The following is a 57671-nucleotide window of genomic DNA, read 5'->3' on the forward strand; positions in this document are numbered from 1 at the left end:
AAAATGTATGGATTATGGATTTGGTTCAGGAACAGCCGGTCAAAGGCGATATCTTGATCGAAGGCGAGAAAATCGCCGCAATCGGAGTGAATCTGGATGCAGAGCACGCGGATACAATCGAGGGGGGCGGCATGCTGGCGATGCCCGGGCTCATCAATGCGCATCAGCATACGCCGATGAGTCTGCTTAGGGGCTTCTCGGACGATTTGAAGCTGATGGACTGGCTGGAGCGAAAAATGCTGCCCGCCGAGGCGCGGATGACGCCGGACGATATCTACTGGGGCGCGCTGCTGTCCATGGCCGAGATGATCCGCTCGGGGACGACGGCTTTTGCCGATATGTACATCCATATGGACGAGATTGCGCGGGCGGTGCAGGAGACGGGGATGCGGGCCGCATTGACCCGGGGGCTTGTGTTTCACGAAGACGACGGGGGAAAAAGAATGACCGAAGCGCTGGATTTGATCCGGCGCTGGGACGGCGCGGCCGAAGGCCGGATTACGGCCATGCTCGGCCCGCATTCGCCGTATCTGTGCCCGCCGGAGCCGCTGAGGGAAGTGATATCCCTGGCGGAAGCGGAGGATATTCCGGTGCATATCCACCTGGCCGAAACGAAGGAAGAAGTAGCGATTATCCGTCAGAAATACGGGATGACTCCCACGCAGTACCTTTATCATTATGGGCTGTTTGAAAAATGCCATGTGCTGCTGGCGCACGCTGTTCATCTGAACCGCAGGGACATGGGGCTTCTGAGGGGCATGCGAGGCGGCGTCTCTCACAACCCGGTTAGCAATCTAAAGCTCGGCTGCGGCATTGCGCCAGTAACGGAGATGAGGAAAGCGGGCATCACGGTCGGACTTGGCACGGACGGAGCAGGCAGCGCAACGACACTCGATATGTTTCAGGAAATCCGGGCGGCGGCCTGGCTGCAAAAAGCGGATTATGGCGATCCGGCTCTTCTTCCAGCTGTGGAAGCGCTGCGGATGGCAACGGAAGGAAGCGCCAAGCTGCTGAACCTTGAAGGGAAGACGGGAACGCTGAAAGTTGGGGCCAAAGCCGATCTCATTCTCATTGATCTGGGCAAACCGCATCTGCAGCCCGTCCATCATGCGGTTTCACTGCTTGCATACAGCGCTGTGGGCGCCGATGTGGATACGACCATTGTAAACGGCCGCATTTTGATGCGGAATCGCCGCCTGCTTACGATTGACGAGGAACGGCTAATTCATGAAGCGGCCGGGCGCGCCAAGCGGATTGTGGAGGGAATCTGACGGAATAAAGCTTTGAATAGATTTAGTGTCGTAGTCCCCCACCTCTAATCCAACAGTGAAGGTGGGGGTTGACACGTTGGCTTTACCAAACATATGTTCTTGTGTTATGCTGGATCCATCAAACATGCGATGGAGGCGTATCTCATGAAGGTGGTTAAAACACTTAAACATCCGATTACGTCTCACCACCGCATGCTAGATGCGACTCTCCATGTGTACCAAGAGGCGCTGTCGTTTTTGATTACGGTTATTCAAGAGCAGTTTATGGCCTTGGGATCGTTATCCACCCAATCGGTGGTGACGGCGGTAGAACGGTTGACTCATCGTACCCGGCACAATCCGAATCCGCTCTACGCCGAATTCGATCAACGCTTTTATAAGTTTCCTTCATACTTCCGCAGAAGTGCCATCGCGGAAGCATTTGGCATTGTGAAAAGTCATCATTCCCGTTTTCAGCTTTGGCAAGCCGAGCAACAACATGCCCAGCAAGAAGGGAAACGCTTTTCGAAGAAACCGCCGACACTCCAAGCTCAGCATCAGGCGTTCCCTTGCTTGTACAAAGGCAATATGTTCATTCGAACCTCTGATACGACAGCCAACATCAAGATATTTCATCAAGGTGATTGGGTATGGCTCGCCATTACCTTTAAGGGGCAAGACCTATTTAAACGTAACGTGTGGAGCATGAAAGAATGCAGCCCCACATTGGTTCGAAAAGGAAAGCGCTATGCCCTTCATATCGCCTATGAAGGGGATGTGAAGCTGACTCAGGCGGAGCTTTCCAAGCAGCGGGTGTGCGCCGTTGATTTGGGGTTAACGAATTCCGCAGTCTGTTCCGTGATGGACGCAAGTGGCACTGTCTTGGCGAGGACCTTTATTAACCAAGCCAAAGAAAAAGACCGGATGCGGCAAATCACAGGCAAATTAAAACAGGCCCATCGTCAATCCGGTCTAGGCCCAAAACCGAATTTCTGGCGGCGGATGAACGGGTTACAGACGCATATCATCCACGATACCGCGCATCAAATCCTCGCCTTTGCCCAAAAGTACCACGCTGATATCATTGTCATGGAGTATTTAGGCAAGATGCGTCTGCCTAAAGGAACGTGGGGAGCCAAGCGGCTTCGTGCCAAACTCCAGTTTTGGGCCAAACGGCGCATCCAAACGAAAGTGACCGAAATGGCGCATTTTCTAGGGATGCGGGTTTCTATGGTCAACCCTGCGAATACAAGTGCGCTTGCTTTTGACGGAAGTGGATTTGTAAAACGAAACACGAAGCGGGATGTTGCTGTATTCGCAACAGGCAAAACGTATCACGCGGACCTTAATGCCTCGTATAACATCGGTGCACGATACGTGCTGCGCAGTATACAAAAATCCACATCTGAAAAGACGTGGTTGTCCTTGGAGGCAAAAGACCCTTCATTGGCAAAACGAACGTATTGGACGTTGGCTTCCCTCATTCGGGTGCAACAGGCACTGAGTCTTTAGATCATGAAGCTCGCAGCGTGTGCAACCCTGTATCGATGCCAACAGAAGCCCCCACTTCAAGCGTAAGCTAAGTAGGGGAGAGTTCAAGTAAACCCTTTCGGGTATCCGCCGATATGATATGATAGGTAACGAATAAAAGTAACCAGAAGATCATCGGAACGGAAAGGGGCTTAATAACGATGCAGCGCTTTGAGGACAGTATCTATGATCTGATCGTGGAAACCTCCACCAATTTGCCGGGCGACGTCCGGCGGGCGGTCGCCGCGGGACGGAGCCTTGAAGACAAGGCCACCCGTTCGGGGCTTGCGCTGACGACGATTGCGCACAATATCGGCATGGCCGAGCGGCAGATTTCACCTATTTGCCAGGATACGGGCATGCCGACGTTCTTCATACATACGCCGGTAGGCGTAAGCCAGCTTGAAATTAAGCGTGACATTCACAGTGCCATCGCAAGGGCGACCCGGGATGGCAAGCTGCGGCCGAACTCCGTCGATTCGCTGACCGGACGGAACAGCGGCGACAATCTCGGCGAAGGCACGCCGGTGATTCATTTCGAGCAGTGGGAAGAGGAACAAGTTGAGGTGCGGCTTATTCTTAAAGGAGGCGGGTGCGAGAACAAGAACATCCAGTACAGTCTTCCTGCCGAGCTTGAAGGGCTTGGGAAAGCGGGACGCGACCTGGACGGCATCCGCAAATGCGTCCTTCATGCCGTCTATCAAGCCCAGGGGCAGGGCTGCAGCGCAGGCTTCATCGGGGTAGGGATCGGCGGCGACCGGACATCCGGCTATGAGCTTGCGAAGAAGCAGCTTTTCCGCAAGGTGGACGATATCAACCCGGTCCAAGAGCTGCGCGAATTGGAAGACTATATTATGGAGACCGCCAACAAGCTCGGGATCGGCACGATGGGCTTCGGTGGGGAGGTAACGCTTCTCGGCTGCAAGGCCGGAGTGATGAATCGGCTTCCGGCAAGCTTCTTCGTTTCCGTGGCCTATAACTGCTGGGCGTTCCGCCGCCAGGGCGTGCTGATCGACGCTGGCAGCGGAGAGATCCGGGAGTGGCTGTACGAGCGGGGCACCGGCATTTCGGTAGATGAGGACGAAGCGGCTGTATCCGCGGCAGCGGATGAAGCCCTGACCGGCGGCGCCGCTTGGGCGGACGGAGCCGTGCCCGCCGAAGAAGCGGCCCACGGCAGCAGTCCTCGCGAGATCCGGCTGACCACGCCGATCAGTGAGGAGGATATCCGGGCCCTGCGCGTGGGCGATGTGGTGATCTTGTCCGGCGAGCTTCACACCGGGCGCGACGCGCTGCATAAGTATCTGATCGATCATGACTCTCCGGTCGATCTGAACGGGGCGGTCATTTACCACTGCGGTCCCGTTATGCTTAAAGACGAGGAAGGCTGGCATGTGAAGGCTGCCGGCCCGACAACGAGCATTCGCGAAGAGCCGTATCAGGGCGATATCATCAAGAAATTCGGCATCCGTGCGGTTATCGGCAAGGGGGGCATGGGGGCGAAGACCCTTCAGGCGCTCCGCGAGCATGGCGGCGTTTATTTGAATGCAATCGGAGGAGCGGCCCAATATTATGCCGAATGCATCAAGAAGGTGGATGGCGTCGATTTTATGGAATTCGGCATCCCCGAAGCTATGTGGCATCTGACAGTGGACGGCTTTGCGGCGATTGTGACGATGGACGCCCACGGAAACAGCCTGCATGCCGATGTGGAGAAGGACTCCGCAGAGAAGCTGGCGCAGTTCCGCGAGGCGGTATTCAAGTAGCATTGTCAACGATTGGCCCCTCCTAATATGGGCCTTTACGGAATCATACGACCAATGGAGTGCAGACGTTGAACGTTTTGCGCTCCGTTTTTTTAACACTCCCTTTACAATCATGTGCTGGTATTTTTGATAGAATCGGGCTACGATAAAAAGATATCAGTTCATTTCAATAAGAAAGAGGCAAATGCAGCATGAGACCGTTTCGAGTCCGTCTAACGTTTATACTTATGATTTTAATTGGCATTTCCATGATCGGGACGGGCTTTACGATGGCTCATCTGTTCAAGAAATCCCATATTAGCGCACTTGAGGATAACATGTCCCGGGAAATAAATCTGCTGACGGGCACGATGGAATTCCGCGATATGAACGGCAGCGACGCCTACAATTACTACACCGGGCAGGCTCACAGCATCTCCAAGCTGACGAATTCCCGAATCACCTTTATTGCAAAAGACGGCAAAGTTCTCGGCGATTCCGAGAAAAATCCGCAGCTGATGGACAATCATCTGGGCCGCGAGGAAGAAATAATGGCCGCCAAGAACGGTATCGGGCGGGCGATCCGTTACAGTGATACGCTGGATCGGAATATGCTGTATGTGGCCAAAAAGGTATTATCCTCGAATGGCCGTTTCGACGGATATATCCGTCTGTCCATGGGCCTAGATGCGGTTGAAGAGGGATTAAACAGAGCCTGGATCATCATGGCTGGCGGACTTGTTCTGCTGTTTATTGCGGCCGCTTTGGTCAGCTATAGAGTTGCATTCAGTCTTACCTCCCCGCTGGAACAGATTACCCGGGTCGCCCGGCGGATTACCGATCTCGATTACGACGCCCGGGTTCCCTTCAAGAGAAAGGATGAAATCGGCCAGTTGGCGAGTGCGATCAATGTAATGGCTGACAGCCTGCAGACCCAGCTCCGTACGATTCGCGATAATGAGAATCTGCTGCAGAGCGTGCTGGACAACATCACCGGCGGTATTTTGCTGGTGGATGCGGAAGGGAAGATCGCGCTGCTCAACAAGGCGGCGGAGAAGATGCTGGATGTAAGGGCGGACGATATGGTCGGCCGTTCCTTCCGGGAGCTGAAGCGCCACTATGAGCTGACCCGCATTCTGGAGGAGGGGCTGTCCCGCAGGGAGCCGATTCACGAGGAGAGGAACTTCTATAACTCCGGCGAGCGCATTGTGCGCCTGGACGGCGTGCCGATGACGCAGGACGGAACCTATCAGGGAATGCTCTTCCTGCTTCAGGAAGTGACGGAAATCCGAAGGCTGGAACGGATGCGCAGCGAATTCGTCGCCAATGTCTCGCATGAGCTCAAGACGCCTGTCGCGGCGGTCAAGGGGTTCGCGGAAACTCTGCTCAGTGGTGGAGTAAAGGACGAGAAGACGGCGAACTCTTTTTTACAGATTATTTATGACGAGAATGAGCGGCTCAACCGCCTGATCGGGGATATTCTGGAGCTGTCCAAGATTGAGTCCAAGCGGGTTCAGCTCGAATGCTCTCCGGTTCATTTGTCATCCTTCTTCGATTCGCTGTTGGAGACGATGAGCAAGGTGGCCGAGAAAAAAAGCATCACTCTGAGCGCGGAAGTGCCGGAGGAGCTGTTCATGGAAGGAGACGAGGACAAGCTCCGGCAAATTTTTCTCAATCTGCTCTCCAATGCAATTAACTATACCCATGAAGGCGGCAATGTAAAAGTGAGAGCGGTCAACCGGCAGAACAAGGACGGCGAGGAAACGGTCGTATTTACAGTCGTCGATACCGGCATGGGCATTCCGCGCAAGGATTTGCCGCGCATATTCGAACGGTTTTACCGGGTGGACAAAGCGAGATCGCGAAGTTCGGGGGGGACCGGTCTCGGGCTGTCGATCGTCAAGCATCTGGTCGAGCTGCACCGGGGAGCGATTTCCGTAGAAAGCGACCTTGGCATCGGAACGACGTTTATTCTGGAGCTGCCGCTTTTGCAGGACAATGCCATTTAAATTAAAATGAGTTTTACACCAGGTTAACATTCCGATGATATGATAGGCTTGTCACAAATTTGGAGGACGGGGGAACCTATGGCACAACGATTACTAGTCATCGAAGACGAACCTACACTGGCCCGGCTGCTGTCGTATAATTTGGTGCAGGAAGGCTACGAGGTCGCGCATGAGGATCATGGAACAACGGGGTATGACCGTGCGGTCAAGGAGCATTTTGATCTGATTGTGCTGGATCTCATGCTGCCGGGGATGAACGGAATTGACATTTTGGACAAACTGCGCGGCCAGGGGATCCGGACGCCCATCATCGTCCTTACGGCCAAGAATACCGAAGATGATGTGGTCCGGGGGCTGAAATCGGGAGCCGATGATTACATGACGAAGCCTTTCGGCGTATCCGAACTGCTCGCCCGGGTCAGCGCCGTGCTTCGGCGCGTATCCGGCGTTACCGAAGAAGCTCCGGTTACCACGGGAACAACAGGTTCCACCATTATTTTGGGACAGCTGGAAATTTACCCTGAGCGGTATGAGGTTACCTTGGGCGGCCAGAGCATCAACCTTCGCCCCAAAGAATTCGAAGTCCTGCTGTATCTGGCCCGGAAGCCGGGCGTCGTGTTGACTAGGGACGATTTGATGAACGCCGTGTGGGGATTCGATTACATCGGCGGCCAGCGTACGGTGGATGTGCATGTCAGTTCGCTGCGCAAGAAGCTGGAGCTGGACCCCGAATCGGTCCATATCGACTCCATCCGCGGTGTCGGCTACAAGCTGGTTGTCAACAAGCAGAGAACTCCGGTCATTTAACTAGGCCCGGGGTTCTTTTTTTCTAGGACTTCCTTCACATTTCCTTAACGGAAAGTAAATATTGCCATGACAATCGGCTGATACGCTATGAGCATTAAGGTCATGCGGGAGGAATATGCGTGCAGTTACTCATATCGGTTGAGGAGAACGAGAATAGACTGGGTGGAACGAAGGGGAACGGAGCAGCGGGTCGAACGGGTACAGACAAGCCTGTGCTAACACAGCAGGAAATGGAACCAAATGATCAGGTATCCCGGCATAACAGCGAAGCCGGGCAGACGGAAGCTGTGTCATCCCTTGAAGAGGACCATCCGTCAGGCCGCTCCTTAAATATATCGCTCATGGACTACTGTCTCTCCGTTCCGGAAATCGATCAAGAGCTCGGCTGCTTTGAGGCGCTTGCGGTATTTCGCGACTATCCGAATACTCCGTGCATTGTCGTAACGGATGGGGAGGGGCGCCCTGTCGGTTTGGTGATGCGAGACGCTTTTCATCGCCATCTGTCGGGAAGGTTCTCCGCGGAATTATTCTATGCTCATCCGGCGTCCCGTTTTGCGGATAAGGAAGCTCTTATGGTTGACAGCAAAGTATCGCCTTCCGAGCTGATCGGCCGGGCTTTACGGCGAACGGAAGAGCGGTTTTACGACTGTGTCCTGGTAACGGAGGAAGGAAGACTTAAAGGCGCTCTGACCGTAAGGGATTTAATGGTACTCTCCGGCCGGCTGCAGGATCGGGCGGAGCAGGAGCGCCGCCTGGCCGTGGAAGGCAGCAGTGTTCATGTCGGCGAAATGGAGTCGGCCCTGAAATTAGCGGCATCCGCTGCAGAGGCGGCCCGGGCAGAATGCAGCCGGATGGAGCACTGGATCACGGCCGGCTCCGGGAAGCTGGACCTTGTACATAACTCGTATCTGCGTGTCGAGGATCGAATGAATGAACAGCGAAGCCAGGTACAGGAGCTGCTGCACAATGTGTCAGGGATCGCTTCTCTGACGGCAGAGATCGGCGGGATTGCGGAGACCAGCGAGCTGCTTGCGCTGAACGCCTCCATTGAGGCGGCTCATGCCGGGGCGCATGGGCGGGGATTTCAGGTCGTGGCGGGAGAAGTACGCTCGCTCGCCCATCATACCCGCAGTTTGACGGCCAGCATTTCTTCGCTGCTTGGAAAGATTGGCGAGCTGGCTGCCCACACGGCAGAGCTCACCGGAGCCGCAGCGGGCGATATCGGCGGCAGCGCGGAGGAAGTGACGGCCGCGAAGGAACTCTTCTCAAACTTGAAATCCGCGGTTTCCACCGTGGAGCAAGCAGATGAGACGGCGTGCCGGTTGGCACGGGAGAGTGCGGACCGGGCTTTGGAGGTCAAAGGGAGATTGCTTGCGATGAGTGATTTTACAGAGCGTTAACAATTCTCTGGACTGGCATTTACAAACAGAGCATATAATAGCTCCGAAGAGTGATGAGAAGGAGACAGACACCTATAATGAAGTCCACAGTTGACATAGAAAAGCAAACCATCATTGATATAGAAAAGCTGGATCTCTACTACGAATCCTTTCATGCGCTCAAGGGCATGGATTTGCAGGTACCGGAGAAGGCCGTTACCGCGTTCATCGGGCCGTCCGGCTGCGGGAAATCAACGCTGTTGCGTACTTTGAACCGGATGAACGACATGATTCCGGGAACCCGGATTGAAGGCAAGGTCCTGATCGGGGGCACGGACATTTACGGAGGCGGCATCGAGGTGGAAACCCTGCGCAAGCGGGTAGGCATGGTTTTTCAGCAGCCGAATCCATTTCCGAAATCGATTTACGATAATGTTGCTTACGGCCCCCGTCTGCACGGCAGCCCTCCAAAGGCTCAGCTTGACGAACTGGTGGAGCAAAGTCTCCGGCAGGCGGCCTTGTGGGACGAAGTCAAGGACTTTTTGAAGAAATCCGCACTGAGTCTGTCCGGCGGACAGCAGCAGCGGTTATGTATTGCCAGAGCGCTTGCCGTACAGCCTGACATCCTGCTGATGGATGAAGCGACCTCGGCGCTTGACCCCGTTTCGACGCAGAAGATCGAAGAGCTGGTTCAGGAGCTGCGGGACCGGTATACGATCGTCATGGTCACGCATAATATGCATCAGGCGGCGAGAGTATCGAACCAGACCGTATTCTTCCTGAACGGCGTGATTGTCGAAGCGGCTGACACGGAACAGTTATTCTCGAATCCGAAAGATTCGCGCACCGAAGATTATATTTCCGGCAGATTCGGCTAATTGCGGCTTCCCGTAAGGGGAATGCGGTTCTTAGTCTGACGGAAGACCTATAGATTCGAGGAGGAGCCATTACTTTATGATCCGAAGATTGGAATTTGATAAAAACCTTGAGGAACTCCGGAGCCTTTTGCGTGAAATGGGCGAGCATGTTATCGACGCGCTGGAAGGCGCCGTGCTTTCTCTTCAGCATCAGGATACGACCCGGGCGCAGGAAATCGTTGCGGCTGACATCCGCCTCAATGCGATGGAAGAGAAGATTATGGATATCGGTTCGCGTCTTATCATTACGCAGCAGCCGGTAGCCAAGGATTTGCGAAGAATTATCGTAGCCTTCAAAATATCGAGCGATCTCGAGCGGATGGGAGATCTTGCGCTGGACGTAGCGAAGGTAACCCTGCGTATTCAGGGCCAGGAGCTGATCAAGCCGCTGGTGGATATTCCTCGGATGGCGGAAATCGTTAAGCTCATGACGAAGGAAGCGATTACAGCATATCTGGACGAGAATACCGATCTGGCACATAAAATGGCGCTGGATGACGATCAGGTCGATCATCTGTACAGCGCTATGATCAACGAGCTGTACTCTTACATGATCAAGAAGCCTGATGCCGTATCACAGGCGATGCTGTTGACACTGGTCGGAAGGTACATCGAGCGTATCGCTGATCATGCGACCAATATCGGTGAAAGCGTCGTTTATCTGGTAACGGGCAAGCGTCCGGATTTGAACCGGTAGAATCAGCCCGCAGGCGGACCGGAAACACGGAACCTATATGAATGCAAGAAAGCGCACCGCTGCCGTCAGGCGGCCGGGCGCTTTCTTCTTTTATATCCCCTTGAAGCGGATGCGGCACTTTGTGGGGCTATGACCATGTGGTAAGATGTTAAGGATAAGCCATTGAAGACGAGGTGCATAATGGACAAGCTGATTCTAATAGATGGAAATAATGTAATTTACCGCGCATTCTTCGCCATGCCTCCGCTGACCAACACGGCGGGCCAGCAGACAAATGCCGTATACGGCTTTACGACGATGCTGCTGCGCCTCATCGAGGAACACAAGCCGAGTCATCTGATCGTCGCTTTCGACGCGGGGAAGATCACCTTCCGGCATGAGGGCTACCAGGAGTACAAAGGGGGACGGCAGAAGACCCCGCCGGAGCTGTCGGAGCAGTTCCCCCTGCTGAAGGACCTGCTGCGCGATCTTGGCGTTTCGCAGTTTGAGATCGAGAACTATGAGGCGGATGACATCATTGGCAGCATTTCCCGTCAGGCAGATGAGGCGGGGCGTCAGGTAATGATCGTATCGGGAGACAAGGATATGCTGCAGCTGGCGTCGGAGCATACGACCATCGCACTGATCCGCAAGGGCGTCACCGATATCGAGTTGTACGGACCGGAGCAAATCCGCCAAAAATACGATCTGACGCCGCAGCAGATCATTGACCTCAAGGGCCTGATGGGCGATGCGAGCGACAACATTCCCGGCGTGCCGGGTGTCGGCGAGAAGACCGCGCTCAAGCTCCTGCACCAGTTCGGCACAGTGGAAGGCGTGCTTGCGGGAACGGGCGAGCTGAAAGGCAAAATGAAGGAAAAGCTGGAGGCGCATGCGGAAGACGCCATAATGAGCAAAAAGCTGGCCACCATATTCCGCGAGGTGCCGCTGACGCATTCCTGGGAAGACATGGCCTTTCAGGGTCTGAAGAGCGACACCGCCGGCCCCGCGCTGGCGAAGCTGGAATTCAAGTCGCTGCTGGAGCGGCTGTCTTTGAGCGGGAGCGCTCCTGTGAACGGAGAGAACGCTCCCAAAGCCGTCGACCTGGACATCGTCATTGCGGGCGAAGCGGAGCTTGAAGAGCTTGCGGCCGCGCTCAAGGATGTCAAGGCGCTGCATGTCGAGACGAACGGCGAGAACCCGCACCGCGCAGAGGTAATCGGTCTCTCAGTGTCGACGCCGGAGCGGCATTATTTTGTACCGTTCGAGCTGCTGAAGAGCGACGCGGCGGCGGCATTGCGCGATTGGCTCGCCGACGAGCAGGCGCCGAAGAACGGCTACGATCTGCACCGTGCCGATTTGACGCTGCACTGGCAGGGCGTTCCTTTTGCCGGCGCGGCGCATGATGTGCAGCTCGCCGCCTACCTGCTCGACCCGACCGAGGCGAACCAGAACCTCAGCGACCTTGTCGCCAAATACGGCCTGCCGCGTCTTGCTCCGGACGAGGAGGTATTTGGCAAGGGAGCCAAATACAAAGTGCCGGAGATGGACATTCTGGGCGCGCATGTCGCCGCCAAGAGCGCGGCCGTGCTTGGACTTGTGCCGAAGCAGGAGAAGGATTTGGCCGATACAGCCATGTCGGGGCTGTTCCATGATCTCGAAATGCCGCTGTCGCGAATTCTGGCGGACATGGAGAAGCAGGGCATTTCCGTCAACACAGACGGCCTTAAGGAGCTGGGCCGGGAGTTCGAAAGCACCATCTCCGGTCTTGTGGAGCAAATCTATGAAATCGCCGGAACGGAATTCAATTTGAATTCGACGAAGCAGCTCGGGGAGATTTTGTTCGACAAGCTGGGTCTGCCTGTCATCAAGAAGACGAAGACCGGTTACTCCACAGATGCCGAGGTGCTGGAGAAGCTGGAGCCTTACCATGAAATCGTGCGGAATATTTTGCAGTACCGTACGCTTGCCAAGCTGCAGTCCACCTACGTGGAGGGGCTGCTGAAGGAGATTGCCCCGTCCACAGGCAAGGTCCATACCTTCTACCGCCAGACGATCGCGGCGACCGGAAGGCTGAGCAGCCAGTTCCCCAACCTGCAGAACATTCCGATCCGTTTGGAGGAAGGCCGAAAAATCCGCAAGGTTTTCGTGCCCTCCGAGCCAGGCTGGTCGATTCTCGCGGCTGACTATTCGCAGATTGAGCTGCGGGTGCTTGCTCATATTTCGGACGACGCAAGGCTGAAGGAAGCCTTTTTGCATGACATGGATATTCATACCAAGACGGCTATGGACGTATTCGGCGTGCCTGCCGATGCGGTAGACGGCAACATGCGCCGCTCCGCCAAGGCGGTTAACTTCGGGATTGTGTACGGCATCAGCGATTACGGGCTTTCCCAGAACCTGAATATCACCCGGAAGGAAGCCGCAAGGTTCATCGAGCAATATTTCGAGGTATTCCAGGGCGTTCGCCGCTACATGGACGAGATTGTCCGGGAAGCGCGCAAAACGGGCTATGTCACAACGCTGCTGGAACGCCGCCGCTACCTGCCCGAGATCAATGCGAGCAACTTCAACCTGCGTTCATTCGCAGAACGGACGGCGATGAATACGCCGATTCAAGGGACCGCTGCCGATATCATCAAGCTGGCGATGATCCATATGGACCGGGCCTTGTTCAAGCAGAAGCTGAAGAGCCGCATGCTGCTGCAGGTACATGACGAATTGGTATTCGAGGTGCCGGAAGAAGAGCTGGAGACGATGAAGAAGCTTGTGCCCGAGGTCATGGAAGGCGCGCTGCAGCTATCCGTTCCGCTCAAGGCAGAGGTCAGTTACGGGGCAGACTGGTATGAAGCGAAATAAAGGTCCCGCGTCCCCTGCTTATCCGGTATAATGAAGTAGAGGTGAAGACATCATGCCGGAATTACCGGAAGTAGAGACCGTCAAGAGAACACTGAACACCTTGGTGCAAGGAAAAAAGATACACAAAGTCACCGTGCGTCTGCCGCGCATTATCCGGCGGCCGGACGATATTCGAATATTTGAGACACTTCTGGAAGGCCATACGATCGAGCGTGTGGAGCGCCGCGGCAAATTTTTGCGCTTTCTGCTGGACGGTCTGGTGCTCGTCTCCCATCTGCGGATGGAGGGGCGGTACGGATTGTATGCGGCGGGAGAGCCTTTAGATAAGCATACGCATGTTATTTTTTACTTTGACGATGGAACCGAGCTTCGCTATACGGATGTAAGGCAGTTCGGCACGATGGATCTTTTTCTGCCCAGAGAGGACCTTGAGCTCCCCCCGCTGAACAAGCTGGGACTGGAGCCGCTGGGCCCTGAATTTACAATCGAAGCGTTTAAGGATCTGGCTGCCGGGAAAAATAAAAAAATCAAGCCCCTGCTGCTCAATCAGGCATATGTGGTCGGCATCGGCAATATTTATGTGGATGAGTCCCTGCATCTGGCCGGCATTCATCCGGAGAGAAGCGCCAAATCCCTCTCCGAAGAGGAACTCAGTCGTCTTCATCAGGCGATTGTTTCTACGCTATCGGAAGCGGTGAATGCCGGCGGCTCCTCCGTGAAGTCGTACGTGAACGGGCAGGGCGAGAGCGGCTCGTACCAGCATCAGCTGCGGATATACGGGCGCAAAGACGCCATCTGCTACACCTGCGGTTCGAAGGTGGAGAAAAGCGTAGTAGGGGGACGGGGCACCCATTTTTGCCCAAGCTGCCAGCCGCCGCTTTTAACTTGAACCTGATGTTAGTGCCGGATTGATTTGCGCCGGTTTTCTTCAGAATATCAGAAAGTATAAGCTTCGCGCTTATCCTTAACCTGATATTCTTACGAGAGATGGATGCCTTCCTCTTCCAGAGGACGGCGAAGCCGTTTCTTCTTAGATTTCACGATTTTTCATGAAGGTTGACACCCATAGCCCATCCCGCCCATATACTGGGTGAAGAATGCTACAATTGCGAACGGCCGCTTCCCGGTGGTTACGGAGGCGCAGGTTCTTCAACGGGAGGGATTGCGGGTGATCAGCCCCATTTTTTCGCTGCTGCTGCTGGCTTTTGCCCTGAGTCTGGACGGTTTCGGTGTCGGCATTACATACGGATTGCGCAAATTGAAAATACCTCTGCTTTCCGTTCTCATCATCTCGTTCTGTTCCGGTGTTGTGATGTGTGTGTCGATGCAGGTTGGCTCGCTGCTGGCCAAAATCGTTTCGCCGCATCTCGCTTCCCTGTTCGGGGCGGTTATCATACTTCTGATGGGCTGCTGGTCTTTGGTGCAGCTGATGATGCAGAAGGAGGGGAAGCCGGATGATGAGGCCGCCCTCGGAACCGTCGTCAAAGACAGCGAGGAACTTCCGGCTTTGACGGATGGAGCAGCGAAAGCAGAGCCTGACAGCTCGGCAGTATTTTCCTGGGAGCTTCGGAGACTGGGAATTGTCATTCAAATATTGCGTACGCCGTCTTCAGCCGACATAGACCAATCGGGCAGCATCTCCTCTGCAGAGGCGCTCGTTCTGGGCATTGCGCTTTCGCTCGACGCTTTCGGGGCGGGCCTCGGGGCCGCGCTCCTCGGATTTAATCCGCTCTGGACGTCGCTTGTGATCGCTCTGTTCAGCGGCAGCATTCTGGTTCTGGGGCTGAACACGGGACTGCGTTTTGCCGGAAGCGTCTGGATGAAGCGCGCCTCGGTGCTGCCCGCTCTGCTCTTGATTGCCATAGGAATATTGAAGCTGTTATGAGGTGAAAACATGATTATGGGCTTAACCGGAGGAATTGCCTCCGGAAAAAGCACCGTGTCCGCCATTCTCGCCGAGAAGGGGGCAAAGGTCGTTGATGCCGACGCCATTGCCCGGGAGGTTATGCTCCCCGGACACGAGGTGCTGGCCGCCGTTGTGAAATATTTTGGCGAGGGGATATTGCTCCCTGATGGAACGCTAAACCGTAACAAGCTGGGGGAAATTGTATTTAATGATCCTGAAGCCCTCAAGGCTCTGAATGGAATGACCCATCCGGCCATCCGCCGGATTACCCGGGAACGGATGCAGGCCTTCGACCGGGAAGCGCCGGAACGTCTGGTTATTGCCGATATTCCGCTGCTCTACGAGTCGGGACAGGAGGATATGTTTGAACGGATTTTGGTCGTCTATGTGCCGCGCGATATACAGCTTGAGCGTCTGATGAAACGGAACGGACTGACACGCGAGCAGGCGGAAGCCCGCCTGGACTCGCAAATGGATATCGAGCTGAAACGGGCCAAAGCGGATTATGTCATCAATAACAGCGGGGATGTGGCCGACACCGAGCGGCAGATCGCCGTTTTGTGGGACAGGCTGGGTCTGCCATGCTGAAATGGCTTCGTAAAAAAAGAGTTCTGCTGCTGTTATTTCTCGGCTTTACCGCAATTCTGTTTCTCAGCACCAACTGGATGTCCTTGTTCTACCCGATTTATTATAAAGAAGAAATCCGTACGCACAGCTACACGTATCAGGTTGATCCTTATCTTATAGCGGCCATTATACGGGTAGAGACGAACTACAAGACCGGACGCGAGTCGAAAAAGGGAGCCATCGGGCTGATGCAGCTGATGCCGGACACGGCCAAATGGGCCCTTGAGCAGGCCAAGCTCCCCGATGTCTCGATGAACAGGCTGAAGAATGAGCCTTCCGCCAATATCGAACTGGGTGCCTGGTATTTGCATACCTTGTCCGATGAGTTTGACGGCAACCGCACGGCGGTCATTGCGGCCTATAATGCCGGACCCGGCAAGGTGCAGCGGTGGCTCAAGGAAGGCTCGTGGAACGGAAGCGAAGAGGACGTTAAAAGCATTCCGTTTGGTGAAACCCGCCACTATGTGCAGCGCGTGATTTACTATTACAATCAGTATACGGAGATTTACGGAAACGTTTTTTAGCCTGAGGGTCCACGAGAAAAGAAGTGCCTACAGCCGCTTCGGACCGTTCAGCACTTCTTCGGCAAGCTTATTTGGGCAGATTATTGGAATTGACCTGCCAGTTGTTGTTCAGCCAGGGTTACAAGACGTTTCGTAATGTAACCCCCGATCGAACCGTTCTCATAAGAAGTTTTATTGCCTTGATATCCATCCGGAGAAAGAGTGATACCAAGTTCTTGGGCAACTTCATATTTCAGTTGCTCCAAAGCTGCATTCGCTCTTGGTACGACAAGGTTATTGGTGCTGGATTGACCATTGCTTGCTTGTGCCATTTCTGTTCACCTCCTATCGGTTGGTAACTGTATTATGTGCCGGACATGCCACATTCATAACTCATAATTAAAGGTGTTTTCTGGAAAAGTAAAACCTATAATTTTTGCAAAGGAAGTGATCGGATCATGAAATGCCCATACTGCGACCATACCAACACCAAAGTGCTCGATTCACGTCCAGCCAATGAAAATAAATCGATCCGCCGCAGGCGGGAGTGCGAGAGGTGCAGCCGGCGCTTCACCACGTTCGAGATGGTGGAAGAGACTCCACTGATCGTTATCAAAAAGGACGGCAGCCGCGAAGAGTTCAGCCGCGACAAAATACTCCGGGGTCTCATCCGCGCCTGCGAAAAACGTCCCGTATCCGTCGAGCGGCTCGAGATGATCGTCTCCGAGGTCGAGAAATCGCTGCGCGGCATCGCAGTAGCCGAGGTCGATAGCCAGCAGATCGGCGAGCTTGTCATGGAGCAGCTCTACCCGGTGGACGAAGTGGCTTATGTCCGCTTCGCATCCGTATACCGCCAGTTTAAAGACATCAGTATGTTCATGAAGGAATTAAAGGCCCTCTTGTCCAAAAATCCTTCAGAGACGGACGGACTGTAAGCCCAGGCTTTACAGTTTGTCCGCTCTGAATTCTTCTTACTCCACCGGATGACAATCCGGTGCATGTCCTCCAAAATATTTTTTAAAATAACTGTTGACACATAGCTCGTAATTTTATATGATATAGAAGTCGGCTGCGAGACATGATGCTGCAGAAGACACCAAGAAGCCGATGCATACATATCGGATTTAGATAACATGGGGCCTTAGCTCAGCTGGGAGAGCGCATCGCTGGCAGCGATGAGGTCAGGGGTTCGATCCCCCTAGGCTCCACCATAAATTATTATTTGGACTCTTAGCTCAGTTGGTAGAGCAGTTGACTCTTAATCAATTGGTCCAGGGTTCGAGTCCCTGAGAGTCCATACAAGAAAGAACGGCAGCGATGCCGTTCTTTTGCTGTTGAATTTGCCTATGCTAGGCTTTGGGCGTACTAATAAAAAGCGTTGACCTTATGGGTCAGCGCCTTTTTTTGTAGCCTCTGAAATTTACAACGTTGATGCCATTTTAATCATAACGCAGTACTGAGAAATGTTTTATCAAAATCAAAAAACAATAAAAAATGCACAAGAGAATAAGAAATTAAGCGTGGTAGACTATTTTTTAGAAAAATATTTTTATGTGACAATATTAAAGTTGAATCTGGAGAAGTTGCCATCAACGAAAACTTGATCAATATGGATTTTATGAAAGACCGACAAATCTACAGGTACTTTGGACTTATGGATGATAGTCTCAGTTCCATTTCACATGTATTTGCTTCTGGATTTATTGATGTCGCTTCTCCAAGAACATTAAACTTGCAGGAAATTCAGACAAGGGATTATTGGCCTGAATATTCTGAAATTTACCTTTTTGAAAATCCCTCTGTATTTTCTTACTTAGTGTTAGAAATTTTATGGATGCAGCAACGTACAGGAGATTCTTAGATCCTGATAGCTTGCCCATGTCTTTTCAAGATAGAAAGCTTCTTCGCAAGATGCGTGGAGATCAATTAGCTCAGGCAATGGCCAAGGCGGGGGTTAAGGTGTATCAGGAATCTTGATTCTCCTGAAGAGTTGGGGGCAGACATTTTAATTCCGTATCATGGTCCGGTATTGTATATTTCTGAAAGTGGCGAATTGTTTTGTTACATGGGGATCGTCAGTAGAGAAGGGAATGAGTCTCCTTTGCATGGGTGGCCTTATTACCTCCGTGGTAAGTCCGCAAGTAAATGCAAAAAGCAGATAAAAGGTTTCTATAGACTGCAAGCAGGCTGTATATTAATGACTGATTTTTTAGATCACGAGTTATACGATACGAAAAGGTTTAAACGACTCAATAATTATATTGTAAGTCTGCCGGTGGCAAACTCTTGCGATTTCGGAATCGTACGAAGAATCCATTCTGAGCATTCATCCTATTTTGAAGAGAATGAATCAATGTCCCGTGCCTGCTTTGGTTTGACTTACGATGAACTTGAACAAGTTGTGGGAATTTATGCTCAAAGATTGGGCATTTTTAATGATTATATTCAATACCCTAGGTAACGAGGTCAATGAAAAACGATAATTTTTGTGATATTACAGGATTGTGGATTCCGCCTAAATTTCCGTATATAACTTTTAATGGGGGCGGTTATACTTATTCTCATGTTTCGTTATACGGTTTTTACCGTCATGTGGATATCATGCTTTCAATGGGAAGCAACACTCTAGCATCGGAAATTTTTACACATGAGGTACCAGACATTGAGGTGTTGAACCAGCTTCATCTAATTGAGGATTATTTTCCAATGGGGATAAAAGTAACTAAAGAACATGTTTTTCCTGATGCTTACATACGTTGATTCTGGGCGATTCATCACAACCAATCTTTTTTTTATTTAATGTTTACATGTTATACTATCCTTAAATTCCTCATAGGAGGCTAAATAAAGTCATGTCTGTACCTAAAAGAATGGATAAACAAACAGCTCGTGAACTACGTTCGATTTTTGAAAAAATGAATATCACCCAAAGTAAAGTCAAAATCGACCTTGATAACGATACAATCGAAGTTGAAGATGACTATTCAATTGATGATATTCTTGAATCCGCCGGTATATTGACTCCTGATGAAGCAAAAGAACTGTACGATGAGGTTCGGAGAATGCGTGAGGATGAGTGGAATTGATGAGAGGTTATTTAATTGATACCAACATTGCTATCGCTTTTTTGGCAGGAGAACCTGACGCCATGTCTTTTGCGCGTCAAGCCAAAGAAGATAAAATGAATATGTATTTTTCGGTAATTACCGAATGTGAGGTGTTTAGCGGCTTAAACGCTGAATTACGCTTACAAGGTATTAAATTATTTAACTCGCGCAGATGTCTAGATGTTACCTCGCGAATTGCACAAAGAGCGGGAGATATAAGAAGGGAACAACGAGCGAAAGGGCGGAAACTTAAAACCCCTGATGCTATTATTATTGCTACTGCAGTAGAATATCAGTTGGGATTAGTTTCACGTGATCATGATATGAGCTTTGTTGGGGATGAGTTTGGCATTCCCCTGATTAATCTTTAGGGGCAGTGAAACCAACCACCCCCTAGAGCGCATCGCTGGCAGCGATGAGGTCAGGGGTTCGATCCCCCTAGGCTCCACCATAATATGGACTCTTAGCTCAGTTGGTAGAGCAGTTGACTCTTAATCAATTGGTCCAGGGTTCGAGTCCCTGAGAGTCCATACAAGAAAGAACGGCAGCGATGCCGTTCTTTTTTTTTGGTTTCATTTTTTGTTCAGTTAGGATCTGTGCCTGTACAACTTTAACGCGTGCCAAGCGACCGACATCAGCCATGCACAATATGCTACCATTAGAAGCCGATTGGGCCAAGATTGCCATGGGTAGTCAAGTCATCCGTACTTGCCGTTATAGGATCAATGGTAAAAAAGGCTGCAGAGGCAATAGCGGCGGCGCTAATCAACAGTAAAGTCAGAATGGGTCACAAGGAACTGGATGCTTGTTCCAAGAGCTTCGTCAACAGTTCGTAGTCAATCGTCTGACCATCACGGATTTTGATCGTCTTTCTTTCAGAAGGGCCTTCAAACAAACCATCCGGCAATATGAGACCAGCGGCGTTAAAGATTGTAAAACTTACGGTTTCCTTTGCTATCGTGATAACAGCTGCATATTTGCCATTTTTCAAAAAATGAGGTTTGCGGTATTGAATCCGTTCCTCTACACCCGGAATCGATTCGTGTACGATCTGCCGAAGCTGGTTGCAAACATTGGCCTGCCACGATTGATTTACATTGCTAATAAAGTCGGTAACTTGCTGGTTCATAGAATCTCCTCTTTCGTTGATATTTTGATTTACTTGTTATCCATTAGACGAAGGGTTAGAAGCACGATCCACAGGCACCCTGCAGCCATAGAAATTCGTTCAAAAAGACCGCTTGGCGCACTCGGCATCACATTGAAGTCCAAGGCAACAAAAACGCTGCATAGAACAAAAGAAGCGAATACGACGACTGCCGAGAGAATGGAATAAATTCTCCATCTTTTCCAATCAGGGCTTTCCTTGAATATACTTGACATGGCAAGGCAAACGGCAATTAATGAACCAAATACCATCGTTCCTCCGATATCGTGGATTTGGCCTGACACGCTGCGGCTTGCCGGTATACCGGGAGGCCAGTTCAACCCTGGATCTATGGGGAACAAAGCAGCGATTAGCAACCCTAATCCGAACGTTCCCATAAAAATGGAGCCCCACACCGCGCCCCTGCCCGAGTGAATTGTTAATCTAAGCACGACGGCAAAAACGATAATCAACGTTCCCGAAAGAAGCAAATTCCATGTCCCAAGCCAGCCTCGCGCGCCCAGATTCTGATGACTGATCCAATGGCGAACAGGATTGAATTCTGGTCTTGTCAATGCGTCAATGGTAGCTACAACATTAAGGGAAATCGGAGCGATAAATCCCAACTTCAACAATCTTTTGTTCCATACTGTAGACATCTGTTCATATCTCCATTAAAATTTTCTGTTAGATTGAAATGTGTTATAATCGTACCATATATCTTATCTTACTAAACTAAGATAAATAAATCATATTCGGAGCTGGTATTTATGTCAAGCAAACTTTCTGCCCTCACTCCAATTCAACTGGAGCTTCTTGCCGCTTTACGCCAAAACAGCACAAATACCATATTGTTTCACACATCTATTGCAGAATCGTACGGTCTTAACGCTACAGATCATAAATGTCTGGATCACATCATACGAAACGGCCCCCTAACGGCAGGGCAAATTACAGATTATACCGGTTTGACGACAGGTGCAGTGACCGGAATAATCAATCGGCTGGAGAAAGCTGGATATGTAAAGCGGGAGAAGGACCCGGAGGATAAAAGAAAAGTACTTGTTCACAAAGTTCCATCAAAATTACAACATATCGACGCCAAATTTGAAGCCGCCTTGAACGATACGATTCAAATTTTATGTAAATATTCAGATGAAGAATTATCCGTCATCTTGGATTTTGTCAATCGGTGCAACACGATGATACAAACCCATATGGCAAAGTAATTAATATTTTTCGGATCGTCTGCAGATGCAGCCGCTTTAAAGGGCGAAGACTTGTTACAGGTTGGATCAGAAATAGACCGCTACCTTTATCTTTATCGAGGGCGGTCTATTTTTTTGAGGTAAGACAGCAGTTCATCGGCTTAAATTAAGAAAATGAAAAACCGCTTGATAAACTAATGTTATTAGTTTAGAATAAAACTAATAACATTAGTTTTTCTTTATTAACATAAGGGAGGAATTATTCATGAATCTTAATGTATCCATTCGTGAATTCGGAAGCATTGCTTCCATCGTATCGGGACTGCTGCTGTTTGCCGCGCATTTATTCGAAGAGATTTCATCGAGCGACATCTTAATTGTGATTGCCAAGAACCTCATATTGGTTGCTCATTTGATGATGGTATTTGCTCTGATATCCATTTACGATAACCATACGAGAACAAGACGATTTGGTATGCTCGCTCTACTGTTCTCAACACTAGGCACGATGTTCGTATCAGCGATTGTACTCGTTGAGATTGCAGGCGTTTCGAGCACAGCAGCCGCAGCAGTACTTAAGGCTCCTGAAATACAGTGGATTGTAACGTCTGGTCCGCTTCTGTTTGTCTTCGGTATATTGATTCTTGGTGTCCAGTTAATAAAATCGGGAACTTACGCCAAGCAGGCTGGTATATTCCTGATTCTTGGAACGATTGTCTTTGCTGCTGCGGGTTACACGAGTGGCGCGGCTTCTATCTTCGTTATTGCGGGTTCCGCTCTTACCGGTGCCGGGTTTATCCTGTTGGGGAATCTTTTAAGACAAGTGAAACCAGCCTCAGCGTTTGCATAAACATCTCCCTCGGCGTGGCTCCAAACGATTAGCCCCATGTTCTGGTCTTTCAGAACAGGGATAATTTCCCGTTCGATTTCGCGTGCTGTCAACGAGTAATACGATTGGCTGCTCTTGAATGCAGCAAGACCCCGGAGCTCGGATATCCCGCGCGACTTCATGATCTTCCATCCTTGCATGTTGGAGCAGCCGATGTAGCGAATTTTACCGCTAATTACCGTGTCGTATTGCAGGAACCGCGACACCTAAAGTAGATCGAATTCGCCTCCAATGATGCGATTAAGGGTTTGACCCCTCAAGGCGCCCACAATGACTGAAGACCTTCTGAGTGCAGAGGTCTTTTTGTTTTATACAAAGACTTTTGACCATGTTAAAGGAGTATGAAATATCAGAGTTTTAAATTAAAGGATAACACTGAAAACTAAATTTAATACTGTAGCTAAAAGTGTCAATATACCTTGATTGATGTATGTAAAATAACCAATTCATTTTGTAAACTTATCTGGACTGAGCGATTGCTTGCTCTACAGCGGAATCATGAATCCGCACAAATGACCAGGAGGTGTTTGATACTGAGTCCTAATCTGACTTCAGCAACGCAAAGTGCCGCGAGCGAAGTTTCTTCTGTTCGCCTTCCGTGGGCCGGATTATTAGCCCTTGCCATGGCAGGGTTTATCTGTATCCTCACAGAGACGCTTCCAGCCGGTTTGCTTCCTCAGATCGGCGGGGGACTTGGAGTTTCGGAGGCGGCTGCCGGCCAGCTTGTCACTTCATATGCTATCGGCTCCCTGCTCACCGCAATTCCTTTAACAGCGGCAACACGAGGGTGGAGGAGGCGGCCGCTGCTCTTGCTGTGCATTATCGGTTTTCTCATGTTCAACAGCGTGACTGCACTATCCTCTATCTACATGCTGACGCTGGTTGCCCGTTTCTTGGCTGGAGTTTCTGCAGGTGTCTTGTGGGGAATGACAGCAGGCTATGCCCGGCGTATGGTGCCCGATATCCTCAAAGGTAAGGCCATGGCGGTGGCGATGGTCGGCACGCCTCTCGCTCTGGCGCTTGGTGTTCCAGCCGGAACATTCCTTGGCGTTCTTGTTGGCTGGCGCGCTGTTTTTGCCATCATGTCGCTGCTGGCGGCGCTGCTCATTGCTTGGGTGCTCTGGAAGATGCCGGACTTCTCTGGACAGGCCGCTGATAAGAGACTCCCCCTTCGCCAAGTCATCAACTTGCCAGGGGTGCGGCCCGTATTGATTGTTGTGCTGTCATGGGTGCTGTCTCATAACATTTTGTACACTTATATTGCGCCTTACCTTGCCAAGGCCGGACTTGCCCGGCGTGTTGACTTGATGCTGCTTAATTTCGGTATTACGTCGGTTGCCGGAATCTGGATAATCGGGCTGTTGATTGATCGTATGCAGCGCTTATTGGTGTTGATCAGCCTTGCGGGTTTCGCATTGGCAGCCCTTCTGCTTGGCACAAGCAATCAGCCCGTTGTGATTTATTTAGCGGTATCGGTCTGGGGACTTACATTTGGCGGAGCGGCTACACTGCTGCAGACGGCAATAGCTGACGCAGCTGGCGAGAGTGCGGATACGGCTCAATCGATGCTGGTGACAGTATGGAATCTGGCCATCGGAGGTGGCGGGATAATCGGCGCTGTTTTACTCGAAACCCTAGGCGTTCGATCCTTCCCGTGGGCCTTGTTTATGCTGCTGCTCATTGCACTGCTCGTTGTGTGGCGGGCAAGAGAACATGGATTTCCTATACTTCTTCGAGAGAAGGGATGAGAAACTTATGATCGATTGGTGAAGACATGACAATCAGGATCGTATAGGTTCCATATTTATCGCACTGATTGCCAAACTCTTCGAGTGCGCGTGTAGAGTCGGTCATTACTTTTAATAAATAATTGTGTTCTCCGCTTATTCGGTGGCACTCGGCAACATGGGGAGATGAACGGACGAAATCAAGAAAGGGATAGCAGTCTCTAGTCCGAAACAACATATAGGCTGCTGTGTTTTTTTCGATTTTTTCAGGACTGATGATTGTGCGATACTCTTCGATCACGCCTTTTTCTTCCATTCGTTTTACTCTTTCCGTTACAGCAGGTTGGGATAGACCCACGCTTTTACCCAGCTCTGTCATCGAAATCCGCGCTTGATTTTGAAGATGGAAGAGGATTTGTTTGTCCACATGATCCATTATGAATGTCCTCCTTTAAAGTTAAGGTGTTTCAAAGAAAATTTCTTTTATTGCTTTGTATAATTATCATAATGGATTGATTCTGATATGTAAAATGAGTGATTTAATTTAATATATGAAAGTTAGAAAGGATGGCTGGAAATGAGTAAATACGAACTAAATAAGAGAGATACAGAAGCGCTGCAGGCACATATTGATGAAGTCATTGATCGTACAATTGCCGACAAAAGGCTGGTTGGCGCTGTTGTCCAAGTTACGCTTAACGGGATGCTATGTTATAACCGTGCTGCCGGATATGCAGATCGTGAACACAACCGGTTCATGCAAAATAATACTCTATTCCGGCTTGCTTCCGTATCGAAACCGATCGTTTCCACGGCTGCTCTGGTGCTTGTATCGCAAGGCCGTCTGCAGCTGGATGACCGTGTAGACAGATGGCTGCCTGAGTTTCGTCCCCGTTTGCTAAGCGGTGAATTTGCCGATATAACCATCCGGCATTTGTTGACTCACACGGCAGGGTTGAGCTACCGTTTCTTCCAGAAGGAGCATGATTCATATGACAACGCCGGAGTATCAGACGGTATGGATCAGGCCGGCATTTCATTGGAAGAAAATTTACGGCGTATTGCTTCCGTACCACTCCTCTATAAGCCCGGTACCCAGTGGGAATATTCCATTGCAACAGATGTGCTCGGTGCGGTCATTACCAGATCCGCCGATGCCCCGCTGGGCGAAGCAGTTCGCTCTCTTGTGACTGAACCCCTTGGCATGAAGGATACCGGGTTTATTGCGGTTGATCCCCTAAGGCTGTCCGCGGCCTATGCCAACGATGTTCCTGAACCGCGCCGGCTGCTTGATTCTGACCACATTCCATTTGTAGAAGGTACTTCGGGTTTCAGACTTGCTCCCGGCCGGGCGCTTGATCATACGGCGTATCCTTCCGGCGGAGCTGGCATGGTTGGCAGCGCGGGCGACTTTATGCGGTTGTTGGAAACGCTGCGAAAAGGCGGAGCGCCTTTATTGCCGGAGAAGCTGGTTCGGGAAATGACCACCAACCAGATTGGCAATCTTCCAATGGCCTACTGGCCAGGGCGCGGGTTCGGGTTAGGTTTTACCGTACTAAAAGATCCGGAGGCCGCTCAAACTTCCGAGTCGCCGGGAACTTGGCGTATGGGCGGAACTTACGGGCATTCCTGGTTCGTTGATCCCGTCAAGCAAATAAGCGTCGTGGCGTTCACCAATACCGCGCTGGAAGGCATGTCGGGCCAGTTCACGATAGATCTTTGTGAAGCGGTTTATGAAGGTCTTAGGAAGTCATAAGACGGGGGTTTGAAAGTGAAGCGAAGGGGAAGTGGTATAATCAAACACCTGATTTCAGAAAAATTTGGCGACCTGTCTCCGGCCCAGTACCGGAAGCAGGTCGCCGCTTGTAATTTATCTAAATTACCTCAGATCGTTTTAAGCAAATTACCGTCAATGACATAATCCGACCCGGTAATCATGGATGCTTGCTCTGAGGCAAGGAAAACCGTGAGGTTCGCGATATCTTCCGGTTGGGCAAAGCGGCCTAAAGTGATGCCGGCCATTGCGGGCAGTTGTTCCATGATATCCTCTGAAGTCTTGCCTGCAGCGGCGCCGACCCATTTTGCCAAACCGGTTTCCGAGTGATTCCACAGCGGTGTCACTACGGGTCCTGGCGAATGGAATTAACCCGAATCTGGCGTGAACCAAATTCTCCGGCCAGCATTTTGGTCAGGTTGTTCAGTGCTGCTGTTCCCATTCCTCGCTTGGCGTCGCCAGAAAGCCTTGTCCTCTTCTTTCATCAATAGCTCCAACATTGTTAATCAAAATATCAATCCTGCCGAAGGCCCTAATCAGCTTCGAAGACAGCTCGTTCGTATCGCGTGCGGTATTAACATCAATGGCTAAATGTTTGACCGGATGACTTTGGACAAGCTGTTCCAGCTCTTTTGAGAGAGTACGGCTGATTGCGACTACTTTTGCGCCTTCCTCTACGATTTTTTTTGCGAACAGACCGCTTTGAGCGAGAGACTCTGGTAAGTTTTCGATGACTGACGCGTCCAGTATCTTTTTCTAAAGCGGTTGATTTTTCAAAAGGAATAAAATATGATTATTAATGAATGAACCATTCATTCATTAATATATTGAGAATCAAGGAGGATATACTGCCTATGGAAAGAATAGATACGAAATGGACTGTGAAAGGCAAATATGTCATCATTACCGGGGCAACCAGCGGCATTGGGCTGGCAGCTGCGAAAGAGCTTGCGATGCGAGGAGCAAATCTGGGAATTGTAGCCCGTAATCAGGAAAAAGCGAATAAGGTAGCGGCTCATCTCAAGGCAATCGGGCGAAATGCCGGCACCATTGACGTTTTTCTGGCGGATATGGCTTCACAGCAATCCATACGCCAAGTCGCTGCGGACATACTGAAGAGATTACCTACAGTCGATATTTTGATAAACAATGCCGGAGCTTTATTTTTAACACGAAAGTTAACGGTTGACGGTATTGAGATGACTTGGGCGGTTAATCATTTGGCCCCCTTTCTGCTCACGAACCTGCTGCTTGAACGGTTAAAAGAAAACGGTCATGCCCGCGTTATTACAACCGCTTCTCACGGCCACAAGATGGCCAAGAAGGGAATCCGCTTTGACGATCCAAGCGCGAAGGGGCTATACGGCTTTCCGCAAAGTTTATTAGGCGGAGCCAATATTCGCTACGGGGAGACCAAGCTTGCCAACATCATGTTCACGGCTGAATTGGGAAGGAGATTGGAAGGAACCGGAGTCGTGGCTTCCTGTTTTGATCCCGGTCTGGTATCGACGAACTTTAACCAGGACAACGGATGGTTAGCCCGAATGACTATGGCGGTTATGAAGCGGTTCTCCCGCACTCCGGAGAAGGGGGCCGAGACCTTGGTATGGCTGGCGGACTCTAATGAAATGCTCGCTTCCAGCGGGCAATACTATAGGGATCTGCAAAAAATAATTCCATCCCAGCACGCTCGGAATATGGAAGCTGCCAAACGTCTATGGGAGGTTAGCATGGAACAGATTCGGGGGTAAGTGCAAGTAAAAGATCTTTTTAAACGATAAGCTGATGGAGAGTGAACAAACATTGACTCGAGAAAATGAACTTAAATCGGATGCCCCTCTCGATGAACGCAGAGAACAAATAAAGAATGCAGCCCTTAAAGTGTTTGCCAAAAGGGGAATAGAAGGAACGAAAATGAGTATGATTGCAGCCGAAGCCGGGATCAGCCAAGGACTCTCCTACCGCTATTTCAGCTCAAAGGAAGAGATTTTCACCCTACTTGTGCAGGAAGCAATAGATGAAGCGCAGTCTGCGATTAGAAATATCCCCAATCTGCCGGGCTCGCCCAGAGAACAATTTAAATCATTTACAGAAAAAATGCTTGAGGATAATCATAAATATTACTTTATGTTACTCCAGCAAGCGCAAACCTCGGAAGAGGTCCCGATGCAGGTCAAACAGCTGTTGAAACAATATCAAGCGGAGGAAACGATCAGTCTCTTTGAACCTATATTCATCAAGGGACAGCAAATAGGTGAATTCTGTGAAGGCGATCCTCACAAGCTGTTGTTTCTCTACTTCTCGGTCATAACTGGCCTTATGCTGCAGGATATTCCGAACGCCAGAGGCAGCTGGCTCCAGGAAGTCGACATCTTAATGAAAATCTTAACGAAATGAGATGCGTGGGGAAGTTCGGGAAACATTGAGACAATGGGTGTGCCCACAAGAAGGCCAATTGTTCAAGTGCCCCTCTTGTGGGTAAAGTTTAAAACATAGGCAAGCGGCGGATTAATGTTCGATCAGGTTTCCGACGGGGACCGTTTGCTCGTTTTCCGGCTGATTCAAAGGATAGATTCTGGCCATGCCGGTGTTACCATCCACATGCTGGATATAGATGGGCGTCCCTTCATAGGTTACATTTTCCATAATCGGCGAAGCCGCAATCTCTTGAGCTCTTTGCGTATTCATGGCTATACCCTCCTTCAATTTTCGGATAACAAGGAGTAGTGTCACATAAGATGAAGGGATTTATGCACCAAGCTCCAGTTTGCAGATTTTTCCGTTAGAGATATTGAGATGAGTCTGCTATTCTATAGGACGGAACTTGAAATAGTAGGAGGACATCCCAGATGAGACCAAAGTTGAACCGAATGATTTTTTTACTGTTATTGCCTTTTTTATTGGTTGCCGCTAGCTTTCCCGCGTCCGTCCATGCAGAAGAGTCTGCTCTGCTGGACAAGTATTATCCTTCCGACATTGAAGACCACTGGGCCTATGACGCGCTGGATAATTTCGTCAATGCCAACTGGCTGAGCGGCTATGCCGATGCCGATGGAACGATCTACATAAAGCCGAATCATAATATCACCCGCGCCGAGTTCGTAACGATTCTTGTGAATGCGGCAGGTCTGACAAGCAGCCAGCAAGGTAAAACCTTCACGGACGTGAAGGCTGGAAAATGGTACGCCGATCCGATCCGGATCGCCAGCTCGCTCGGCGTCGTCGGCGGCATCAGTCCTACGGAATTCGGTCCTGACCGGCCGATCACCCGGGGAGAGATTGCGGTTATGGTGGTTAACGCTTTTTCATCTACCGTTAAGTTCGACGGACAACCCAAAACCTTTACGGATGTGCCGCAATATTACGCGAAGACAGCCATTCAAAAAGCCAGCCAGGCCGGCATCGTGACCGGAATGACCAAGACCGAATTCAAGCCGTTTAGCCGCGCTACCCGAGCTCAAGCGGTTGTCATGCTGGAACGCTCGCTGAAGCTGCAGCAGGGGAACCTGCCGGCCGCGGAGGATTTGATTGATCTTGCCGCCAGAGCGGACAAGGAAGAAACGCAGCTTATGATAAACAAGAAGTATGACGATCTTGAGCGGATTTTTCTTAAGTATTACACAGGCTACCAGTTCGCTTACAACATGTCCTCCCTGGCCGAGATCAATCAAATGGCCGCCGTGGGCGGAACGATCGACATTGAAGTCGTAAAAGCTCCAACCTTCGTCGTTACCGAGCGTTCGGACCGTCTTGCGGTATTGGATTCGGTATATGGAGAGATCAAAATGAAGATATCGAACGGTGAAAATACCTATGAAGACACGATCAAGACAGACGGCCAATATATGCTGAAGAAAATGGCGGACAACAGCTGGAAAATCTACGCCATTCTCACGGGCGAATAACTGGCAAGAACCGGGGGTTCCATCGGAATCTCCGGTTTTGTTTTTTCAGCTTGTGAAAAAAGTACATATATTAAATGAAAAATGAATAGTAAAATACAAGTATACTGAGTCAGGCAGGAGCGAAATATACTTGGACAAACAAAATAGCAAATATCGGTGGATTGTTTTTACAGCAGTATTGTTTACCTATTTCCTGATTGTAAGTCAAAGGACGGCGCCGGGATTAATTACCGATCAATTGATGAAAGATTTCAATGTATCGGCATCTACCATCGGGCTTTTGACCAGCATCCAATTTTTGGCCTATGCCAGCCTGCAAATTCCGATTGGGATTTTATCCGATCGTTACGGACCTAACCTGTTTCTCATCGCTGGGGCGCTGCTGAATGGACTGGGCACTTTAATTTACAGCGCTGCGCCGAACGAGTTCGTGCTGCTGATTTCCCGGGCGCTGGTAGGCATGGGGGACGCGACGATTTGGGTCAATTTGGTTCTTATCCTGGGTCAATGGTTTAGAGTCAAAGAGTTTGTGGGATTGCTTGGCTTCGCCGGCATGGCGGGCAGTCTGGGCTTCTTGCTGGCAACTTATCCTTTTTCGGCCTGGATTGCCTGGTCGGGCTGGAGAACGCCTTTTTTTACAGTCGGAATTTTACTCTGTCTTTGCGGGATTCTTCTTTATGTCGTACTCGTCAAGCGGCCAAACCAGCTGTTCAAGGACAATCCTGCGGCGGCTCTTCAGACGGAACAAGAGCGGGAAAGAACATTCATGATGTTAAAACGGATATTTTCCGATCGGCAGGCCTGGGCGACCTTCTTCTGTCATTTCGGGCTTGTTGGTATATATGTCGGGTTTATCGGCTCGTGGGCGGTTCCTTACGGGATGCAGATGTACGGGATGTCGCGTTCGCAAGTTAGCCAGCTTATGATGATCGGACTTGTCGGGGCGATTGTTGGCGCTTCCCTGACCACCTGGATTGCCAATCGGCTGGAATCGATAAAGCGCCCCTATATGGTTGTTCATCTGGTCGTTCTCGTCAGCTGGATAGCGTTTCTGGTATTTGGCGGGAAACCACCCTTCTTCATGCTTGCGGTTCTGTTCTTCATCATTGGTTATGGAAATGGGGCGAGCGCTTTAACGTTTGCGGCTGTTCGTCAATCTTTTGCCATGCGAGAGGTTGGCGTCGTTTCGGGGTTTGCGAATACCGGAGGCTTTATCAGCGCGATCCTGCTCCCGAGTATCTACGGGAAGGTGCTGGATCATTTTCAACCGGTATCAAGCGGAGCGGGGTATACTTACGGGTTTATCATCCCGGTTCTGTTCGCCGCACTTGGGGTAATGGGCGGTTTTCTGCTAAGAGAACAGCGCAAGGAATCCTCGAAGGCAAGCGGGATTTCGGTTTGATTGTAAGATGGAGTAAGGCATGGATCTTCAGATTCAGGTGACGGCAGGCGGGTCAAAGGGGGAAGCGGTTTGCATTCCGGAACGCAAGTTATCCAGACAGAAAGACTTTTATTAAGGCCATTTGTCATGCAGGATGCGGAGAGCATGCTTAGAAACTGGATTGGCGATGAAGAAGTGCAGGCTAACTACGGTGAACCCGTGTATGACAATATCGAATCCGTAAATGAGCTGCTGCACCAATGGATGATGTCTTATGCAAGAGAGGATTTTTACAGGTGGGCAGTTGTGCATAAAGAGAAGGAAGAGTGTATTGGACAAATTGCCTTTTGCCATGTGGATAGTGCTCACCATGTTGCGGACATTGAATACTGCATTGGAAGGTCGTACCAAGGGCAAGGATTTGCCACGGTGGCGCTGGCTTCGGTGATCCAATTTGTATTCGAACGAACCGGGCTGAATCGAGTTCAGGCCTTTCATCGGGGAAGAAACGTATCTTCCGGAAGAGTGTTGCAGAAAGCTCAAATGAAGTATGAGGGGATTCTGAGAAAGAGCTACTACTACAGCGAGACAGGCGAGTATGATGATAAAGTTTATTACGGCGTTATCCGAAGCGACTATATCTGAACTTGAAGAGCCTCCAGCTGGTTGAAGCTGAAGGCTCTTTAACGTCTATGGAGCGGTACGGCATGCACAGGGCAGGTTTATAGCATTAGCTACGGGCGTCCGGAATTAACGAGCTTACCAACAAAGATAACGTTTGCTTGTATATGGCATAGGCCGATTGTTCGTCTCCCAGGTGACCGCCAATGTAGAGATGGATGACACCATGGAGCGAGGCCCAGAAAATACGGATCACGGATTGCGTATCGTACCCGCCGTGAATCTGTCCTTGGTCCTGCGCATCTTGGATCACGTCGAATAACTGCCGCATGGCGGTTGCGGTTCCCTGCAAGCTTTCCTCGTCGGGCTTGAACTCTGTGAAGGCTCCTCCGAACATCAGCTTATAATAGCTGGAGTAACGCTGGCCGAACTGCCAAAAGGCTTCACCCAAATTCAGCAACTGCTGCTTCGGGTTGTCCGCGCGGGGGGTTCTCTCCAATTCACCGGCGAGAAGCTTGCAGCCATCCAGATATAACTGCTGGGCTAAGCCCTCTTTGTTGACAAACAAGCTATATATGATTTTGGTTGAGCAATCCATTTTCTGCGCTACTTTTCGCAACGTAACTGCTTCCGGCCCTTCCTTCTGCAAGAGCGTTGCCGCGGCGTCAACGACGAGCTTGCGGAGATTTTCGGTATTTTGCAGCCGGGCTTCTTTGTAGGTTTTCAGCTTTCGCATACCCGGATGGGATGAGGGATCTTGGCTGCTCATATTCATCACCTTTTGGTATTGTGTTTTCTTTTGGAAACATGGTTTCCAGATTTCTTATCAAAAATATTATACAGTTACTGTACGGTTGTCAATGCAGCCAGGATAAGGCACAGAACATATTGACTTTCCAAAAAGAGGCGGTTTCTATGAGTCCAACAGGAAACAGTGTTACCGAAAAGATTCGTACATCTAAATCCGGTCTCCTCCATTTTGTGAGGACTCATTATTTTACCGAACTGGTAACACTGTTTCTTAAACAAAACACAGTATCTTGAAAGGGAGTGCAGCACTATGACATTTCGAGGAAAATGGGCGCTCATTACGGGAGCTTCTTCCGGGATCGGAGAGCAATTTGCGAGACAGCTCGCGAAACAAGGCGCCCACCTGGTGCTCGTTGCAAGGTCGAAGAGCAAGCTTGAGAGCCTGGCGGCAGAACTTAGAACGTCGTATGGCATCAAAGCCGAGGTGATTCCCAAGGATCTTGCGGAACAGGGTGCTCCCGGCGAGGTATACCGGCAGTGTAAGCTTTTGGACCTTGATATCGAATTGCTCGTTAACAATGCAGGCTTTGCGACGCACGGCTTATTTGACCAATTGTCCGGAGTGCGCCAGCATGAAGAAGTGATGCTCAATGTTGCCGCCCTTGTTGACATGACCCATATGTTCTTGCCGGATATGCTGCGCAAAAGCTCGGGCACCGTTATCAATGTGGCTTCGACCGCCGGATTTCAGCCGCTTCCTTATATGGCGGTGTATGGGGCGACAAAAGCTTTTGTCTTGTCCTTCACTCAAGCGTTATGGTGGGAAAACCGCGATCGCGGCATACGGTTCTTCGCGCTATGCCCCGGTGCGACGGATACCGGGTTCTTTAACGTCGTAGGCGCAGAAGAAGCCGCCGTCGGTAAGAAAGAAACGCCGGAAAAAGTAGTAGCGGCTGCGCTTCGGTCACTGGAAGAGGGAAAGGTATTCGTCGTTCCGGGTATGCAGAATTATTTGGGGGCGCAGTTATCGCGATTTATTACACGGAAGCAGGGTCTTCGGCTGGTCGGAGGCATGCTTCGTCCCCGCGGCGGAACGGGTACTCCCCAAAATGCAGGCAATCCGTCCGACCTGGCCGGGAATCGGTGACGTCCATATTGAAAGACCACCTTCCATGGATAGAAGACAATCCGTGGAAGGTGGTCTTTTTCGCTCTAATCAGATTGTTTCGGATTCGCTCTGGCCAGCGCCTGACCGAATAAGATATATTCTTGCCTCGAAAGGCCTCAGATGTTGAGAATCCAGCGGTTCTTCCGCAGCAGGATAATTAGACAGCAGCAGAGCCGGTTTTGTAGGCGGGGCATCCAAGGCGACGGTCTGCTCATCAGCCGAGAAGTTAGTTACCACAATTAGAATTTCATCACCAAGGGTCCGCTGATAAGCGAATACATCGGGATGCTCCTCAAGCAGCGGTTTGTATTCGCCGTAGACGATAACCTCATGCCGTTTGCGAAGCCGGATTAATTCACGGTAGTAATGCCATACGGAGCTCGGGTCGGCCAAAGCATTAGCGACATTGATTTCCCTGTAATTGGGATTGACGTTAATCCACGGGGTTGCCTCGCTGAATCCGGCGTTGGCGCTGTCATCCCACTGCATGGGCGTTCGGGCGTTGTCCCGGCTTTTGTGATAGATATCCTGCATGACCTCGTCGTGCGAGCGCCCATTGATTTCGCATTCGATCCGGTAGAAGTTGAGGGTCTCCACGTCCCGGTAATCCTGAATGTTATCGAACCAGATGTTGGTCATCCCGATTTCTTCACCCTGGTAAATGTAAGGGGAGCCTTGCAGCATTTGAATGCAGGTGGCGAACATTTTGGCGCTTTCCACCCGGTAGCGGGTGTCATTACCCCAACGCGAAACGACGCGCGGCTGGTCATGGTTGTTCAAATAAAGTCCGATCCATCCTTTGCCCTGGAGCGTAAGCTGCCAGCGCGTAATAATTTGTTTGAAGGCCGGGAGCGAGAACGGAATCGTCTCCCAGCGTCCGCCGGGGCCGTTATCGACATCCATATGCTCAAAATAAATGATGCTATCCAGCTCCTTGCGGGCGGCATCCGTATAGAGCAGCCCTTCTTCGGCTGATACACCTGCCATTTCTGCGACGGTAAACATGGGATAACGGGAGAAAACCTCATCGTTCATCTCCTGAAAAATGTCGTGAATGCCATCGCCGTTGGCAATCAAATGTCCGCACGGGGCCAGGCATTGATCCGGCCCAGCCGGCTCTGCGTCCTGCCATTCGCCGGGCTTGACCAGCAGATTAACCGCGTCGAGGCGGAAGGCATCCACACCTTTCTCCAGCCAAAAGCGCATCATGCTGTACATCTCCTGCCGGAGTGCCTGATTCGACCAGTTCAGGTCGGGCTGCTTGGCGGAAAAAAGATGGAGATAGTAGGCGCGGGCTTCCTCATCGTGTTTCCAGGCTGATCCGCCAAAGAACGATTCCCAGTTATTCGGCTCTCCGCCGCTGCGGCCTTCATTCCAGAAATAATAATCGCGGTACTTATTATTGTCGCCGGGCGCTTTGGAAGCCTGGAACCATGCGTGCTCATCGGAGGTGTGGTTAAGAATAATGTCCATCATGATTTTCATGCCCCGGCGGTGAATTTCGCTGCATAGGCTCGTCCAGTCCTCCATGCTCCCAAACTCATCCATGATCTGGTAATAATCACTTACATCATAACCGTAATCGTCATTGGGGGATTTATAGACTGGCCCCAGCCAGATTACATCGACTCCAAGCTCTTTGAGATAATCCAGCTTTTCCTCAATTCCTTTAAGATCGCCGATTCCATCACCGTCGCTGTCTCTGAAGCTTCTCGGATAGACCTGATAAATAACGGCTTCCTTCCACCATGTCCTCGTCACTGCCAGCCACTCCTTCTCGATACCGAAAAATGTAAGATATGCTACATAGCAAGTGATTATAATTTACATTTTTACATGTAAACAAATCATATTATTGAATCAATAATAGTTAGCGAAGAGTGCAGTGTCAACAATAAAGGCGAATAATATTTGAGCTTATTAGAAGTAATATTTGGATTTAATCTTGAATTTTGCGAAAAAACGAAAGTCAATTCGTTGTTTTTTAAATTTTGACTGAAAAAACAAATCACAAAAATGATTGACATACTCAAATCCCCTCTTGTATATTGAATTTCGTAAGGAAGGTCATATGTCACAAAGCCTTACATATCCCGGCTGGAGATCAGGCCAAATCCTTAGCTGGGTGAAATTAATCGCTTCTATCGTGTCTGTCTGCCTTAACATTTTGTATTCAAGAGGAGAGGTATGTGTATGAAAAGAAGAACCGGACTGATTTCCCTTCTGATTGTTGGAATCCTCGCCGTTGCCGGCTGCGGCAGCGCTTCGCCTGCGGCAAATCCTTCACCGACTGCGGTAAGCGAATCCCCGCAGCCGAGCTCCAATACAGCAATGGACGAGCTGCAGCCAGAACCGGGGGCCGAGCTGGTCTACTGGGACAAGAAAGATGCTTTCTCCGAATATGCAGTGAAGGAATTTGAGAAAAAATATAATGTCAAGGTAAAGCTTGAAGACATGATGTTCTGGGAGACGGTCGGCCGTCTTATTACGGATGGTCCGGCGGGAACCGGCGCCGATGTGTTTGTCGCTGGCGCCGATCAGCTTGGCCCAAATGCGAACTCCGGCATCTTCCTGCCGAATGACTATTTTGCAGAAGAAACCACTAAAATTTCGGTGAAATCCGCGCTGGATGCGGTGACGGTTGATGGCATTCTTTACGGTTATCCGCGCAACATCGAGTCGTTCATGATGTATGTCAACAAGGATATCGTGAAGGATGCGAAGCTGGATACGTGGGACGATCTGAAGGCTTTTGCCAAGAAATATAATGATATTCCGAACAATAAATACGGCCTCTTCTACGAAACCAACAATTTGCTCTACAATTATTCGTTTATGGCCGGCTATGGCGCTTACATCTTTGGCGATAACGGAAAGGACAAAAACAATATCGGCCTGAATAATGAGGGCGCGGTAAAAGGCATGGAGTTCTACCGCTCGCTGAAGGAAATACTGCCGGTTCCGAGCTCCGATCTTACCGAGGATGTCAAAGTATCGCTGTTCGAGCAGGGCAAGGCAGGCATTATTTTGGATGGAGTCTGGAATCTTGGCCGGTATAAGAGCCTGCCGTTCAAGGTGGGAATCATTGAAATGCCCAAAATGCCGGGCGGCGTCGATCCCAAGCCTTATGCAAGTGTGCCTGCCTATTTCGTAAGTGCCTATTCGAAGTATCCAAATGCGTCCAAGCTGTTCGCTCACTTTATGACCACGAAGGAAATGCAGATTAAGAACTATGAGATGAGAGGCGTGCTGCCGGCCTATGCGGGCATTGAGAACGACGAGAAGCTGAAGTCGGATGACATCATTCAAGTCTTCGCCAAGCATGTAGCGAAAGCGGAGATGCTGCCGGTCATTCCGGATGTGCAGTATTTCTTCCAAAATGTAACGCCTGTGCTGGAACAAATCTGGAATGGGGCCGACATAAAGTCTACCCTGGATAAGGCTGTGGCGGATATGAAGGCCAATATTGCCGCAGCCCAATAGGAAGGCTGACTATAAACGGCCGTTCCGCCGCCAGCGGAGCGGCTTTTCTATAAGGAGTGAAAAGTCCAGTGGAGAAACGATCCGCAGTTGAACTTCGAAGGCCATTTCTGTCCGGCAGCCGGACAAGCGCCGTCTTGTCGATTCTGGTTATGGGAGCGGGGCAGCTTAACAACCGCCAGTACGGGAAAGGCATCGCGCTTCTGCTGCTGCATTTCGCCAGTTTGTATGTGGTGATTGCCAAGCTGCCCCATGCGGTGTGGGCGCTGGTTACGCTCGGAGAGCAGCAGACACGTCTGGAGAAGGTCGGCAAGCTGTATCAGCAGGTCATGGGGGATCATTCCATCTATTTGCTGGTGGAGGGGCTGATCATGATTTTTCTGATGTTCGTTCTTCTCGCCGTTTATGTGCAAAATGTCAGGGATGCTCATCACTGCGCCAGGCTGCGGGAAGAAGGTGTGCCGCTGCATACGTTCAGGCAGACGCTGCATTTTTTGCTCGAGTACCGTTTTCCGCAGATTGCCATTGCCATTCCGGTGCTGGGCGTCGCGTTTTTTACGGCAATGCCGATTGTGTTCATGATTCTGCTCGCTTTCACCGATTTCACACGCAGCCATATGCCTCCTGCCCAACTCGTCAATTGGCATGGCCTCGAGACCTTCCGCGATATTTTCCGGCTTCGGGTCTGGAGTGAGACCTTCTACGGCGTAACGCTGTGGACCCTGCTGTGGGCTGTGGGGTCGACCCTGACCTGCTTTGCGGCCGGATTTATGATTGCGTTGGCGGTGCAGCAGAAGGATATCCGGTTCAAAAAGTTCTGGCGGACGATCTTTATTCTTCCCTACGCCATCCCTTTATTTGTCTCTACGCTCATCCTGCGCAACGTATTTAACGGCCAGTTCGGGCCTGTGAACGATTATCTCGAGCTCATGGGGTTCGGGCGTATTCCCTGGCTGTCGGACCCGGAATGGGCAAAGCTCACGCTTGTCCTTGTCAACATGCTTCTCGGCTTCCCCGTAATCATGCTGATGATTATCGGCGTCCTGTCCACCATACCGGGGGACATGTACGAAGCAGCCGATATCGACGGGGCGGACGGACTGCAAAAGCTGCGGCTGATCACTTTTCCTACCGTGATGTACACCATGATGCCGATCCTGATTATGCAATTCGTGGCCAACATCAACAATTTTAATGTGATTTATTTGCTTACCGGAGGCAATCCCGTAAATGGGAACTATCAGTTCGCGGGTCATACGGATATCCTGATTACCTGGCTGTACAAGCTGTCCATGGAGCAGGGGCAGTATAATTTTGCTTCCGTTATCGGCATTTTCATTTTCGTACTCTTGTCGGGCTTTGCCGTCTGGAGCATCCGCCGGACAAAGTCGTTTAAGGAGGAGAGGCTGTAATGACGAATCGCTCCTTATGGAAAGCGGTGCGCCTGACTTCAAGTTACGTGCTGTTGTCGCTCGCTGCGCTGTTTTGTATATATCCCGCTCTCTGGGTACTGCTGTCCTCGTTCCGTCCGGGGGATATGCTCTTTAGCGAAACGCTGCTTCCGGCATCATTCACGCTCCTTCATTACAGGCAGTTGTTTGAGAACTATCCGTTCGCCGAGTGGTATATTAACACGTTCAAAATCGCCATCATCAGCACCGCAATCTCCACTGTGCTTGTAATGATGACCGGTTATGTGTTCTCGATGTTCCGTTTCCCCGGCCGAAAAAACCTGATGAGCATGCTGCTTTCACTCGGTTTGTTTCCCGGCTTCATGAGCATGATTGCCGTCTATATTTTGCTGAACCAGATGAATCTGCTCAATACGCATGCGGCGGTTATTATCGTGTCTGCTGCGGCAGCGCCGCTGTTCTTTCTGTTCTCCAAAAGCTATTTCGATACAATTCCCCGCAGTCTTGTAGAAGCGGCGCGGATCGACGGGGCCGGTCATCTGAACACCTTCTTCCGCATGATTTTGCCTTTGTCCAAGCCGCTGGTGGTGTACGTGGTGCTGATGAATTTTACCGGCCCGTTCACGGACTTCATCTTCGCCAGGCTCGTGCTGAGGACTCCGGAGAAAAAGACGCTGGCCGTCGGACTGTACGATATTGTCACGGACCGGACGAAGCTTCAATTTACGATGTTCGCCGCCGGTTGTGTGCTGATTGCCGTACCGATTACCGTTCTGTTCCTTCTATTACAGCGGTATCTGGTTGCCGGATTGACGTCCGGAGCAGAAAAAGGCTAGCGAAAAACGCGGAGTAGTGGGTTGGAGGTTGTCTGTTCGGCCAAAGCTGTATCGGGTATAATTGAAAGAAGGGTATGCAATAACTGCAATATATGGTTCCGAGCGGTCCGGGTAGTTCGGCCTCCGGGAAAGAAAGAAACGGAGGGTTATAGTATTGGCGACAATTCAGGATATAGCAGATTATGTGGGGCTTTCCATTGCAACCGTATCAAGGGCGCTTAACAAACCGGCGATGGTCAATGCGGAGACCCGCGAGCGTGTCATGCAGGCGGCGAAGAAGCTTAATTACTTCGATCCGGCCAAGACCAGACAAGCGAATCTGAAGAACAAAAAGATCTCCCTGGGCGTTATTATTCCGTATATTACCTCGTTTTTCTTTGGCGAATTATTCAGCGGGATAAGCCGTGTCGCACAGGAGAATCATATTGATTTGATTTTGTACGAGCTAAAGAGCAGCAAAATGAACGAGGAGGGGCTTGCCGAGGCTTTTTCCTTTGTGCAGCGGCATTTGGTTGACGGGATTATCCTGACGAGCTTCCATCTGCCGGCCAAATATGACGAGCTGATCGATACGCTTCAGATTCCGGTCGTTCTGCTGCTTGATTCTCATGAGAGCGGCAAGCTGCCGACTTACAAGGTGGATGATATCCGGGCATCATTCGAAGCCGTTTCTTATCTCGTTTCGCGCGGACACCGTAACATTGGCATGATTTCCGCCCTGCTGACGGACCAGCATGATCGCGGCGAGCAGCTCAGGCTGAAGGGCTATAAACAGGCCGTTGACTTCTACGGTTTGCCGTTCTCGGAAGCGTTAGTCGCTTACGGAGATATGCGTTTTGAGGATGGATATTCAGCGATGAAGGAGCTTCTGGCCAAGCGGGAGGAGACCGGACTGACGGCTGTATTTGCCGCTTCGGACGAGATGGCGATCGGAGCGATGCGCTGTATCTTCGATGCGGGCCTTAAAGTGCCGGAGGATATCTCGGTTATCGGCTTTGACAATTTGTCGGTAAGCCGGATTACGATGCCGAAGCTGACAACCATTGAACAGCCCTTTGGAGAGATTGGTGCAGAAGGCGTGAAGCACATGATCCGATGGTTTACCGAGGGAGGACAGATTCCTGAGAAGGGGCAATTTTATCTGCCTTATAAAATCATCGAAAGAGAGTCGGTAGCCGAAATCCGGCCCGGAGAAGCGCGAACCTAATTATGGCTTGGATATAACGGGGAGAAATAGATCGCATCCATTGGACGGGGCGGTCTATTCCTTTTTAAAGACAGTGGAAAGTTTGATGAAAAGGGGTATTTGGATATGGCTGATTTTGAATGGTACCGAAGCTTTTGCTCGATATATAAACATAACTCCGTGTCTGAAGCCGCCAAGGCGCGGATAATGACACAGCCGGCGATGAGCCAGCATCTGGCTTCCCTGGAAGCCGAGGTCGGGGAAGATTTATTCATCCGGACTTCAAGAAAAATGATTCCGACGGAACGGGGGAAAGAGCTGTATTCCCAGCTGGCTCCGCTGATCGAGGCTTTGGAGGAGACCACGATGAATTTCAAATCGGCTTCCCTGCCCACGCATACCGTCATAAAGATAGGTGCCGCACGCGAGTTTTACTCTGAAAAAATACTCCCTGAGCTGCATACCTACAAGATGAGCACGATTTCAAATTTTGGCACGGCCGACCAGTTGGTGGAACTGCTGAAGGAGGATAAGCTGGATCTCGTCATTACATCGAAAAAATATCAGACGCCGGGCATCGAGTATCTGAAATTCATGGAAGAAGAATTTGTCATTGCCGCTCCCGGGGATTGTGAAATGCCAGATACGGACGACCCGGAGTCCTTGGAACAATGGCTGTCGGCTCAGTCGTGGATCAGCTACGGGCCGGATTTACCGATCATCCGGAGAATCTGGAGGGAGCATTTCAAGAAGCGTCCGCAAATCCGGCCCGCTCATATCATTCCAGATCTGCATCTGATCCTGAGGGCCATCGAAAGTGGCGCAGGCCTAAGTGTGATCCCGACCTATATATTGGATAATTCGTCAAGTGTTGCGGCAAAAATGATTGCTCCGGATTTAAAAGTGAACAACGAGCTGTACTTCGCCTATAAACTGAAGCATAAGCAACTGCCTCAAATTCAGGAAATGATGGCCGCAATACGCGATAATATATAAATATATTTATGGATAAACCGAAATTTCATAATTTGTTTTATATCAAGATCGGAACTAGAATAAAGTCAGCACCAAAATTAAAATACTGGAGGCAATACAATGGCAAAAAAAGTTCTGATCGTTGTAACGAATCACTCGGAAATTCATGAAGGCAAGTCGACCGGGATTTGGCTTTCTGAATTCGCTGAAGCCTATATTGAATTTACCAAGAAGGGCTACGAGCTTACCATCGCAAGCCCGCTTGGCGGCAAGGCCCCTGTCGATCCCGGAAGCGTAGATGCCAACACACCGCAAGAAATCCTGGATACGCAAAAATATTTGGAAAATACGGCAAAGCTGAGCGATGCATCCGTTCAAGGCTTCGATGCGATTTTCCTGCCGGGCGGCCACGGAACGATGTATGATCTTCCAGCTAACGAAACTCTTCAGAAGCTGCTGCGCGATTTCTATGAAGGGGGCAAGATTGTGGCTGCGGTATGCCACGGTCCGGCCGGACTGGTTGGCGCTACCTTGTCGAACGGCGAACCGCTTGTTGCCGGCAAACGCGTCAGCGCGTTTACAGACCGGGAAGAGGCGCAAACGACGCTGGATCAGCATCTTCCTTTCCTGCTGGAAAGCAAGATTCGCGATCTGGGAGCCATCTATGTGGCCGCTCCGAACTGGACTTCCCATTACGAGGTGGACGGCAACCTGATTACGGGCCAAAATCCACAGTCCACGCTGGCTGTAACCAAAGCCGTTATTGAACAGCTGGGTTAATCTGCTGAACCGGTCATCATTCAAGGAAGGCTTCTGATACACGGCCGGTGGAAAATGCAGGAGATTGCATAAAGAAATCTGCCGCATAAAAAAATCCGCTCCCGCGGGATATATCCCGGGGAAGCGGATTTTTTTCTTGTTAAACAGCGGATAGCGGCAGTTCAACCGTAAAGGAGGTCTTTTGAGTGATATCGCTCTTTTACCGGAATCGTACTTGTCGGGTGACGGCAGCGGCGAGGCGTATCTGGGCATATTCGATACGGCGGTCAGAATGGGCTGCGAGGTAGAGTGTCTGGGGTTTTCCTGCAAATCTGCAGGTTTGTCAGGTGATTTTCAGGTAGGAAGAAGTAAAACCTTCGATTGTGCACCTTTTAGAGCATGCGCGCCGTCAGGCGGGGAGTTCGAGGGAGAAATGCCTGCACGTTTGCAGGTATTGGGTCAGGGAGGAGGATTTCCACAGTAAAAGATGTACAACCGCAGGAATGTCCGCCGCAGCCGGAAGAGGCCGCTCTGCGAATTGCTGAAGACGTAATACTACTGTTCGATCATATGGGAAACCGTTCTGGAAGGAAGTATTTGGGGCGGCGCTAAGCCCGGAAGGGCCTGAACTTCACATTATGGACAGCTTCATTAACTATAACCCTGCTTTATATGCGGCCTAAATCCAGCTTCGGGCCGAAGCTTGAAGAGTCAGAGAAAGCTGAAGTGCTGGGAGTTGAGTTATATGTGTATGGTGCAAAAACGGAGGAACTAGGAACAGTAGAGCCGTCAAGTTTTAGTTTATTGGGATTGCTTGTGAAAGAGTCGTGATAGGCCCGAGCACCCTCGCTATATTAGTATAACCTATAACAATTATTCCTCTTATATATTAGACCAATAGATGTTCTAGCCGTATGATGTATCTATTAAGCCTGAGGAGGAATGATACGGTGTCGATTTATGATTTTCAAGTCAACTCAATTAACGGTAAGCTGTTCGAATTGTCAGCCTATCGCGGAAAAGTTCTCCTTATTGTCAATACTGCAAGCAGATGCAGCTATTCTCGTCAATTCGCCGGTCTACAGAGGCTTTACGAAAGTCACCGCGAGCAGGGATTCGAAATACTCGGTTTTCCTTGCAACCAATTCAACGAGAAAGAGCAGGGGAGCAACTCTGAAGTACAAGAATTTTGCGAGAGCAGCTTTGGAGTGACGTTCCCGTTGTTTGAGAAAATAGAGGTTAGAGGGCTATCTGCTCATCCTATATTTCAATATCTGACACAGCAAGCACCATTTTACGGTTTCGATACCCAGACTTCGGAGGGCCAATGGATGCAGGATTTCCTGCAGGAAAAGCATCCGGAAATATACGCCGGCGACGGGATCAAGTGGAACTTCTCGAAATTTTTGATCGATCGTAACGGATATGTAAAAGCTAGATTCGAAACGACGACGGAACCGGTTGACTTAGAGCCAGTTATCGAATCACTGCTGCAAAAATAATGGAAATCAAAGTATTTCCGATCCCCTGAATAGATATTGCCATGAGCAGCCTAACTCATCCAGGTATGCTGCTCTTTAGCGCAATATTACAGGCTTGGAAGGACGAGATTAGAAATGCCTCTTTATCTGATGCGCCATGGCGAGACCAATTGGAACAAGCAGGGGAGAATACAAGGGATACAGGATATCGGTCTGAATGAGCACGGGATCGGCCAGATTCAGGAAGCTTCCAGATGGCTACGAGAACGGATGAATGTTCATGCCGTTATTTCGAGCCCTTTGCGAAGAGCCTATGAGTCCGCCCATATTCTGGCATCCGTCTACGGACTTTCTGTTAAGGTTGACAGCCGATTCTCGGAACGCTGCTTTGGTGAACTGGAAGGCAAGACGCTGGAGAAAATCAGGTATGTATTCCAAATAGCCAATCCTGAGCTGATCCATTCTCCGATCTATGGGGTTGAAGCTGTGGAATCAATGCAAAGGCGGGTTTGCGAAGGAATTTGCAACCTGGAGGCTCCGGCGGGAAGAAATGTACTGCTAGTAACCCATGGCAGCATTATTCGGGTGATTACCGGACAAGCAGAAATCGTAGAGAACGGTACTGTAATCGAATTCACGGATACACTGAAAAACAGACTTATAGACTTCTCTTTAAATCTCAAGTTATAATAGACGTACTTTAAGCATATTTGTCTACAACAGCATATGAGAGAAAAGGTGAAACGCTGCGGCGTTTCTTAAAAGGGAAGACGGTGAAAATCCGTCGCGGTCCCGCCACTGTAAATGGAGAGCGAGCTTTAAGCCACTGTGTCAAATGGGAAGGCTTAAGCAACTTGGTCATCATGATCTCGTTTTTGCGTCTGATCCACAAGTCAGGAGACCTGCCTTTTTTCAACAGCACGACTGACCTACGAGGATAGGGAGGGGAGAACGCTTGTATTGCGGCGATTAACGGCACTTCTACGCTCTTTTGTGTGTAGGAGTGCTTTTTTGTTTCTCAATTCCTGTTACATAAGACTCCTAAATAAAAGAGAGGATTGTGATTTTCTTGGAAAAATTATTGCAGGTGCTAAATGAGATTGAACGGCTCAATATTGTATCGATGCATCAAATGAGAAGACGAGTCAACAACCTGACCAAGCCCTTGGGAAGTCTCGGCCGTTTGGAGGAAATCGCTGTAAGGCTTGCCGGTATCACTGGGAGTGCGCAGCCCCGTGTGGACAAAAAAGCGATTATCGTGATGTGCGGCGATCATGGGGTCGTCCAGGAAGGCGTCAGCGCCTATCCTCAGGAAGTTACAGGCCTTATGATGGCGAATTTTATTCGCCAAAGCGCTGCTGTTAATGTGCTCGCACAGCAAGCGGGAGCGGAGGTTCACGTTGTCGATATCGGAACGGTGCTGACGGACCTGCCGGAAGGCGTGGTTCGGCGGAAAGTCCGCCAAGGAACGGCTAATATGGCCAAAGGACCGGCAATGACCAAGGAAGAAGCGGTTGCTGCGATCCATGTCGGGATTAGTATGGCTTACGAGCTTGCTGATAAAGGAATCGAAGTGATCGGTTTAGGGGAAATGGGCATCGGCAACACGACTCCAAGCAGCGCCATGACGGCAGTGTTCACTGACCATCCAGCGGAACGGATCACCGGAAGAGGAACCGGCATCGATGACGAAGCGCTAGCCGCCAAAACGAAGGTAATCGAACGAGCAATACAGGTCAACCAGCCAAATCCGGGTGATGCTGTCGACGTGCTTGCTAAGGTAGGAGGGCTCGAAATCGCTGGACTGGCCGGTGTGATATTGGGAGCGGCGGTCCGCAAGGTTCCGGTGGTCATTGACGGGGTGATTACAGGCGCCGCGGCGCTTGCTGCCTGCCGGATCGAGCCCCGCTGTCGGGATTATTTATTCGCTTCCCATTTATCCGTTGAACCGGCGCACCGGATCGTTCTGGATGAGCTTGGGCTGAAGCCATTGCTGCATCTGGACATGCGCCTTGGAGAAGGGACAGGAGCAGCGTTGGTCCTGCCTGTAATCGAATCGGCCCTCCGATTGGTTGCGAAGATGGCCACATTTGAAGATCTCGGCATCCCGAGTCCGGCCCCCGAAGAAGATGAATTCGGCCTTGCGGTTCAGTGAGTCTATGAACTCGGCTTCTTCTAAGGAAAGCTTGGCGTTACGGGGATAGTTGTTTCATACAGAGGAGGCAGCACGAATGGAAGAGAAGAGAGGCAAACTGCTGGTGATCGGGTTTGGCCCGGGCGCTTTTGAACATATTACGGATCGTGCCCGCAGGGCAATCGAGGAAAGCGAAGTCATTATTGGCTACAACACCTATGTGGATTTGATCCGGGGCCTGCTGACCACACAGGAGATCGTAAGAACCGGCATGACGGAAGAAGTAAGCCGCGCTCAGGAAGCAGTACGGCAGGCGTATATGGGAAGAACGGTTGCAGTTATTTCCAGCGGCGACGCCGGTGTATACGGAATGGCCGGGCTGATTTATGAAGTGTTGATGGAAAAGAAATGGAATGCCGAGGAGGGAGTTGAAGTAGAGGTTATTCCCGGAATATCCTCGATCAACTCCTGTGCCGCTCTCCTTGGGGCGCCTATCATGCATGACGCCTGCACGATCAGCCTGAGCGATCATTTAACCCCCTGGGACACCATCGCCAAACGTGTGGAAGCCGCCGCCGCGGCAGATTTTGTAATCGCTCTGTACAATCCGCGAAGCGGAAGGCGTACGCGGCAGATTGCTGAGACTCAGCGGATTTTGCTGGGGCACCGTTCTCCGGACACGCCGGTGGGCCTCGTGAAGAGCGCTTACCGGGACCGGCAGCAGGTCGTGCTTACCACGCTCGCGGACATGCTGGAGCATGAAATAGGGATGCTCACCACGGTTATTATCGGTAATTCCTCGACGGTAGTATATGACGGCCTAATGATTACGCCAAGAGGCTACCAGCGGAAATATACACTGGACTCGGAAGAGCAGAGACTAAGGCCAAGCGAGCGTCTGCAAGTGGCAGCCGAGCCGTGGTCACTGAGTGCGAAGGAGCAGGCTGGAGAGAGCGGGGAAGTTAAGTCCGCCGAGCGTGATTTCCCGGCTTCCGCCTCTTACAGCAGCGCGAGTTCGTCCAGCCCGCTGAAAGCGGCGATGGAGGCGCTGCAAATTCTCGAGGCCAAAGGTATCGTCTCCGGTGGCGACGCGGGTTCCGCCCCGTCTGTCGCCTCGAACCCGTCCGCCCCGTCTGCCACCGGAAATCCGAACGCCCTTTTTGAGGTGGGAGTGGCGCCGGGCATAGCGAACAAGAAATTCACCGCTCATCAAATGACGCTGCTTGCGGAAATCGCAGGTGAACAGGGGGAAATGGAGTATACCCCGCATCACCAAATCATTCTGCGCATCCCCGGGGCCGATCCCGAGCGGGTCGTCGCGGAGCTGAAAGCGGCGAAGCTGCTCGTCTTCCCGGTTGGCGATGTTGCGCAGATTAAAGCCTGCGATTTCTGCAATTTGGAGAAAGACGGGTCCATCCCCGTTGCGGAAGAACTGAATCGCGTTATCGGCGGATTAAAAACGCCCAAGGAATTGAAAATCGGCTTTAACGGCTGCGGCATGGCCTGTTACGGGGCTGTGCTGGAGGATATCGGCATTGTATACCGCAAAGGGGCGTATGACTTGTTCCTGGGCGGCAAGACGATCGGGCGGAACGCCCATCCGGCGCAGCCAGCAGCCGAAGGGATTACAGAGGACCAAATTGTAGATACGGTGGAACGGATTTTCCGGGAATATACCGATAAGGCTTTTCCGGGTGAAAGATTTCATAAGTTTTTTAAGCGTGTGGGGACGGTTGCCGGGTTCAGACATCAGGAACAGGCTGCCGCTACTTTGGCGGATGCGGTCTGTGGCGATTAACGATCATGAGGAGGAAGAAGATGGACGCGATATTATTGGTGGGACATGGAAGCCGTGACCCCGAAGGGAACGAGGAGCTGCTGCAGTTTGCCGATACGGTGCGCCTGGCAGCGCCTCAATATAAGATTGAGACCTGCTTTTTGGAGTTTGTGCAGCCGGATATTGCCCGGGGAATAGCTAACTGTGTTGAACAGGGAGCTTCTCGGGTTGTCGTAATTCCGGTCATGCTGTTCGCGGCGGGTCATGCCAAAATTCATATCCCTTTTGAGATAGACCGGGCCAAAAAGCTGTATCCTGCCGTGGAATTCGTCTACGGGCGTCCGATTGGTGTGCATCAAAAGGTGATGGAGATTCTCACTTCCCGTATGGCGTCAGCCGGATTTAAGACCGGCAGCCCGGTGCTGCCTATAGAACATGGACTGCGTGAACCGGAAACGGCGGTTCTGCTGATTGGCCGGGGGAGCAGCGACGGCGATGCCAACGGCGATTTTTTTAAGATGACCCGCCTTCTGTGGGAGCAGCTTCCGGTCAAATGGGTGGAGAACTGCTTTATTGGCGTTACGGAGCCTACCTTTGAGGATGGCCTGGAAAGAGTCTTACGGCTCGGCGCGAAAAAAATCTTTGTCCTTCCTTACTTTCTGTTTACAGGAATTTTGATTAAGCGCATTGAGGAAATGACAGCGAAGTTTGCAGCACAGCACCCGGGCATCGATGTTGAACTTGCAGGGTATTTCGGATTTCATCCGAAGCTGGTGGAAGCGCTGCTTGACCGGGTTGTCGAAGCGGTGGAAGGGCAGGCCTTTATGAACTGTGATATGTGCCAATACCGGTTGGCGGCCGGTCATGAGCATCATCACCATCATCACGACCACGATCACGGGCACGATCATCACCATGGCCACGATCACGGGCACGATCATCACCATGGCCACGATCACGATCACGACCATGGGCATGATCATCACCATGATCATGGGCACGATCTCGACGATAGGCATGATCACGACCACCATCATCACGACCACGACCATCATCATGTGGGAACGTAGCCGCGCTGAATGACATCAAGAGCATGTTGAGGAGGAAACGATTTGATTTTTGCCCTGTGCGGTACAAGCGATGCGAGAGAGCTCGCTGCTTTGATACAACAGAACGGATTTGAAATATTGACATCGGTGGTTACCGATAGTGCGGCGAAAAGCTTGCAGGAAGCCAATCTGCCCGTGCGTGTCGGGCGTCTGGCCAAGGATGAAATCGTGACGCTGATACGCCGGGAAGAAGTCAAGGCCATTGTTGACGCGAGCCATCCGTTCGCCGAAGAAGCGCACAGGAATGCGATGGAAGCCGCGAAAGAAGCCGGTATTCCCTATATTCGTTTTGAACGGGCGTCCTTGGTTTACGGTGACGATCCGAAGCTTACGGTTGTTTCTTCCTATGAAGAAGCGGCGTTAGAAGCCAAGAAGCGCAAGGGCTCCGTTATGCTGACCACCGGCAGCAAGACGCTGCATATTTTTTCCAAGTATCTGCTTGGAGATTCGGACATCCGTCTGGTGGCCCGCATGCTGCCCCGGCGCGATAATTTGGAGAAATGCGAAGAGCTCGGCGTGGAGCAGAAGAATATCATTGCTCTGCAAGGACCGTTCACCCGGGAGCTGAATGAAGCCCTTTACCGGCAGTACGGCACGACGGTGATGGTCACGAAAGAGAGCGGCAAACCCGGAGCCGTTGACGAGAAGATTGAAGCCGCGCTGAAGTTGGGCATACAGGTAATATTAATTTCCCGGCCGGAAATTAATTTCGGCGCCGTGTTTACGGAATTCCAAGGCGTTATTGAGGAGTTACAACAAGTTGCCCGTTTAATAAGATGAACTTGAAAAAATGACATCAGGGTAAGGAGTAACGAAGGGGAAGTTTGGAACTGTAGGAGCGATAGCGACCGCCCGAAAGCTTTCCGAAGGAAAGCTCGCTTCGAAAGCATAAGCTGTCTCCGGATTTCATCCACGAAGGATGGTATAAATCAAGAAATCTGCAGACAACAGCGGCCGGAAGTCCAAACATTTCTCGAAGTTGCGAACGACACATAAATTGGAAAATCTCAAGTTCATTTTATATCATTCGAATACAAGGGAGAAATGTTATGGATTTTAAGACAGAGTTTAAACCGCTGACGGTGCAGCCTCAGGAAATTGAGAGCAAAAGCTTCGAGATCATCACGGAGGAACTGGGCGAACATCCCTTTACACCCGAGCAGTATCCGGTTGTTCAGCGAATTATCCATGCCTCGGCGGACTTCGAGCTTGGCAGGAATATTGTGTTTCATCCGGAAGCGATTGAAGCGGGAATAGCGGCCATCCTTGGCGGAAAGAAAATCGTCGCCGATGTGCAGATGGTCCAGGTTGGGATCAGCAAGCCGCGTATAGAGCGGTTCGGCGGAAGCGTCAACGTCTACATTTCGGACCCCGATGTGATGGAGGAAGCGAAACGGCTGAACACAACCCGCGCCATCATCTCCATGCGCAAAGCGGTGCGTGAAGCGGAGGGAGGAATTTACGCCATCGGCAACGCCCCTACCGCCCTGCTTGAATTGATGCGCATGGTCAAGGAAGGCGAAGCCAAGCCGGGTCTGATTATCGGCATGCCGGTAGGTTTTGTGTCCGCAGCGGAATCGAAGGACGAGCTCCGCAAACTCGATATTCCGTACATCACCAATCTTGGGCGAAAGGGCGGCAGTACGGTTGTGGTGGCGGCTGTCAACGCTCTTACCATTATGGCGGAGAAAAAAGCGTAAATCAGGGAAGGGATCTCATGAGCGATTTTGTGGAACCGGAGAACAATCCGAAAGAGATGCGGCACGGATATACAACAGGCGCCTGCGCGGCGGCTGCGGCGAAAGCCGCGGTTATGATGCTGGCTACCCAAATCCGGGTTAATGAATCGACCATCTGGCTGCCCGCCGGATTTTTCCATACGTTTACCATCATAGATGGTGAATTCACTGCGGATATGGCTCAGTGCGCTACGATCAAGGACGCGGGCGATGACCCGGACGCCACCCATAAGGCGAGGATTGTCGCTATGGCGGGATGGACGGACGGCAGCGGCATCGAACTGGACGGCGGCGTCGGGGTGGGGCGTGTCACCAAGCCGGGGCTTCCTATTCCGGTAGGCGAAGCGGCCATTAATCCGGTTCCCCGCCGGATGATCCGGAAGGAAGTACAGGAAGTCTTGGAGGAGTACGGCATAGACCGGGGCGTTAAAGTGGTGATTTCCGTACCCGGTGGAGAAGAAATCGCCAAGAAGACCTTGAACGGACGGCTGGGAATTGTCGGCGGGATATCGATTTTGGGCACGCGAGGAACGGTAGTACCTTTTTCCACGTCCGCGTATAAGGCGAGTATTATTCAAGCCATGCAGGTGGCGAGGGCTTCCGGCTGCACTCAGGTTGTCCTGACCACAGGAGGCAGCAGCGAGAAATATGCGATGAAGCTAAACCCCGAGTTGAGTGAAGAGGCTTTTATCCAGATGGGCGACTTTGTCGGCTTCTCCTTGCAACATGCCAAACGTCTCGGAATGAGAACCGTAAGCCTTGTCGGTATGATCGGCAAATTCTCAAAAGTGGCACAGGGCGTAATGATGGTTCACTCCAAAAGCGCCGCCGTCGATTTCGGTTTTCTGGCTAAGGCCGCTGCCGAGACGGGCGCGTCGCCCGAACTGCAGGAGGCGATTCTGGAGTGCAACACGGCGACTCAAGCCGCCGACCTCGTTACCGAGGCGGGTCTGCCCGGTTTTTTTGATAAATTATGCGAATACGCCTGCCGTCACTGTCTTGAGCATATCGGGGGAGGAGTAACGGTAGAGGTCGTGCTGGTCACGATGAAAGGCGAGATATTGGGGAGGGAGCAACGGAGTGGATAGGCGCATCAAGATTATTGGTATCGGAGACGAAGGCCCTGCGGGTCTGTCCGCAGCTTCCCTCGAACAGATTCATCGGGCGGATGTGCTTGCCGGTGGTGAGAGACATTTGTCCTTTTTCCCCGGTCACAAGGGAGAAGCCATTATATTGAAGGGCGGTCTGGGAAGCACTGTCGAACGGCTGGCTGAACTAAGGACGGACAAAGATGTCGTCGTGCTGGCTTCCGGTGATCCGCTGTTTTACGGTATCGCGAGTTTCATGGTGAAGAAGCTGGGCGGGGATGCGGTGGAGATCCATCCTCATATAAGCTCGGTGCAATTGGCCTTTGCCAGAATGGGCGAAAGCTGGCAGGATGCCGCAGTGGAAAGCGTCCATGGACGGACGATGAAAGGGCTGGCACAGAAAATCAGCGGCAAAGAGAAGATTGCCCTGCTGACCGATCACGAGAACAGTCCGCCTTCAATTGCCCGTTATCTGATCGATTTTGGGATGAATGAATATGAGGCTTTTGTTGCGGAAAATTTGGGCGGCGAGCATGAGAGATGCGGATTCTGGACGTTAGACGAAATGTCCCGGACGGAGTTTTCACCCCTCAATGTCGTCATTCTGCGCCGAAAGCCTGGGGTTGCGGCACCGCAGTTCGGATATGGCATAGAAGACGAGGAATTTTATCAGCGCAAGCCTGAAAAAGGATTGATTACCAAAAAGGAAGTCCGGGTACTCAGCCTGGCCGAGTTAAAGCTTAAGAAAGACAGCATCGTTTGGGACATTGGAGCCGGCTCCGGATCGGTCGCTGTTGAGTGTACGCTGTCTGCTCCGTACGGGCAGGTGTTTGCCATCGAGAAAAATGCCGGAGACATAGAAAATATTGAGCTGAACCGGAAGAAATTCCGTGCCGATTTCACGGTGATTCATGACAAGGCCCCGAATGGCCTTGATCAGCTTCCCGATCCGGATGCGGTGTTTATTGGCGGCAGCGGAGGGGAACTGCGGGAGCTGATCCGGATCTGCTGCTCCAGGCTGAAAGCGGGAGGGCGAATGGTCGTGAACGCGGCTACGATTGAGACGCTATCCGAATCCCGGCAGGCGCTTGCCGATCACGGCTTCGATTCCCGGATTACGCTGGTGCAGATTTCGCGCAGCAAGCCGATTTTGAACATGACCCGCTTCGAGGGACTCAATCCCATTTATGTGATCACCGGCTTTGCGAAGCCCGGAAGTGAAAGAGGGGGAACCGAACAATCATGACAACGACAGCAGTAAAAACAGGAACCTTATACGGGATCGGCGTAGGCCCGGGTGATCCGGAGTTAATTACGGTTAAAGCGTTCCGCCTGATGAAAGAATGTCCGGTGATTGCCTATCCCAAGAAGCGGATGGGAGGCAAATCCTACGCGCTTGAAATCGTGGAATTATATATTAATACAGCGGAGAAAGACATGCTAGGGCTTGTGTTTCCCATGACAAAAGATCAAGACACGCTGGACAGGGAGTGGAGCCGGACGGTTGCCCAGTGCTGGGAGCACCTGAAGGAAGGGCGCGATATCGCTTTTGTGACGGAAGGAGATCCCAATCTGTACAGCACCTTTATTCACATGGCCCGCCTGGTGAAGGAACTCTATCCGGAAGTCCCTGTTGTTTCCGTTCCGGGCATTTCCTCCGTCCTGGGAGCTGCCGCCCGCCTCGGACTCCCTCTGGCCGACGGTGATGAACAGGTGGCGATTGTGCCCGCCCGAAATGATCGATTCGCAATGAAAAAAGCCCTTGAAGACCATGACGCGGTTGTGTTCATCAAAGTGGCCAAAGTGCTGGATTTGATCATCGATCTATTGGAGGAGATGGAGCTTGCAGACAAAGCTTCGGTGGTCATGAAAGTAACCTCTTCCGATGAGCTGATCTGGCGGAATGTGCGGGAATTAAAGGGGCAGGAGCTTGAATATTTGACGTTAATGGCGGTGAAAAAATAGTGGAGCTCGAACCGAGAGTGTATATTGTCGGCGCCGGTCCGGGTGATCCGGACCTCATTACGGTCAAAGGCCTGAACATCCTGATGAACGCAGATCTTGTCCTGTATACCGATTCGCTCGTAAACGAACAGCTTATCTCACGTGCGGGCAGCCATGCTAAGGTACTGCAAAGCTCCGGGATGGATCTGGAGCAGATGGTCGATGTGATGGCGGAGGCCGTCCTAGCCGGAAAAAGCGTAGCCCGGGTCCATACCGGCGACCCGGCCGTTTACGGCGCGATCCTGGAGCAGATGGTTCTGCTGAAGCAGCGCGGGATCGCCTACGAAATCGTGCCGGGCGTCAGCTCCGTCTTCGCCGCGGCTGCCGTGCTGGGCGCCGAGTTGACGGTGCCGGATTTGACCCAGACGGTCATTCTGACCCGGGCTGAAGGACGGACGCCCGTACCGGAGCGGGAGAAGCTCCGTGACCTCGCCTCCCATCATTGTACGGTCGCCCTCTTTTTAAGCGCTACGCTTGCGAAGAAAGTGGTCAAAGAGTTTATAGAGGCGGGCTGGTCGGAGGACACACCGGTCGCCGTCGTGCAGCGGGCCACATGGCCGGATCAGAAAATCGTGCGCACGACGCTCCGAAATCTCGACAGCGATTTGCGGCAGGCCGGAATTCGCATGCATGCCATGATCCTGGCGGGTTGGGCACTTGACCCGGGAATGGTTGACCGGGACGATCACCGTTCCAAACTATATGACAAGTCGTTTACCCACGGTTACCGGAAAGGGCTGGCCGCCAATGACTAAGCCTTACGCCGCCGTCGCGATCACCAAGCATGGGGTGGAAATGGCCCGGTCCCTGGCCGGGGATTTCCCGGGAACCGACCTTTATTATATGAGTAAATTCGCCCGGGGCGACGAGACGGAGCTCGGGTACAGACTATTCGAAGGTTCTGTCAAGCTGATCCTGCCGGACCTGTTCAAAGCCTACAAAGGTCTAATTATCTTCATTTCCCTTGGAGCCGTCGTTCGCATGATCGCCCCGATTCTGGAAGACAAGAAAAAAGACCCTGCAGTCATCGTGATCGATGATCGTGGCCAGCATGTGATCAGCGTGCTTTCGGGCCATCTGGGCGGCGCCAATGCGCTGACGCTGGAGGTGGCGAAAGCGCTCGGCGCCCGTCCTGTCATCACGACAGCGTCCGATGTGCAGGGGACGATCCCGGTCGATTTGTTCGGACGCGGCTTCGGCTGGGAGATCGAAAGCTTCGACAAGGCGACGACCGTCAGCGCTTCGGTGGTCAATGAGGAGCGGATCGCCGTTGTGCAGGAAGCTGGCGAGACGCAGTGGTGGACCTATGACAAGCCGCTGCCGCCGCATATTGCCGTTTACGGTCACGCCAGAGAGGCGATGCAGGCGAAGTTTGACGCGGCGCTGGTGGTTACGGATCGGCTGCTGAAGGCCGGGGAAGAAGCGGCGCTGCTGAAGAACGGGGTGCTGTACAGGCCCAAGACGCTTGTCCTCGGCATCGGCTGCAATCGGGGGACATCGGCGGAGGAGATCGAGCATACGATCATAAGCACGCTGTCTGAGCTCCGTCTGTCTATCAAGAGTGTACGCAATGCGGCCACCATTGTGCTGAAACAGGATGAAGAAGGGCTTCTCGAAGTCTGCCTGAAGTATAAGTGGAAGCTTGATCTGTATACGCCGGACGAGCTGAATGAGGTTCCTCTTCGAAATCCGTCCGAAATGGTGTACAAATATACGGGCGCATACGGGGTCAGCGAGCCTGCGGCGCTCCGCTCATCCGGAGCGGCGGATTGGGTGCTGGAGAAAAGGAAGAGCGGTAACGTCACCATTTCCATTGCCCGCGTTCCATTCCCATCTGGTGGGCAGGTGAGGATATGAGCGAGAACAGAAACCGGATCATCATTGCGGGGACAGGCAGCGGCGCCGGTAAAACAACGGTGACGATCGGGTTAATGGCCGCGCTGAAGCGCCGGGGTCTTCGGGTTCAGGGATTCAAGTGCGGCCCGGATTACATTGATCCGACCTATCATACCGCCGTAACGAGCAGGCCGCCCTGCAACCTGGATACCTGGATGCTGCCCTATGATATCATGCGTGAAATTTTTCTCAGAGCTTCCGAAGGAGCGGATCTGTCTGTCATTGAGGGCGTCATGGGGCTGTACGACGGGAAGGACCCGTTGTCCAATACCGGTTCGACAGCCGAAATTTCCTCCTTGCTGGAGAGTCCGGTCATTCTCGTTGTGAATGCGCAGAGCATGGCCCGCAGCGCAGCCGCTGTCGTGTTGGGGTACCAGAAGCTGGATGAAAGCATCCGTATTGCCGGAGTTATCGTTAACAAGTGCGGAAGCAAGGGGCATTATCAGCTCGTCAAAGCCGCGATTGAACAGGAATGCGGCATTCCCGTTGTCGGCTGGCTGGGGCGGGACGAGGGGCTGAGCATTCCCGAGCGCCATCTCGGTCTCGTTCCGGCCATTGAGCGGGGAGAGCTGGACGGTTTGTTCGAACGGGCGGCCGATTTGATCGAAGGCGGCGTGGATATCGAGTTGGTGCTATCCCTGGCGGGTACGGCCCCGGCGCTCGCCTGGCCGAAGGAACGGCTGTTCACCGGCGGGCCGCACCAGAACCCTGGTCCAGCGATTGCCGTCGCCCGGGACGCAGCGTTCAACTTCTACTACCGTGAGAACCTGGAACTGCTTGAGCAGTTTGGCGCCAGGCTGGTGTATTTCAGCCCCCTGGCGGGCGATACCGTGCCGGGCGATGCGGACGGTGTATATCTCGGCGGCGGATTCCCCGAGGAGTTTGCCGCTGAGCTAGCGGCGGATCAGCGTGTAAAGCGGGATTTGCAAGCCCGCGTTCAGGAAGGGCTGCCGATCTTCGCCGAGTGCGGAGGGTACATGTATCTCACCCGTTCGATTACCGACCGTGCGGGAGCTGCCCATGCCATGGTCGGGCTTATCCCGGCGGACGTTACGATGCAGGATAAGCTTGCTGCTCTGGGCTACCGAGAGGCCACGGCGCTCCAAGACTGTCTGCTTATGGAAGCGGGCGAGGTTATCCGAGGCCATGAGTTCCATTATTCCAAACTGACGGCGGACCAGGAGAATTACCCTTACCTGTATGAAACAAAAGGTCTGCGCGGAACGGGACTCGAAGGATACCATTCGGAAAATGTGATGGCAGGCTACACGCATCTCCATTTTGCATCCAATCCGAATGTCGCGGAGCGCTTCGTACAGCGCTGCTTACAATACAGCCGGAAAAGAGGCGAGGCCAGTGGAACAGTCTGACCGGAGAGCGAACCGCAAGGGCTATACTCTTGTCTATACAGGCGACGGCAAAGGCAAAACGACAGCCGCACTGGGGCTCGCGCTGCGGGCTTCGGGACGCGGTTACAAAGTGCTGATTCTGCAATTTATCAAATCACCCCAGAGGACATACGGAGAACATATCGCTCTTCGTAAACTGGGTGTGGAGATCCGGCAGCTTGGCGTGGGATTCACCTGGACGAAGACGCCGGAGGAGCACCGCACCGCTCTGCGGGAGGCTTGGTCTTCGGCCAGAGAAGAAGTGCTTGGCGGCGATTGGGATGTAGTGGTGCTGGACGAAATCAACAATGCGCTGGCGATCGAAAGATTCCCGATTGACGACGTTCTTCCCCTTGGCGAAGTGCTCGATTTAATCAGGCAAAGGCCGAAGCATTTGCATCTGGTTCTGACCGGACGCCAGGCCAAACCGGAAATTCTGGAACTGGCGGATCTGGTGTCCGAGGTTCAGGCTGTTAAGCATTATTACAATGATGGAGTACCCGCGGTTCTCGGGATTGAATATTG

Annotated in this window: 59 protein-coding genes, 3 tRNA genes and 1 riboswitch (2 of these 63 cut by a window edge); of the genes, 52 read left to right on the top strand and 10 right to left on the bottom strand. The window is 51.5% G+C overall.

Annotated features, from left to right (window positions below; all coding sequences use genetic code 11):
- The 13 genes from G5B47_RS11810 to G5B47_RS11870 form a co-directional block, all read left to right on the top strand.
- Positions 1-1271: the 3' portion of an amidohydrolase gene (locus G5B47_RS11810; RefSeq protein WP_235957147.1), read on the top strand. It extends 16 nt beyond the left edge of the window; only the last 1271 of its 1287 coding nucleotides appear in the window; the start codon falls outside the window, past its left edge; the stop codon is at positions 1269-1271.
- 144 nt (positions 1272-1415) lie between these two features.
- Positions 1416-2762 carry an RNA-guided endonuclease TnpB family protein gene (locus G5B47_RS11815; RefSeq protein ID WP_165098154.1) on the top strand — a complete coding sequence of 449 codons (1347 nt, stop codon included), beginning with the start codon at positions 1416-1418 and terminating at the stop codon, positions 2760-2762.
- Between the two features lie 179 nt (positions 2763-2941).
- The gene (locus tag G5B47_RS11820; RefSeq protein WP_165098156.1) at positions 2942-4543 is read left to right on the top strand and encodes a fumarate hydratase; all 1602 of its coding nucleotides are present in this window, start codon (positions 2942-2944) and stop codon (positions 4541-4543) included.
- Between the two features lie 191 nt (positions 4544-4734).
- Positions 4735-6531 carry a two-component system histidine kinase PnpS gene (gene pnpS / locus G5B47_RS11825; RefSeq protein WP_165098158.1) on the top strand — a complete coding sequence of 599 codons (1797 nt, stop codon included), beginning with the start codon at positions 4735-4737 and terminating at the stop codon, positions 6529-6531.
- A 78-nt stretch (positions 6532-6609) separates the two neighbouring features.
- Entirely contained in the window at positions 6610-7338 is a 729-nt protein-coding gene (locus G5B47_RS11830) for a response regulator transcription factor (RefSeq protein ID WP_165098160.1), read from the top strand.
- A 119-nt stretch (positions 7339-7457) separates the two neighbouring features.
- Entirely contained in the window at positions 7458-8738 is a 1281-nt protein-coding gene (locus tag G5B47_RS26035) for a methyl-accepting chemotaxis protein (RefSeq protein WP_165098162.1), read from the top strand.
- Between the two features lie 77 nt (positions 8739-8815).
- Positions 8816-9595, top strand: a complete 780-nt coding sequence (gene pstB / locus G5B47_RS11840) for a phosphate ABC transporter ATP-binding protein PstB (protein ID WP_165098164.1) — start codon at positions 8816-8818, stop codon at positions 9593-9595.
- 76 nt (positions 9596-9671) lie between these two features.
- The gene (gene phoU, locus G5B47_RS11845) at positions 9672-10331 is read left to right on the top strand and encodes a phosphate signaling complex protein PhoU (protein WP_165098165.1); all 660 of its coding nucleotides are present in this window, start codon (positions 9672-9674) and stop codon (positions 10329-10331) included.
- Positions 10332-10511: 180 nt separating this feature from the next.
- Entirely contained in the window at positions 10512-13169 is a 2658-nt protein-coding gene (gene polA, locus G5B47_RS11850; protein ID WP_165098167.1) for a DNA polymerase I, read from the top strand.
- Between the two features lie 52 nt (positions 13170-13221).
- Positions 13222-14058: a DNA-formamidopyrimidine glycosylase gene (gene mutM / locus G5B47_RS11855; protein WP_165098169.1), complete on the top strand. Its 837-nt coding sequence runs from the start codon at positions 13222-13224 to the stop codon at positions 14056-14058.
- A gap of 279 nt (positions 14059-14337) precedes the next feature.
- The gene (locus tag G5B47_RS11860; RefSeq protein ID WP_165098172.1) at positions 14338-15054 is read left to right on the top strand and encodes a manganese efflux pump; all 717 of its coding nucleotides are present in this window, start codon (positions 14338-14340) and stop codon (positions 15052-15054) included.
- 9 nt (positions 15055-15063) lie between these two features.
- Positions 15064-15663: a dephospho-CoA kinase gene (coaE, locus tag G5B47_RS11865; protein ID WP_165098174.1), complete on the top strand. Its 600-nt coding sequence runs from the start codon at positions 15064-15066 to the stop codon at positions 15661-15663.
- Positions 15660-16226 carry a lytic transglycosylase domain-containing protein gene (locus tag G5B47_RS11870; protein ID WP_165098303.1) on the top strand — a complete coding sequence of 189 codons (567 nt, stop codon included), beginning with the start codon at positions 15660-15662 and terminating at the stop codon, positions 16224-16226. The genes coaE and G5B47_RS11870 overlap by 4 nt, the downstream gene beginning before the upstream one ends.
- Positions 16227-16306: 80 nt before the next feature.
- On the opposite strand, the gene G5B47_RS11875 is transcribed toward G5B47_RS11870, so the two are convergent.
- Entirely contained in the window at positions 16307-16537 is a 231-nt protein-coding gene (locus tag G5B47_RS11875; RefSeq protein WP_025334221.1) for an alpha/beta-type small acid-soluble spore protein, read from the bottom strand.
- A gap of 126 nt (positions 16538-16663) precedes the next feature.
- Here G5B47_RS11875 and nrdR point away from each other — a divergent pair, with 126 nt between their 5' ends.
- The 8 genes from nrdR (at position 16664) to G5B47_RS11915 (ending at position 19842) form a co-directional block, all read left to right on the top strand.
- Positions 16664-17140 (top strand): transcriptional regulator NrdR, encoded by a 477-nt coding sequence (gene nrdR, locus G5B47_RS11880; protein WP_025334222.1) that lies wholly within the window; start codon positions 16664-16666, stop codon positions 17138-17140.
- 200 nt (positions 17141-17340) lie between these two features.
- A tRNA-Ala gene (locus tag G5B47_RS11885) sits at positions 17341-17416 on the top strand.
- A 13-nt stretch (positions 17417-17429) separates the two neighbouring features.
- Positions 17430-17502: transfer RNA gene (locus G5B47_RS11890), tRNA-Lys, on the top strand.
- A 357-nt stretch (positions 17503-17859) separates the two neighbouring features.
- Positions 17860-18066, top strand: coding sequence for a hypothetical protein (locus G5B47_RS11895; RefSeq protein WP_165098176.1), 207 nt, complete (start codon positions 17860-17862; stop codon positions 18064-18066).
- Positions 18067-18674: 608 nt separating this feature from the next.
- Positions 18675-18965 (top strand): hypothetical protein, encoded by a 291-nt coding sequence (locus G5B47_RS11900; RefSeq protein WP_165098178.1) that lies wholly within the window; start codon positions 18675-18677, stop codon positions 18963-18965.
- 92 nt (positions 18966-19057) lie between these two features.
- On the top strand, positions 19058-19291 hold the full coding sequence (locus G5B47_RS11905) for a hypothetical protein (protein WP_165098180.1): 234 nt from the start codon (positions 19058-19060) through the stop codon (positions 19289-19291).
- The gene (locus G5B47_RS11910; protein ID WP_165098182.1) at positions 19291-19683 is read left to right on the top strand and encodes a PIN domain-containing protein; all 393 of its coding nucleotides are present in this window, start codon (positions 19291-19293) and stop codon (positions 19681-19683) included. Before G5B47_RS11905 ends, G5B47_RS11910 begins: the two co-directional genes overlap by 1 nt.
- A gap of 86 nt (positions 19684-19769) precedes the next feature.
- A tRNA-Lys gene (locus G5B47_RS11915) sits at positions 19770-19842 on the top strand.
- A 257-nt stretch (positions 19843-20099) separates the two neighbouring features.
- On the opposite strand, the gene G5B47_RS11920 is transcribed toward G5B47_RS11915, so the two are convergent.
- Together G5B47_RS11920 and G5B47_RS11925 are read right to left on the bottom strand one after the other, a co-directional pair.
- On the bottom strand, positions 20100-20441 hold the full coding sequence (locus tag G5B47_RS11920; RefSeq protein WP_165098184.1) for a DUF1801 domain-containing protein: 342 nt from the start codon (positions 20439-20441) through the stop codon (positions 20100-20102).
- Between the two features lie 29 nt (positions 20442-20470).
- Complete coding sequence (locus G5B47_RS11925; protein WP_165098186.1) at positions 20471-21118, bottom strand: DUF998 domain-containing protein; 648 nt, start codon at positions 21116-21118, stop codon at positions 20471-20473.
- A gap of 111 nt (positions 21119-21229) precedes the next feature.
- On the opposite strand from G5B47_RS11925, the gene G5B47_RS11930 reads away from it, so the two are divergent.
- Both G5B47_RS11930 and G5B47_RS11935 read left to right on the top strand, forming a co-directional pair.
- Positions 21230-21688 (top strand): MarR family transcriptional regulator, encoded by a 459-nt coding sequence (locus G5B47_RS11930; RefSeq protein WP_165098188.1) that lies wholly within the window; start codon positions 21230-21232, stop codon positions 21686-21688.
- A gap of 244 nt (positions 21689-21932) precedes the next feature.
- The gene (locus G5B47_RS11935; protein ID WP_165098190.1) at positions 21933-22517 is read left to right on the top strand and encodes a hypothetical protein; all 585 of its coding nucleotides are present in this window, start codon (positions 21933-21935) and stop codon (positions 22515-22517) included.
- On the opposite strand, the gene G5B47_RS11940 is transcribed toward G5B47_RS11935, so the two are convergent.
- Positions 22400-22762, bottom strand: a complete 363-nt coding sequence (locus G5B47_RS11940; RefSeq protein WP_328804516.1) for an aldo/keto reductase — start codon at positions 22760-22762, stop codon at positions 22400-22402. The two genes, G5B47_RS11935 and G5B47_RS11940, sit on opposite strands and share 118 nt — an antisense overlap.
- A gap of 327 nt (positions 22763-23089) precedes the next feature.
- Between G5B47_RS11940 and G5B47_RS11945 the strand changes: the two genes are divergently transcribed.
- The gene (locus G5B47_RS11945) at positions 23090-24304 is read left to right on the top strand and encodes an MFS transporter (RefSeq protein ID WP_407945222.1); all 1215 of its coding nucleotides are present in this window, start codon (positions 23090-23092) and stop codon (positions 24302-24304) included.
- Here the strand turns inward: G5B47_RS11945 and G5B47_RS11950 are convergent.
- The gene (locus G5B47_RS11950; protein ID WP_165098196.1) at positions 24279-24719 is read right to left on the bottom strand and encodes an Lrp/AsnC family transcriptional regulator; all 441 of its coding nucleotides are present in this window, start codon (positions 24717-24719) and stop codon (positions 24279-24281) included. The two genes, G5B47_RS11945 and G5B47_RS11950, sit on opposite strands and share 26 nt — an antisense overlap.
- Positions 24720-24860: 141 nt before the next feature.
- Here G5B47_RS11950 and G5B47_RS11955 point away from each other — a divergent pair, with 141 nt between their 5' ends.
- Positions 24861-26039 (top strand): serine hydrolase domain-containing protein, encoded by a 1179-nt coding sequence (locus tag G5B47_RS11955; protein WP_165098198.1) that lies wholly within the window; start codon positions 24861-24863, stop codon positions 26037-26039.
- A gap of 128 nt (positions 26040-26167) precedes the next feature.
- Here G5B47_RS11955 and G5B47_RS25900 read toward each other — a convergent pair whose 3' ends face one another.
- Together G5B47_RS25900 and G5B47_RS26175 are read right to left on the bottom strand one after the other, a co-directional pair.
- Positions 26168-26371: an SDR family oxidoreductase gene (locus G5B47_RS25900; RefSeq protein ID WP_268958465.1), complete on the bottom strand. Its 204-nt coding sequence runs from the start codon at positions 26369-26371 to the stop codon at positions 26168-26170.
- Positions 26372-26480: 109 nt separating this feature from the next.
- The gene (locus tag G5B47_RS26175; RefSeq protein WP_165098307.1) at positions 26481-26807 is read right to left on the bottom strand and encodes an SDR family oxidoreductase; all 327 of its coding nucleotides are present in this window, start codon (positions 26805-26807) and stop codon (positions 26481-26483) included.
- A 104-nt stretch (positions 26808-26911) separates the two neighbouring features.
- Here G5B47_RS26175 and G5B47_RS11970 point away from each other — a divergent pair, with 104 nt between their 5' ends.
- The gene (locus G5B47_RS11970) at positions 26912-27808 is read left to right on the top strand and encodes an SDR family NAD(P)-dependent oxidoreductase (protein WP_165098200.1); all 897 of its coding nucleotides are present in this window, start codon (positions 26912-26914) and stop codon (positions 27806-27808) included.
- Between the two features lie 52 nt (positions 27809-27860).
- Positions 27861-28454: a TetR/AcrR family transcriptional regulator gene (locus G5B47_RS11975; protein ID WP_235949842.1), complete on the top strand. Its 594-nt coding sequence runs from the start codon at positions 27861-27863 to the stop codon at positions 28452-28454.
- A 111-nt stretch (positions 28455-28565) separates the two neighbouring features.
- On the opposite strand, the gene G5B47_RS11980 is transcribed toward G5B47_RS11975, so the two are convergent.
- A complete protein-coding gene (locus G5B47_RS11980) occupies positions 28566-28745 on the bottom strand; it encodes a small acid-soluble spore protein H (RefSeq protein ID WP_165098204.1) in 180 nt (59 codons plus the stop codon).
- 161 nt (positions 28746-28906) lie between these two features.
- On the opposite strand from G5B47_RS11980, the gene G5B47_RS11985 reads away from it, so the two are divergent.
- From G5B47_RS11985 to G5B47_RS11995, 3 genes are all read left to right on the top strand, one after another.
- Positions 28907-29962 (top strand): S-layer homology domain-containing protein, encoded by a 1056-nt coding sequence (locus G5B47_RS11985; RefSeq protein WP_165098206.1) that lies wholly within the window; start codon positions 28907-28909, stop codon positions 29960-29962.
- Positions 29963-30092: 130 nt separating this feature from the next.
- The gene (locus tag G5B47_RS11990) at positions 30093-31364 is read left to right on the top strand and encodes an MFS transporter (RefSeq protein WP_165098208.1); all 1272 of its coding nucleotides are present in this window, start codon (positions 30093-30095) and stop codon (positions 31362-31364) included.
- Between the two features lie 69 nt (positions 31365-31433).
- Positions 31434-31988: a GNAT family N-acetyltransferase gene (locus G5B47_RS11995; protein WP_206107331.1), complete on the top strand. Its 555-nt coding sequence runs from the start codon at positions 31434-31436 to the stop codon at positions 31986-31988.
- A gap of 85 nt (positions 31989-32073) precedes the next feature.
- Here the strand turns inward: G5B47_RS11995 and G5B47_RS12000 are convergent, their stop codons facing one another.
- Positions 32074-32733 carry a TetR/AcrR family transcriptional regulator gene (locus G5B47_RS12000; RefSeq protein WP_165098210.1) on the bottom strand — a complete coding sequence of 220 codons (660 nt, stop codon included), beginning with the start codon at positions 32731-32733 and terminating at the stop codon, positions 32074-32076.
- Positions 32734-33024: 291 nt separating this feature from the next.
- Here G5B47_RS12000 and G5B47_RS12005 point away from each other — a divergent pair, with 291 nt between their 5' ends.
- The gene (locus tag G5B47_RS12005) at positions 33025-33861 is read left to right on the top strand and encodes an SDR family NAD(P)-dependent oxidoreductase (protein WP_165098212.1); all 837 of its coding nucleotides are present in this window, start codon (positions 33025-33027) and stop codon (positions 33859-33861) included.
- Between the two features lie 69 nt (positions 33862-33930).
- On the opposite strand, the gene G5B47_RS12010 is transcribed toward G5B47_RS12005, so the two are convergent.
- Positions 33931-35643: a glycoside hydrolase family 13 protein gene (locus G5B47_RS12010; RefSeq protein ID WP_165098214.1), complete on the bottom strand. Its 1713-nt coding sequence runs from the start codon at positions 35641-35643 to the stop codon at positions 33931-33933.
- A gap of 432 nt (positions 35644-36075) precedes the next feature.
- Between G5B47_RS12010 and G5B47_RS12015 the strand changes: the two genes are divergently transcribed.
- The 21 genes from G5B47_RS12015 to cobO all read left to right on the top strand — a co-directional run.
- Positions 36076-37365, top strand: a complete 1290-nt coding sequence (locus tag G5B47_RS12015; RefSeq protein ID WP_165098216.1) for a sugar ABC transporter substrate-binding protein — start codon at positions 36076-36078, stop codon at positions 37363-37365.
- A 68-nt stretch (positions 37366-37433) separates the two neighbouring features.
- Positions 37434-38774, top strand: a complete 1341-nt coding sequence (locus tag G5B47_RS12020) for a carbohydrate ABC transporter permease (protein WP_328804517.1) — start codon at positions 37434-37436, stop codon at positions 38772-38774.
- Positions 38774-39610 carry a sugar ABC transporter permease gene (locus G5B47_RS12025; RefSeq protein WP_165098218.1) on the top strand — a complete coding sequence of 279 codons (837 nt, stop codon included), beginning with the start codon at positions 38774-38776 and terminating at the stop codon, positions 39608-39610. Before G5B47_RS12020 ends, G5B47_RS12025 begins: the two co-directional genes overlap by 1 nt.
- Positions 39611-39764: 154 nt before the next feature.
- Positions 39765-40817, top strand: a complete 1053-nt coding sequence (locus G5B47_RS12030) for a LacI family DNA-binding transcriptional regulator (RefSeq protein ID WP_165098220.1) — start codon at positions 39765-39767, stop codon at positions 40815-40817.
- Positions 40818-40922: 105 nt separating this feature from the next.
- Positions 40923-41792: a LysR family transcriptional regulator gene (locus tag G5B47_RS12035; RefSeq protein WP_165098222.1), complete on the top strand. Its 870-nt coding sequence runs from the start codon at positions 40923-40925 to the stop codon at positions 41790-41792.
- A gap of 99 nt (positions 41793-41891) precedes the next feature.
- Positions 41892-42551, top strand: a complete 660-nt coding sequence (locus G5B47_RS12040) for a type 1 glutamine amidotransferase domain-containing protein (protein WP_165098224.1) — start codon at positions 41892-41894, stop codon at positions 42549-42551.
- A gap of 181 nt (positions 42552-42732) precedes the next feature.
- The gene (locus G5B47_RS12045) at positions 42733-43014 is read left to right on the top strand and encodes a hypothetical protein (RefSeq protein ID WP_165098226.1); all 282 of its coding nucleotides are present in this window, start codon (positions 42733-42735) and stop codon (positions 43012-43014) included.
- A gap of 466 nt (positions 43015-43480) precedes the next feature.
- Positions 43481-44032, top strand: a complete 552-nt coding sequence (locus tag G5B47_RS12050) for a glutathione peroxidase (RefSeq protein WP_165098228.1) — start codon at positions 43481-43483, stop codon at positions 44030-44032.
- A gap of 114 nt (positions 44033-44146) precedes the next feature.
- The gene (locus G5B47_RS12055) at positions 44147-44701 is read left to right on the top strand and encodes a histidine phosphatase family protein (protein ID WP_165098230.1); all 555 of its coding nucleotides are present in this window, start codon (positions 44147-44149) and stop codon (positions 44699-44701) included.
- Positions 44702-44730: 29 nt separating this feature from the next.
- A riboswitch (cobalamin riboswitch) is annotated at positions 44731-44935 on the top strand.
- Between the two features lie 136 nt (positions 44936-45071).
- Complete coding sequence (gene cobT / locus G5B47_RS12060) at positions 45072-46166, top strand: nicotinate-nucleotide--dimethylbenzimidazole phosphoribosyltransferase (RefSeq protein ID WP_328804518.1); 1095 nt, start codon at positions 45072-45074, stop codon at positions 46164-46166.
- A 76-nt stretch (positions 46167-46242) separates the two neighbouring features.
- A complete protein-coding gene (gene cobJ / locus G5B47_RS12065) occupies positions 46243-47943 on the top strand; it encodes a precorrin-3B C(17)-methyltransferase (protein ID WP_165098234.1) in 1701 nt (566 codons plus the stop codon).
- 20 nt (positions 47944-47963) lie between these two features.
- On the top strand, positions 47964-48992 hold the full coding sequence (locus tag G5B47_RS12070; protein ID WP_165098236.1) for a sirohydrochlorin chelatase: 1029 nt from the start codon (positions 47964-47966) through the stop codon (positions 48990-48992).
- 42 nt (positions 48993-49034) lie between these two features.
- The gene (gene cobK / locus G5B47_RS12075; RefSeq protein WP_165098238.1) at positions 49035-49811 is read left to right on the top strand and encodes a precorrin-6A reductase; all 777 of its coding nucleotides are present in this window, start codon (positions 49035-49037) and stop codon (positions 49809-49811) included.
- A 269-nt stretch (positions 49812-50080) separates the two neighbouring features.
- Entirely contained in the window at positions 50081-50731 is a 651-nt protein-coding gene (locus G5B47_RS12080) for a precorrin-8X methylmutase (RefSeq protein ID WP_165098240.1), read from the top strand.
- 17 nt (positions 50732-50748) lie between these two features.
- The gene (locus G5B47_RS12085; RefSeq protein WP_165098242.1) at positions 50749-51858 is read left to right on the top strand and encodes a cobalt-precorrin-5B (C(1))-methyltransferase; all 1110 of its coding nucleotides are present in this window, start codon (positions 50749-50751) and stop codon (positions 51856-51858) included.
- Positions 51851-53104, top strand: a complete 1254-nt coding sequence (cbiE, locus tag G5B47_RS12090) for a precorrin-6y C5,15-methyltransferase (decarboxylating) subunit CbiE (protein WP_165098244.1) — start codon at positions 51851-51853, stop codon at positions 53102-53104. Before G5B47_RS12085 ends, cbiE begins: the two co-directional genes overlap by 8 nt.
- Complete coding sequence (gene cobI / locus G5B47_RS12095) at positions 53101-53823, top strand: precorrin-2 C(20)-methyltransferase (RefSeq protein ID WP_165098246.1); 723 nt, start codon at positions 53101-53103, stop codon at positions 53821-53823. The genes cbiE and cobI overlap by 4 nt, the downstream gene beginning before the upstream one ends.
- Positions 53823-54617 carry a precorrin-4 C(11)-methyltransferase gene (cobM, locus tag G5B47_RS12100; RefSeq protein WP_165098248.1) on the top strand — a complete coding sequence of 265 codons (795 nt, stop codon included), beginning with the start codon at positions 53823-53825 and terminating at the stop codon, positions 54615-54617. Before cobI ends, cobM begins: the two co-directional genes overlap by 1 nt.
- Positions 54610-55719 (top strand): cobalt-precorrin 5A hydrolase, encoded by a 1110-nt coding sequence (locus G5B47_RS12105; RefSeq protein WP_165098250.1) that lies wholly within the window; start codon positions 54610-54612, stop codon positions 55717-55719. The genes cobM and G5B47_RS12105 overlap by 8 nt, the downstream gene beginning before the upstream one ends.
- The gene (locus G5B47_RS12110; RefSeq protein ID WP_165098252.1) at positions 55716-57128 is read left to right on the top strand and encodes a cobyrinate a,c-diamide synthase; all 1413 of its coding nucleotides are present in this window, start codon (positions 55716-55718) and stop codon (positions 57126-57128) included. The genes G5B47_RS12105 and G5B47_RS12110 overlap by 4 nt, the downstream gene beginning before the upstream one ends.
- Positions 57115-57671, top strand: the 5' portion of a protein-coding gene (cobO, locus tag G5B47_RS12115; protein WP_328804519.1) for a cob(I)yrinic acid a,c-diamide adenosyltransferase. The gene runs 1 nt beyond the window's last position; only the first 557 of its 558 coding nucleotides appear in the window; its start codon is at positions 57115-57117; the stop codon is cut by the window's right edge — 2 of its three bases fall inside, at positions 57670-57671. The genes G5B47_RS12110 and cobO overlap by 14 nt, the downstream gene beginning before the upstream one ends.

This window comes from Paenibacillus apii (assembly GCF_011043685.1).
In the GTDB taxonomy this organism is placed as follows: Bacteria; Bacillota; Bacilli; order Paenibacillales; family Paenibacillaceae; genus Paenibacillus_AQ; species Paenibacillus_AQ sabinae.

Bases quoted from the DNA above. Each gene is read 5' to 3' on its own strand.
- G5B47_RS11895 (WP_165098176.1), top strand. From the start codon at position 17,860: ATGGATGATAGTCTCAGTTCCATTTCACATGTATTTGCTTCTGGATTT.
- G5B47_RS12025 (WP_165098218.1), top strand. From the start codon at position 38,774: ATGACGAATCGCTCCTTATGGAAAGCGGTGCGCCTGACTTCAAGTTAC.
- pnpS (WP_165098158.1), top strand. From the start codon at position 4,735: ATGAGACCGTTTCGAGTCCGTCTAACGTTTATACTTATGATTTTAATT.
- cobJ (WP_165098234.1), top strand. From the start codon at position 46,243: ATGGAAGAGAAGAGAGGCAAACTGCTGGTGATCGGGTTTGGCCCGGGC.
- G5B47_RS12000 (WP_165098210.1), bottom strand. From the start codon at position 32,733: ATGAGCAGCCAAGATCCCTCATCCCATCCGGGTATGCGAAAGCTGAAA.
- G5B47_RS12110 (WP_165098252.1), top strand. From the start codon at position 55,716: ATGAGCGAGAACAGAAACCGGATCATCATTGCGGGGACAGGCAGCGGC.
- G5B47_RS11985 (WP_165098206.1), top strand. From the start codon at position 28,907: ATGAGACCAAAGTTGAACCGAATGATTTTTTTACTGTTATTGCCTTTT.
- nrdR (WP_025334222.1), top strand. From the start codon at position 16,664: ATGAAATGCCCATACTGCGACCATACCAACACCAAAGTGCTCGATTCA.
- G5B47_RS11930 (WP_165098188.1), top strand. From the start codon at position 21,230: ATGTCAAGCAAACTTTCTGCCCTCACTCCAATTCAACTGGAGCTTCTT.
- G5B47_RS12040 (WP_165098224.1), top strand. From the start codon at position 41,892: ATGGCAAAAAAAGTTCTGATCGTTGTAACGAATCACTCGGAAATTCAT.
- polA (WP_165098167.1), top strand. From the start codon at position 10,512: ATGGACAAGCTGATTCTAATAGATGGAAATAATGTAATTTACCGCGCA.
- G5B47_RS11920 (WP_165098184.1), bottom strand. From the start codon at position 20,441: ATGAACCAGCAAGTTACCGACTTTATTAGCAATGTAAATCAATCGTGG.
- G5B47_RS11875 (WP_025334221.1), bottom strand. From the start codon at position 16,537: ATGGCACAAGCAAGCAATGGTCAATCCAGCACCAATAACCTTGTCGTA.
- cobI (WP_165098246.1), top strand. From the start codon at position 53,101: ATGACAACGACAGCAGTAAAAACAGGAACCTTATACGGGATCGGCGTA.
- phoU (WP_165098165.1), top strand. From the start codon at position 9,672: ATGATCCGAAGATTGGAATTTGATAAAAACCTTGAGGAACTCCGGAGC.
- G5B47_RS11935 (WP_165098190.1), top strand. From the start codon at position 21,933: ATGAATCTTAATGTATCCATTCGTGAATTCGGAAGCATTGCTTCCATC.
- coaE (WP_165098174.1), top strand. From the start codon at position 15,064: ATGATTATGGGCTTAACCGGAGGAATTGCCTCCGGAAAAAGCACCGTG.
- G5B47_RS12055 (WP_165098230.1), top strand. From the start codon at position 44,147: ATGCCTCTTTATCTGATGCGCCATGGCGAGACCAATTGGAACAAGCAG.
- G5B47_RS11815 (WP_165098154.1), top strand. From the start codon at position 1,416: ATGAAGGTGGTTAAAACACTTAAACATCCGATTACGTCTCACCACCGC.
- mutM (WP_165098169.1), top strand. From the start codon at position 13,222: ATGCCGGAATTACCGGAAGTAGAGACCGTCAAGAGAACACTGAACACC.
- G5B47_RS11900 (WP_165098178.1), top strand. From the start codon at position 18,675: ATGAAAAACGATAATTTTTGTGATATTACAGGATTGTGGATTCCGCCT.
- G5B47_RS11910 (WP_165098182.1), top strand. From the start codon at position 19,291: ATGAGAGGTTATTTAATTGATACCAACATTGCTATCGCTTTTTTGGCA.
- G5B47_RS12105 (WP_165098250.1), top strand. From the start codon at position 54,610: ATGACTAAGCCTTACGCCGCCGTCGCGATCACCAAGCATGGGGTGGAA.
- G5B47_RS11970 (WP_165098200.1), top strand. From the start codon at position 26,912: ATGGAAAGAATAGATACGAAATGGACTGTGAAAGGCAAATATGTCATC.
- pstB (WP_165098164.1), top strand. From the start codon at position 8,816: ATGAAGTCCACAGTTGACATAGAAAAGCAAACCATCATTGATATAGAA.
- G5B47_RS11980 (WP_165098204.1), bottom strand. From the start codon at position 28,745: ATGAATACGCAAAGAGCTCAAGAGATTGCGGCTTCGCCGATTATGGAA.
- G5B47_RS11820 (WP_165098156.1), top strand. From the start codon at position 2,942: ATGCAGCGCTTTGAGGACAGTATCTATGATCTGATCGTGGAAACCTCC.
- G5B47_RS12035 (WP_165098222.1), top strand. From the start codon at position 40,923: ATGGCTGATTTTGAATGGTACCGAAGCTTTTGCTCGATATATAAACAT.
- G5B47_RS12015 (WP_165098216.1), top strand. From the start codon at position 36,076: ATGAAAAGAAGAACCGGACTGATTTCCCTTCTGATTGTTGGAATCCTC.
- G5B47_RS11830 (WP_165098160.1), top strand. From the start codon at position 6,610: ATGGCACAACGATTACTAGTCATCGAAGACGAACCTACACTGGCCCGG.
- G5B47_RS11950 (WP_165098196.1), bottom strand. From the start codon at position 24,719: ATGGATCATGTGGACAAACAAATCCTCTTCCATCTTCAAAATCAAGCG.
- G5B47_RS11925 (WP_165098186.1), bottom strand. From the start codon at position 21,118: ATGTCTACAGTATGGAACAAAAGATTGTTGAAGTTGGGATTTATCGCT.
- G5B47_RS12085 (WP_165098242.1), top strand. From the start codon at position 50,749: ATGAGCGATTTTGTGGAACCGGAGAACAATCCGAAAGAGATGCGGCAC.
- G5B47_RS11955 (WP_165098198.1), top strand. From the start codon at position 24,861: ATGAGTAAATACGAACTAAATAAGAGAGATACAGAAGCGCTGCAGGCA.
- G5B47_RS12080 (WP_165098240.1), top strand. From the start codon at position 50,081: ATGGATTTTAAGACAGAGTTTAAACCGCTGACGGTGCAGCCTCAGGAA.
- G5B47_RS12005 (WP_165098212.1), top strand. From the start codon at position 33,025: ATGACATTTCGAGGAAAATGGGCGCTCATTACGGGAGCTTCTTCCGGG.
- G5B47_RS12070 (WP_165098236.1), top strand. From the start codon at position 47,964: ATGGACGCGATATTATTGGTGGGACATGGAAGCCGTGACCCCGAAGGG.
- G5B47_RS11905 (WP_165098180.1), top strand. From the start codon at position 19,058: ATGTCTGTACCTAAAAGAATGGATAAACAAACAGCTCGTGAACTACGT.